The following is a 41,250-nucleotide window of genomic DNA, read 5'->3' as shown; positions in this document are numbered from 1 at the left end:
TAGCAGACACACATTTTGTCGCTTAACCCACAGACACACATTTTGTCGCTTAACCCAGAAAAACCGTCAGTTTCCTGACGGTTTGCGTTGTGGTCCTAGCTGGGATCGAACCAGCGACCTTTCCGGTGTGAACGGAACGCTCTTCCACTGAGCCATAGGACCGAACGAATTGCTAGATTACACGGATGGAGCGCCACGGACGAATCCGCAGGCCACAACCACTTTCCCCCAAGAGAGCCTTCCTCTGCCTAGTTTGACACCTTGAATCGCGTGCGGCTCCCGAGAATTACATCGCTGAAACCTCATTAACCAACCCGCACCAAGTGCCGTGAACTGCCGATTTGGATACAAGCGGTGAATGAGGATAAGGTTTGTTCTCGCAATCAGCGCGGTAAGCGCGGAGAGCATGCGGATGTAGCGCAGTTGGTAGCGCATCACCTTGCCAAGGTGAGGGTCGCGAGTTCGAGTCTCGTCATCCGCTCCAAGTACTTCGGAGTTCCCGAATACTTTGGAGGTAACTCCACGGTGGATTGGTCGAGTGGTTAGGCAACGGTCTGCAAAACCGTGTACACGGGTTCGATTCCCGTATCCACCTCCAAGCTGTCACCAGCCAAGCGCGATTAGCTCAGCGGTAGAGCACTACCTCGACACGGTAGGGGTCACTGGTTCGATCCCAGTATTGCGCACAGAGGGTCTCCCCCCTCGTCAACTGAATACAAGATGCGGATGTAGCGCAGTTGGTAGCGCATCACCTTGCCAAGGTGAGGGTCGCGAGTTCGAGTCTCGTCATCCGCTCCACTATGACGTTGAAAATGATAAAACGGCGTTTGCGTTAGCGCGTATCGCTTAGGGGGGTGCGAAAAATCGCCTGCGTTAGCGAGTGTATAGCGCGTTAGCTCTTACCTGCAGAAGCGCTTTCCTCTCTTTCGGCTGAGCGGGCGTTTGCGTTAGCAGGCGTTGATTTGGTCGAGGCGGACGCTATGGTCGGCGACCTCGGTCACAAGTTCGGCATCGTGGGTGATGACAATGACGACGGCACCAGTGTCAGCGAGTTTACGCATTACTCGGGAAATCGCGACCAGGTGCTTGTAGCCAACACCGGATGTGGGCTCGTCGAAGATATAAACTTTCTTGTTCGTAGCAAGCGCTGTAGCAATAACCAGGCGTTGGCGTTGCCCGCCAGAAAGTGCTTGGGGATGATCAGTCTCGTGGTCGGCAAGGTCGAGTTCTTCAAGGATCGCGTGGGCATCGATGTGTTGCTTTTCGGCTTTGGTCGTGCCGAGCGTGACTTCGTCGATGACGGTATCTGAGAACAACTGTCGGGTAGGGTCTTGCATCACAAGGTAGGCGTCGCGGCTGGTGAATTTTTGTCCGCCGAGTGTGATGGATGCATGTTTGGCTTTTTCTAGTCCGCAAACAATGCGTGCCAGAGTTGATTTCCCTGAACCGCACGGGCCAAGGAGTGCCGTGATTTTCCCTGCCGGAAACAACACGTGGTTAATATTGAGGACTGTGTTTCCGTGGCGGTAGGCAAAGGCGAGGTTGTCGATCGTGAGCCCTTCACCTTCTGGTTCGGGCAGGCTCGGCATGGATACGGGCACTAGGGATCGCAGTCCAAGCTGTTTGCGCTCCTCATCCGAGGTAGCGTAGAACTCTTCGCCGGTTGCGGTGAGGGCGATCTTGCCTTTGTCGAAGCAGTAAACGCGGTCGACGATCCCAGCAAGGAAACTCAGCCGGTGTTCAGCAATGATGATGGTGTGTCCATCGGCTTTGAGCCTGGCGATGAGTGTGGCGAGTTGGTCGATAACGTCAGCGGACAAGTTCGCGGTTGGCTCGTCAAAGACGATCAGCGACGTGTTGTTGCACATGGCGACGGCGCAGGCCACGCGCTGCATCTGTCCGCCTGATAGTTGTGTGACGCGGGATTCCAACATGTCGACGATACCTAACTCGGCTGCAACCTCGTCAATGCGGGCACAGATCTCCTGCGGGTCGCGGCCGAGATTTTCTGGACCGAAGGCGAGTTCTTGGCGCACGTGAGTGGTGTAGAACTGGGTGCGCGGGTTTTGAAACACTGTCGAACAGTGGTGGGCAAGCTCTGATAGATCTACTCGTGCCACGTCAATGTCGTCGACTGTGACGCTTCCGGTAAGGTCGCCGTCGTGAAAGTGTGGGATGAGCCCGTTAAACAGCCGCAACGCGGTGGTTTTCCCTGACCCTGACGCGCCACACAGCAAGGTGACGGTTCCAGGTGTGATGGTGATGGTTGCGTCGTTGATTGAGGGGTGGTCTGCTCCTCGATAGGTGAATGTGACCCCAGTTGCTTGGGCTATTGTCATAGGACGATTCTCCATATCGCGAAGCCGATAACGACGAGCAGAATAACTGCGTCGACCACCCGGAATTTCACGACCGTGACTGAGGTGGGCTTTGCGGTTCCGCCCAGTCCGCGCACGAGGGCGGCCGATGCCAGTTCGTCCCCGCTGCGTACCACGGTCGATAGCAGCGGGATTGTGAAGTACTGGGCTGCACGCAGGGAAAGCGCGGACATGCCGCGTAGTTTCATGGCATCTGAGATCGCTTTAACCTCGTGGCCGATCACGGGCAGCACACGTAAGGCAACCGAGATTGGGATCGTGAAACAGGTCGGGATCCGTGAGCTGGCGAGTGCTTTTTGCAAGGTGGCGGGTCGGATTACGCCGATCGCATAGGCTCCCATTCCTGCGCTGACACTGAATCGCCACATCCACTGCAAAAACAGCACGAGGAACGCGCTGGCCGTTGATTTCCAGACCAGGGGTATCACATAAACGAGTGTGCCGAGGACCGCAAACGTGGCGAGGTAGCCTGCTACCCAGCTCGGGCGCACGAGCGTGTTGGGGTTGATCGCAGCGCTCGCCAGCATCACGGCGGCGAATCCGCCCAGAGTACACACGAACCACGGCGAGTAGGCGCTGTAGATCGTGGTGGAGACGATGACGAGCGCTGCGATAATCGTGCGCGGGTCGGGAAGTTTAGACAAGACCGGCCCGTTCAAAGTGCTTACGCGCCACCCGGGTTCCTAACAGACCAGCAAGCCAGCCCACGATGAGCATCACAACGAAGAAGCCCAACAGAGTCGGGATAGTGACTACCTGGGCCATCTTCGCGGCATACTCGGCACCCATTTGTTCGGCGATCTGCGACATATATGCATCTTGGTTCATAAATAGCGGTATCCACGGTGACACGTAGATCGGCAGGATAAACAATGCATATGCCAGTGGAACGCGAACTTTCACGCTCTTCGGCCCCTTGGTGATCACCAAGTCAGCGAGCAGGCCGAATACAGCGGCCACCGCGACGCCGCCCACCCAGTGGCCGGTCACGAAAAAGAGGATTTCGATGATAATCAGCATGATTGTCAACGCCCCCATCTTCGGAGTGCGTGCTGTGAACAGCGCAAAGACGATGCCGTTAACGAGGATAGAAAGCAAGAAACCGGCATACATGGCGGCGGGGATGAACCCGAGCATTCCGAATGCAAACACGATGACGAACATCAAGGCGGTGAAGACGCCAATGTTGATGAAGTCGCGCGCGTTGAGGCGCGAGGATGTGGGTGTGGACATAGTTTTTCCTTTCATGATTGTGAACAGTGCTGTGTTTTAGACGAGTTGCCATCCGGCGGCGTTGATGCGTTCTTGCCAGAAATCGCGGTATTGACCTGGCTGGTTGACCAGCTCGTCGTGGCACCCGCGCTGGGCGATACGCCCACCGTGGGAGAGCACAATGATTTGGTCAGCTGACCGAATGGTTTCCAGTTTGTGGGCGATGACAATCAGTGTGGAGTGTTTGCGTAGCTCATTCATCGCCGCAACAATGTTGGCTTCATTTTCCGCGTCCAACGCGCTGGTGGCCTCATCGAACAGCACAATCGGAGCTTTCTTCACCAAGGCGCGAGCGATGGACACTCGTTGGCGTTCCCCACCTGACAGTGCACGCCCGCCAGCACCCGCCAATGAATTCCAGCCGTCTGGGAGGCGGTTGACGATTTCCGTCACGCCCGACAGGTCAGCGGCCCACCTGATTTCTTCATCGGTGGCTTCTGGGTTGCCAAGGCGAATGTTGGCTTCGAGAGTGTCGTTGAATAAGTAGACGTCTTGGAAGACGAGAGACACCTGGCGCATCAGGTCTTCGATGGTCTGCTCGCGCACGTCCACTCCGCCAACGCGCGCGCTGCCGGACTGCACATCCCAGAAACGTGCAACCAACCGGGCGATCGTCGTCTTCCCGCACCCAGATGGACCAACCAGGGCACACATGCCGCCTTGCGGGACATGGAAGGAAATATCACAAAGAACCGGGGTGTCCGGATCGTAGCTGAAGGTGACGTCCTCGAAACGAACATCACCAGGGGCGTTTATCGGTGTGGAGGCATCGGGTTCGGACAGTTCGGGGGCATCCATGACCTTGTCGACGTGGTTCATCTGCTGGCGGCGTTCTTCCAGCCCGGTCATGCAGCCGCCGATGTCTTGGAGCATGGTGGTGAACCGCAGGCACATGCCGATTGTGACCACGGCGTTCAGCGCATTCATTTGCCCGCCGAGGGCGAGTTGGGCGGTCAGCCAGATCATCACCACAATGAGCGCTTGGACGAACATTCCATTAATCAGGTTCGCTAATGTTTCGATCCACAATGCTTTGCGACCCTTGCGGTCAGCCTGTTTGAATGCCCGATCAAGGGCCGGGTAGTCGTCGGCGACATGGCAGGAGCGCAGCGCGCCTTGGCAGGTGGCGAATTCGACCATGCGAGCCGCCAACTCTGACTCGGCTGGTTCGGAAACCTGCTTACCTTTATCAAGAAGCACGCGGGAGATATGGAGGAAAGCGAGCATGATCGGGAAGGCGATCGTCAAGGTCAGTCCCAGTCGCCAATCCCAGAACCAGGTTCCCACAGTGATCACCAGCACGGCTGAGAGTTTTTGGACGAGGGAGAAAATGAAATGTGCCGCCGACTCGCCCAAGTTCATCATTTCCTGGGTGACCATGCGCGACAGCCGTCCAGAGCTACCCGAATCGAACACTCCCAACGGTAGGCGGGCTACCTTGTTGCCGACCGCTTGGTGGACGTCGTGAATGAATCCGAGCGCGCCGATATAGCCGGTGCGCATGCCATAAAACTCCGTGCCCACGCCCAGCATCGCGATCACCGCCAAGGCGATGAGCCAGCCCGAAAACGACAGCCCCCACACCGGCATTCCGGTTGCTAGGGCACTTGCGGCGGGAAGCAGAGTCAGCAGGGCAAAGCCGTGACACAGTCCTGAGACCGCACCCCACGCTTGACCAACCGAAAGGTCTCGCCACGAGGCGGGTTCCATCAAACGCTTAAAGCGTGGCAGCAATAGTTGATTCATCGTGTCATCTCCTCGCATGCACCTTGGGTAAGAAGTGCCTGATAGTGCGCATTACCCAACAGCTCATCGTGTTTACCGACCACAGCAATGCGCCCGCGTTCCATGACGACGATTTGGTCTGCCCCTCTGATCGAGGCCAGTCGGTGGGCGATCACAATCACGGTTCTGCCTTTGGCAAGAGTCGAGAGAGCTTGTTGGATTTTCGATTCCGATTCCGGGTCCGCCATCGCCGTCGCCTCGTCCAGCACCAACACTGGGGCATCAACCATGAGCGCCCGGGCGATTGCGATACGGGCTGCCTGGCCGCCCGAAACGTGGGTGTCCTCGCCCAACACGGTGTCGTAACCATCTGGCAGGCTCATGATGAACTCGTCGATCTGCGCTGCCCGCGCCGCCTGCCGCACCTGATCCAAGGTTGCGTCTGGCGCGCCCAGGGAAATGTTGTTGTGGATGGTGTCACGAATAAGCTGTGCATCTTGCAGGACGAATGCAACCGTCGAATACAACACATCCTGGGAAATGCTCTTTAGATCAACCTCGCCAATAGTGATCGTGCCAGCGTCCGGGTCATCGAAGCGGGCAATCAAACTCGCCAACGTCGACTTCCCCGCACCCGACGGGCCAACCAGCGCGGTCACCGTGCCTGCCGGAATGCTCAGGCTCACCTCGTCTAATGCCTGGGTGTCATCATAGGCATACGACACACCCCGAATCTCAATATCATGACCCTTTGGTGTCTGTGGCGCATCGGGCTGACTCAACGCCGGTAGCTCCATGACGTTCACCAGCCTCACTGCCGCAGACCCTGCGAGCTGGTAAGACCAGGCGATTGTCGCGACTGTCATCAATGCGCCCGGCAACACCAAGGCAATCAACGTCGTCGCTATCACCTCGTAGATGCTCACCCAACCGGCGTTCATCATCAACGCGCCACCGCCAAGGTTCACGATCAACAACACCGGGATCGACACCCACGAAAATGAGGCGACCGACATCGACACCAGCGGCATACACCACGCCCGGTAGAACTTAGAAAACTCGTTAGCTGCATCTAAATAGGCTTTATGTGCTTGGCCAACCTTGCCGAACGCTTTCACCACTGAGATACCGGCAACGAACTCGGCCATCGTTGCCGAAACCTGAGCGAGCTTGGTATCCATTTGCGCGGTCTTCTCATTCATCCCACGCATCGACATGCCATACATGCCCACATAAATCGGAATCGTCGCAATCGACAGCAACGCGAGTCGCCAATCCACCACAAACGCATACATCAACAAGGCGAGCGGGGATACGATCGCGTTCAGTTTCTCGATCGGCCCGTGCGCGATCACTGTGTGCACCGTGGCCGTATCATCCTGAATGGTCTTGCGGATCTTCCCCTCACCCTCGCGGGTAAACCACGACAGCGGAGCAGTCGACATTCGGGCGGCAATTTGCCGGCGCATCTGGTTACGCAACGACAGGTCAATAAAATGCGTCACGCCCAATGCAACAAAATATAAGGTCAACCGGGTCATGTATGCACTGACGAGGAGTATGACGATCCAGTTCACTCGCGCCGGGTCCACCTGGTCTTGCATAAGTTCTCTGCCAAGCTCCACCAGAGCCACATACGGGGCAATTGCCAACACCCCGGAGGCGAACGCTAAGACCTGCGCGACGAACAGTTTGCCTTTCACCGGCTGCGATAACTGACGAATCGCGTTCTGGCCAGCGACAGATTTTTCCTTCGCCGACCCATACTCACCTTCAACAACCTGATCCATTGCACTATCGTCCATGCAAACACCATCCTTATTAAGTAAGGCTAACCTTATCTAGTTTCTGGGAGATGTACCTAATCGTGCACGAAAACCGATACGAGCAGCTCCCCCGATTGTTGCCTCTGCTGTTCTCGCTCACTGCAATGGTCACGAGACTTCAATAGGCATCGCTTCACCAGAATCCGGAGCGGCTATCCTACCGGCGTGCAGAAACTTTCTGGTGGCCTCCTCGCCGCGCTGGCTTTGTTTACCGCCTCTGGCCCCCTGGGCATCGACATGTACCTCCCGGGCATTCCAGAGCTTGCGACGAGTTTGTCGACGTCACACTCATTTGCCCAGATGACCATTACCGGGTTCATGCTCGGTATGGCCCTTGGCAATCTCTTGTTTGGGGCGATTTCCGACGGGACCGGACGAAAGCCTGTCATTATTGTGGCTTCCGCCGTTGCCCTTGTTGCCTCGGTGGCTTGCGCGCTAGCCGATTCCATCGCATTCCTCATTTGCGCCCGCTTCTTCCAAGGCCTCGCAGGTGGATGCGCGATCGTCGTTGCTCGTGCTGTCGTCCCCGACATTGCTCACGGAAAACAAGCCGCGCGCGGACTTTCAGCGCTCATGGCGATCTCCGGGTTTATGCCTGCAATCGCCCCGGTGCTTGGTGGCCTCATCATTCCCGCATTCACCTGGCGCGGCGTTTTTTGGACAATCGCTGCAGTCAATCTTGCGCAGCTCGTTGTCGCTTTGTGGCTCGTTCCCGAGACGCTGCCCTCCCACAAGCGGACAAGTGGCACCTTGCGCCAGATGTTTCCGCGGATGGGGCGCTGTCTACAACGTCCCGCGTTCACTGGATACATGGTGGCTGCAGGTTTGGGCTTTGGCACGCTCTTTTCCTACATCGCGGCTTCTCCCCTAGTCCTCCAATTGCAGCTCGGTCTGAGCCCAACCACATTCTCTCTCGTCTTCGGGAGTATCGCGTTGCTCATTCCGCTGAGCAACACACTCAATATGCGGCTGCTCAAGCGGCACCAGCCGCGCACGCTCCTTACCATCGCACTCGGAGTTGATCTCACAGTAGGTGCGATACTCCTCGCCTTTTCCATTTTGGGTCCAAGCACCGCAATGATTCCTTTTATCGCAATCCTCTCCGCGATGGCGGGATTCATCATGGCGAATGCTTCCGCTCTCGCTATCGAGGAAGTGCGAGACATCGGTACCGGAGCCGGAACCGGTGTCATGGGGTTCTTCCAATTCATTATCGGTGGACTCGTTCCACCACTTGTTGCGCTCGGCCCAAACCCAGCCGCTGCGATGGCGCTCGGCGTGCTCACCTGCGCTGGTTTGGCGCTTACGGGAGCACGCATCAGCTCACGCTTTCACCGAAGCTGATCAGCTTCAACCCACCACGTTCCAAAACCACGAGGCCAGAAACAAAACCGCTTTACAATCAACGACGATGCTTACCCCCAACACCTCAGACCAGCTTCCCGACTCGATCGACCCGCAGGTATTGATTGGGCCGGTTCTTCCACCTGGGGAGTGCGAGACACGCTTGATTGGTATTGCTTCGCTCACCGGGGTTGCCGCAATCGAGGGAGCATCTGCCGGCTTGGGAAGTGCGACCGATTTCGCATTGCTCAACGCCCTTCGCGTGTGGTCTGATGCAGTGCTCGTTGGCGCGGAAACGGTACGAAAGGAAGACTACTTCGGTGCGCGAGTCTCGCCAGAGAAACAGCAACAACGGAAAGAAAACGGGCAGTCTGTCGCGCCTCCGATTGTGGTGTTAAGCCGCAGCCTCGGTTTTGATACGTCCTCGCAGCTCTTCTCCAATAGTCTCGCAGCGCCGATATTCGCCGTCCCCCAGGATATGCTCGATACCCCTGAGGTTGCTGCTCGCGCACATGACATCACCGAGGCTGGTGGCAGCATCCTCCCGCTCGTAGATGACTCCATGCGAACAGCAATTGAAGCGCTGCACATGCACGGTATGTCCCGCATCGTTTGCGAGGGAGGTCCACAGCTCAACACCCAGATGCTGAATGAAGACGCGGTAGACGTATTTCATTACACCATCAGCCCTCACGCAGTGCTGCAGCCTTCTGAAGTGAGGTTGTTCGGGCACAGTGACGACGATCGCAACATCCCCTTTGTTCTCGAGTCGGTTAAAGCAACAAGCGATTCCCTGCTGTTTTGCCGTTACCGAAGGGTGCGGGACCGAAAAGGCTAATCGAGCCGGTACGGTATCACCCGTGATGTTGCAAACTCGCCTCCATGATTTTTGGGTCGCCCCAGCGCCCGTCGCGACGCGTTCCCACGCGGAGGTACCAACCTCCACGCTTCGAGGCGCAGGTGCTTTGGCTTGGCCACTGGCAGTCATCTTGATCGTGCACAGGCTTTTTGTCCTCGCACGCACCGGATCGGTGACCGACGACTTCACTACGGTCTGGTCGGCGGCACGCCGCTTCGTCGACCGAGTACCTGTGTACAACGAGATTTACGAGCACGTTGACCCGCACTACCTCTATAACCCGGGTGCTACGCTGCTACTTTCTCCTCTTGGGATGCTTCCAAGTATGGAAAGCGCGAGGCCATTTTTCATCCTGTTCAACGCGCTTTGCATTATTGCTGCAGTCACATGGCTTACGCGGCTAGCGGGCTTCCGCATGTCTCACCCGGTGCTTCCAATCGCATTAGCCCTTGCATTTATGACGGAAGCCGTGACAAATACCTTGGTGTTTTCGAACATCAACGGCGTACTGCTTCTCGCCCTGACTGCGTTTATCGCGTTGTTTCTCGCTAGGCGTGATGTCGGTGCGGGTATCGTGCTCGGGCTGGCGGTCGTCGTCAAGCCAATGTTCGCTCCGCTTCTCGTACTGCCACTGATGAAAATGCGGTGGAAGGTAGTTGCTAGCGGTGTCGCCGTACCTGTATTCCTCAACGTCATTGCCTGGCCGCTGACTCCAGGTGCTCGCGACTACATCGACGTTGTTGTGCCGTATCTAGGCATCACACGCGACTATGCCAACTCTTCGCTCGCAGGTTTTGCCGTCTATTTCGGTATGCCTGCCTGGGCGCACACCATCCTCTTTGTCGTCGCTGCATCTGCTGTTGCGGCGGCGATCATTGGTTTAGCCCGCTGGCGTTATAGCGACGAATGGCTTTGGCTGACCCTGAGCACCGGCGTCCTGCTCGCAGGCGTATGCCTACTGTCCTCACTCGGACAGGCGTACTACTCGATGATGCTCTTCCCCGCCCTGTTTACTGTGTTTCACCGCGCCAGCCCCCTGCACACTTGGCCAACGTGGCTGGGCGCCGTTTTATGTCTCGCGCCACTGAGTTGGGTTACGCCTGACGCGATACTGCTTGGACGGTGGCTGAACACTTTTCTTCCCACATTTGGATGGGCCGTGTTTATTGTCGCGGTGGCATCGTGGGTATGGTCTACTCAAATCACATCGGCGCCACAAAAGGAGAGGACGCGACAATGAGCGAATCCAAACCAAATTACAAGGACTTCACCGAAGCACAGTGGCGAGAAAAACTTAGCCCTGAAGAGTTTCGGGTCCTGCGGGAGGCCGGCACCGAGGCACCCGGTGTGGGCGAATACACCAACACCACCACTGAAGGTGTCTACCGTTGTAGAGCATGTGGTGAGGAACTGTTTCGGTCCTCAGAAAAGTTCGACGCACACTGCGGGTGGCCAGCATTCTTTTCCCCACTGGCGGGCGATCGGATTATTGAGCGCGAAGACCGCTCTCACGGAATGATCCGTACGGAAGTACTCTGCGCGAACTGTGGCTCTCATCTCGGCCACGTGTTTGCCGGCGAGGGTTTTGACACCCCCACCGACCTGCGTTACTGCATCAACTCCATTAGCCTGACGCTGGAAGAGGCCTAGGGCCTCATCCGGCCTACGGCAGGATGTTGATGATCTCCGCGATGTCGCTGACGCGACGTCCGGTCTGGAACGGAACCTCCTCGCGCACGTGCAGGCGGGCCTCGGTGTAGCGCATCGTCTTCATCAGGGCCTCAATGCGCTCGAGCGTTGGCGCCTCAAATGCCAGCATCCACTCGTAGTCGCCGAGCGTAAACGCCTCGACGGTGTTCGCGCGCACGTCCGCAAAGTCGCGGGCGGCTTGGCCGTGTTCAGAAAGGATTCGGCGACGCTTCTGGGGGTCCATGATGTACCAGTCATACGAGCGAACGAAGGGGTAGACCGTGATCCAGTCGCCCGGTTCCTCCCCCATAATGAAACTCGGCAGGTGGGACTTGTTGAACTCTGCAGGACGGTGCAAACCGTTGCCAAGCCAGCTCACCTCAACGAGCTGACCGAACGCAGTCTCACGTCGGAAATCAGCCAGTGCCTTTTGTAGGTCGGAAAACTCTTCTGCGTGCCACCAGATCATGAAGTCTGCATCAGCACGAATGCCGGTGTTGTCGTAGATGCCACGAACAACAACGACGCCCTCTTCTTCAAGCTTGCGGAAGAAAGCCTGCGCTTCTTCGATGATACGAGTACGTTCCGTCCCAAGAGCACCGGGAATTGCACGGAACACTGCAAACTGCAGATAACGCTGCGTGGCGTTGAGTTTCGCAAAGTCAAGCTTGGCCATGATGACGCTCCTTCCCTGCCGATACGGCAGATCAAACTAAAGTCGTAATGAGTCTACGCTGTCGCACATTGCGTCTCGACGATATGTCGGCGCGCCTCCCCCACCACACGCAACGGGTCGATACCTTTATGCGTGTGATGAATCCGGACACCACCCCCCAGACCTCCACACATAGTGCGGATACGCTCGGGGAAGGCGCGAACGAGAACTGGCCGGCGGATTTTTCTAAGGCCGTCGAGTCAATGCATGCAGCCCAGCTGCGTCCTGAGATTTCCCTCGGGACTATCCGACCGCCGCAGCGACCAGCACCGTTTAGCCATGCTGTGGGGCTCGAAGTAGTCCACCCGAACGAGGACGGTGACAACATCCCGGTCGATTCAGAAGGCGATGCTTTCGGCCGACTAATCCTCCTACACTCCCCTGCCGCCGAGGAGGCCTGGGAGGGCACCATGCGGCTGGTGGCCTATATCCAAGCGGACATGGATGATGCTGTGGCGTCAGACCCGTTGCTACCTGACGTCGCTTGGCAGTGGCTCAATGAATCGCTCGCGGAGACCAGTGCTGGGTTCACCAATCTTGGCGGCACGGTTACGTCGACCGCATCAGTACGCTTCGGTGAGATCGGCGGACCTCCCCGCGCATACCAGTTGGAGATGCGCGCCTCCTGGACTGCTGAGGGGATCGACTTGAAGAGCCACGTCGAGGCTTTTTCCAAGGTTTTGGCCCATGTTGCCGGGCTTCCACCAGAGGGTGTGACACAGCTCAACGCACGCTAGGGCATACTTACGCAACATGACATCCCAGGTGCAGTACCACCTCGTAGAAACTCCCGAGCAATTCTCTCGCGCAGCGGCGGCATTGGCAGAAGGTCGAGGCGCTTACGCCATCGATACCGAGCGCGCAGCGTCATTTCGTTATGACGACCGAGCGTTTCTCGTGCAGATTTATCGACGAGATACCGATACGTACCTGTTCGCCCCGGAAGGCAACCGAGACGCGCTTCATGATGCCCTCGCTCCCGTCATCAACGGTGAGGACTGGATTATCCACGCTGCCGTCGATGATCTTAAGTCGCTCGCAATGCTCGGTCTCTACCCAGGCACAATCTTTGACACAGAACTCGCATCCCGCTTCGCAGGGTTTAATAGGCCAAATTTGGCAGCGATGGTGCAGCACTTCGTAGGAGTAGAACTTAAAAAAGGTCACGGCCACGAAGACTGGTCCACCACACCTCTGCCACCGACGTGGCAAGAATACGCAGCGCTAGATGTGGCACACCTCCACGATCTCGCAGAGGCTCTCGCCGAGCAATTGGACAACGAAGGCAAGCTTTCGTTCGCCGAGCAGGAGTTTGAGCGGATTGTCAACGAGCTCGGACCGGACAACGCACCCTTTAATGAGACATGGCGTGACATGAAGGGAGTGTCAGGGCTACGCTCCGCCAGGAGCCTGCAGCTCGCTAAAACGCTGTGGACCGCCCGCGACGAACATTGCCGAAAAGAAGACATCTCTCCCGGTCACATGCTCTCGAGCGAATCAATCGTCACCATCGCTCGTACTGTGCCATCTTCCCCATGGGAACTGCGAAACTGCCTGCGCTACCGCTCGCTCAACACAACGAAAGCCAAATTCTGGTTTAGTCTCGTCGAACAGGCGCTCGCTGAGAACCCCGAACAATGGCCAACCCCCGCGCAGCCTGCACCGACTGACCCTCCCGCAAAAATTGTGTGGGAACGCGACTACCCACGTTCCTGGCACGCATTGCAGTCGGCGCGAAAGTACGTCTCTGAAGTGGCGGCGCAACAAAACATCCGTCCAGATATGCTGCTCTCTTCTGCAGTGCTGCGACAAGTTATGTGGACTGCCCCAGACTCCGACGCCGTATGGAGTACTGACGCTGCTGCTATGCAACTGAAGCGTGCTGGGGCACGCCCATGGCAGATCGCCCTTACAGCACCGCTGCTCGCGCGGGCCCAAGCTGAAGCGAAAGCAGCAAGAATCCCGCAGGGCAAAACCCCGTCATCTGGACGAGCTGCAGCACGTCGACGTCGCAGGAAGCGCGCTCAATAGCGCCTTACTCACTGTCAGCGAGTCGCTGTGCCCACTCTCTAATCTGCAGGGTGGCAGACTCCGCATCGAGTCCGTACTCCTGGAGGATTTCGTCGCGGGACCCGTGCAGGGGGAACACATCCGGAAACGCGAGTTGGCGTAGCGGTGTGTCCACCTCTGCTGCCGAAAACGCCTCAGCGATAGCAGATCCGACGCCGCCTCGAATGATGCCGTCTTCATAGACCACAACCATGTCAGCTTCGACAGCCAGGTCACACAGCGCGGCGTTGACGGGAATGATCCAACGGGGATCGACAACAGTTACGCGGATACCGTCGTCGACAAGCGCATCTGCAATCTCGAGCGCGGCCTGACCAAATGCGCCGACGGCAACGAGTAGCACGTCGATTTCTGAATCGCTGCTATCACCTGTGGGTTCGGCGAGGATATCTACACCGCCGACGTTTCGCAGTGCCGGGATCGTCGGGCCGGCAGAGCCCTTCGGGAACCGTACGATCGTCGGGGCGTCGTCGACAAGAAGGGCCTCCCTGAACTCTTCGCGCAACGACTGAGTGTCTCGAGGTGCGGTGATACGGACACCCGGGACGATCGATGCGATCGCCATATCCCAAACACCGTTATGGCTTGCGCCGTCGGAGCCAGTTACGCCTGCACGGTCCAGCACTAACGTAACCGGCTGGTGGAGCAAACCTGCATCCATAAGCAACTGGTCAAAAGCACGATTGAGGAAGGTCGAGTAAATCGCCACAACCGGGTGCAATCCACCGAGTGCCATACCAGCGGCAGACGTCACTGCGTGCTGTTCCGCAATCCCCACATCGAAGAACCTGTCTGGGAACTGCTCACCAAATGGCTGCAGACCGGTTGGCCCCGCCATTGCCGCAGTGATCGCAACGATGTCATCGCGTTCGTGGCCTGCGCGAAGCAGCTCTTCGGTGAAAGCGGCGGTCCAACCTGGCTTAGAGGTGGCCAGTGCTTTTCCTGTTACAGGGTCGATCACGCCGGTAGAGTGCATCTGGTCGGCTACGTCATTGACTGCCGGGGCGAAACCGTGGCCTTTCTCAGTGACAACATGCACGATCAACGGCCCCTCGTAGCGCTTGGCATACTTAAAGGCGTTGAGCAGTGCTTTGAGATCATGCCCCTCGACCGGACCGACATATTTCATACCAAGGTCCGGGAACATTTCGGTTGGAAGAACCTGATACTTCACGCCTTCCTTGAGCGCATGCAATGCATCAAAGGTCTTCTCTCCGACCCACCCCATAGATTTGAGGGTCTTTTTCCCAGACTCCATGACCTCGTCGTAGCCAGGCTGGATCCGAATAGCGGCTAGCTGGTCACGGAGCTTGGTCAGGTTATTGGCCAGTCCGCCAATCGTCGGAGAGTACGAACGGCCGTTGTCGTTAACCACGATGACAACGTTGCGGTTTCCGGCCGCGATGTTGTTGAGTGCTTCCCAACACATGCCACCTGTGAGCGCTCCGTCACCGACAACTGCGATGACGTGATCGTCCGAATTACCGGTGAGTTCCTTCGCTTTGGCAAGACCGTCAGCATAGGACAGCGAGGCGCTGGCGTGGGAAGATTCGGTCCAGTCGTGTTCTGATTCAGATCGCGACGTGTACCCAGAAAGACCGCCCTTCTTGCGCAAGGAATCAAACTGGTTCGCACGTCCAGTCAAAATCTTGTGCACATACGACTGATGCGACGTGTCAAAGATGATTGGGTCGTTCGGGGAATCGAAAACGTAATGCAGCGCCAGTGTCAGCTCAACAACGCCGAGGTTCGGTCCGAGGTGTCCTCCGGTTGCTGACACTTTCTGGATGAGCAGCTGCCGGATCTCGTCCGCGAGCGCGTTGAGCTGGCTCGGCGCGAGCTTCTGCACGTCTGCCGGTGTCTCAATATGCTCGAGCAGTCCCACTATCCTGTCGCTCTCCTTCAGGTTTTTCGCCGCGATGCGGTCCGCATCTGCGGTGTTCCCGTATGGTTTCCGCACGTTGCGTAGTGCGGAATCGGTTCTGGTCAGCTTACACTCCGAAATTGGTTGGCCCTATTCCTCCGCACCACCATTGTGGTCAGGCACAAGTGATGCCATGACCTCAAAATGGTGAGTATTGGGAAAAGCATCGATAAGAGCAATGTGCTCGACTCTAAATCCGTGCGCGCCAAAGCCTGCGAGGTCGCGCGCAAAGGTTGCTGGATCACAACCGATGTGAATGATGCGTTCTGGAGCCGCTTGCACAATCTTGTCGACGACATCACGCCCTGCCCCTGACCGGGGCGGATCTAAGACAACAAGTCCCGGAGCCGGAAGCTCGCTGATTCCAACTTCCACCTTCACATTGTGGCGATGCACATCAAACTCGTCTTCCACTGGCTGTGGGTTCGCCGTCGCCGAAGCGGAGTAATCAACGCTGTCGATCCTGCCGCCGCCGATTGCCTCATTGATCGCAGGCACAAATGCACCGACGCCTCCGTACAGATCCCATCCGTTACGGTGCATGTAGTTGTCGCTTCCCCATTCTTTAATGAGGTCGCTATAGGTTTGCGCCGCGTTGAGGTGCGCTTGCCAAAATGCTGTAGGGGGAAAGGAAAACTCGTGACCGTCTACCACCTCGGTGACCAACCCCGGGCCTTCAAGCACCTTGTGAATACGCTCAACGCGTCGGCCACGCTGCGCCGACTGTGTTTCCACAACGTGACGTTTCCCGCGGAAATCCACGACCGCCACAATCTCACTGCCGGGCGTGTATCGAGCCGCGTCGTCGCCAATGATGCCGTCGAGCACTTGCGGCGCGACCTGACTACACACGACACCACCGACAACGTCTGTCGATTTCAGTGCACGCATTCCGGCTCGTCCTTGCGGGTCGACGCCCATGCGGACACGGGTGCGCCAACCAGTTCTGGGATCAAGCTCCACAACCCGCAATTGCTTCTCGACGACATCCGCCTCGACAACACCACTCTTGCTCGCAAGCGCACCGAGTTGGCCAAGAAGAACGTCGCGTTTGAGCGAGACCTGCACCGCCGGGTCAATGTGCGCGAAGTCGCAGCACCCCGCACCTGCTGCTGCCGCAGGACAAGCCGATCTGACCCGGTGAGGCGATGGATCCACTATTTTGACAAGCTCTGCACGTGCCCAGCGTTTTTTCACACGGGTCAGTCGCGCTTCAACCGTGTCGCCGGGAATTGCGCCCGCGATGAAAACGACGCGCCCGTCTGGGGCGTCGGCGATGCCTTCTCCCCCGTGCGCCATTGCCCTCACAGACAACTTCAGCACGAGGCCGGCAGTAATCTCGTCAGTCACAGCTACTCGGACTTACCGCGTCCGGCTTGGCGCTGAGCGCGCTGCGCCTCACGGAATTCGCGGAGCTGCTTTTGGCCTTCGACATTTTGAGCGATGATCTTCTGCAACGCGTCGCTCAGCACGTTCGGGTTACCCTCCGCGGGGGCTTCCTGAGCGCCCTGAGCCTGCTGAGCACGCGCCTCCACAGCCTCTTGCACCTGCTTTGCCAGCTGCTCAGGAAGCACAACGGGGAGAGAGTTTCCAGCAAGAATCGGGTCGTCGCCACGGTAAACAAACGAGCGCGCGACCGTTTCACGACCAAGTTGCGCAAGCTGGTCTTCCGAACCGGACGGAGCAGCAAGTGTCACTCGGTAGAGCCAGCGCGGCCCCTCCACACCGATGATTCGAATGACGCCGTTAGTGCCGGTTCCTACGATCTCTTGACCCCAGGGCCCCTGCTCAATTTCGACGGGCATACCCTCAGAACGCATACCTTCGATGATCTCGTCGGAAGATTCCTCCCACAAACCACCGGTTCGCGGAGCAGCAAACGCCACCGGGGTCAGGCGGCCGAAGCGGGTGACGATGTGAACCATCTTGGGGCCCTGCTCGCCCATCTCCACCTGGACCTGGGATTCCTTCGGCAGTGGAATCCGGATGGATCCGAGGTTCAGCGTGGCCTGGGAGAAGTCCGAAAAGTCAAAGTCATCAATGTTGACGTTATCGCCATCGAACGGACCCGTGGAGCCATTGATCGGGTCATAATCTGTAAGGACCTGCACGCCTTCTGCCACACGAAGCTCCGGCGCCTCTACCTGCGCATCTGCCGTAGCAGATGCCGACTGGGTATCAGCAACCGATTCGGGCGCCTCAGCCTCGGACGCTGCCGGTGCCGCGGTTGACTCCTCTACAACCTTCTGCGGTTCCGGGGTTGTTTCGGCTTTCTTCTTCCTCCTGAACGGCCAGATTGCCATTGCAGGTACCTCCTCTAAATTCTCAGTACGTTTTCGTCGCTAAAGACTGTAGCCCCCAGAGCGACACAGAGTTAGTTCGTGCCGGTCGATCCGTAGCCGCCAGCGCCTCGGACCGTCTCATCGAGCTCGTCCACTTCTTGAAAGCTTGCCAGTTCCACACGTTGCACGACGAGTTGTGCGATACGCATTCCACGTGTGATGACAATCGGCTCAGACCGGTCGGTGTTAATGAGACACACCTTGAGCTCGCCCCGGTACCCTGCATCGACGGTTCCGGGAGTATTTACAATGCTCAAGCCCTGCTTTGCTGCGAGCCCGGAACGCGGGTGAATCAATCCCACTGTGCCTACAGGAAGCGCAATCGCAATTCCTGTGCCAATAAGCGCTCGCTCACCTGGCTGGAGCGTCACATCCTCTGCGGAGTAAAGGTCAGCTCCGGCATCTTCCGGGTGAGCCCGGTGAGGCAAGGGCAAATCAGGGTCAAGTCGCTTAACTGCGATTGGGCCGATGGTGTCGTCGATACGCGCGATTGATTGTTGCTCTTCCACGCTGCCAACCATACGGCAGCTGGGTTCCTCCGATATCAATGCCTAAGGTATGAGGGGTGACTACGAACCCAGTGAATCCTTCCGACACTTCCGCTCCGGATGCAGCGAAAGTGCTGTATACCGAGCGCCAATGGGTGCCTTGGTACTGGTGGGCTGCAGTTGCAGGCCTGACGCTGCTCCTCGCAGGCGAGCTCGCACTGAACCGCAACATGTGGTGGTTTGTCGGCGGCTTTGTTGTCGCAGGCGCGTTGGCGGTCTGGTTTTTAGTATGGCTGTCGCGCTACACCCTAACCGTTGAGCAGGACCCTGACGGGACCCGCTGGTTGCTCGCCGGGGATGCGAACTTGCCCAGTACGGTCGTGGACCGCGCGACGGTTGTGCCGGCTTCCGCCCGCCAGAATGCTTTGGGTAGGCAACTCGATCCGGCAGCGTTCCTCATCACGCGGTCGTGGGTGCCCGAGCATGTTCTTCTCGTGCTCGATGACCCTGAGGATCCGACGCCGTATTGGCTTATTTCAGCAAAAGACCCGGAAGCCGTGCTTGATGCATTCGTTCCGGGCCTTAAGGACCGCTCCTAATCCCCACGAGGAGCGGATAACGGCTTGCGCCGCCTGACACTAATTACTCGCAGTCGAGGCAGATCTTGGAGCCGTCGTCCTCGACATAGGCGAGGCGCTTGTTCTTTTGCACCAAGAAGCAGGACGCGCAGGTGAATTCGTCTTCCTGGCGTGGCTTGACCTCAACATTGAGTTCCTCACCCGAGAGGTCCTGCGTCGGGGGCTCGACAGGCTCAACGATTTCCCCATCATCGTCCATGCTGCTGCCTGCAACCTCTGCTGCCTTCAGGCCTTCGAGGGAGTCGGTTTCGATGTCGTCGTCCATGCGGCGGCGCGGCGCATCGTAATCGGTGGCCATGCTTGATGTTCCTCCAGCTCAACGTCGTGCTTGATCGCGCCTCTACACGCGACATTTGAGCGGAATACTAAAGCACGTCCATGCTTCTGTCATCTTTGCTGGTAGAAACTCATTTTTTCGACATCATCCGCACAAGGGTGCAAGTTTGTACACTGCGCACATGACCTCACCTCAACCACACAACGAGTCGCACGTGTCGCGCTCAGTTTCCCCTTCATCCCGGTTCGGCTTTGGAGTTGACGTTGGAGGCTCCTCCCTGAAGGCTGCGGTTGTCGACCTTCACAGTGGCGAATTTCACGGTGAAAGACTTGAGGTGGCTACGCCACAACCGGCGACCCCTGACGCTATTGCAGAGGCGGTCGCGCAGTTAACGCGTCAAGCAGCATGGTCAGGCCCGGTTGGGATTGCGCTTCCGAGCGTGATTGTCCGCAACATTGCTCGCACTGCGGCGAATATTGACCCGACTTGGGTGGGCACGGATGTGGTTGAGCTCTTCTCTACCGTGCTGGGGCACCACGATGTCACTGTGCTCAACGATGCCGACGCAGCCGGGCTTGCGGAGGTGTCTTTCGGATGCCCCGAAGCACAGCGCGGCTCTGCCTTGTTTCTGACGTTTGGCACGGGTATCGGCTCAGCGCTTCTAGCTAACGGTCAGCTCTTTGCCAATAGCGAGCTCGGGCATCTGCTTATCGACGACACGGAGGCCGAACACCTTGCTTCATCCGCCGTGCGCACGAGGGAAGGCCTTTCTTACGACGATTGGGCCAAGCGCGTGGAAACTGTTCTTTGCGAATACGAACGACTCCTCAACCCGGATGTCATCATCGTTGGCGGCGGTGTTTCGGAAAACAGTGACCAGTGGGTTCCACTGCTGAACGTCAACACTCCAGTAGTTGTGGCCAAGTTACTGAATCGAGCAGGCATCGTGGGCGCTGCCAAGGCCGGTGCCGGTCATGTCGCTGGCTCACCTCATAGGTAAATCCTGTAGGGTGTTGACATTCTGCATATTCGGGCTACGCGCCCATACGTGCAGTAGGCACATAAAAATGGAACGTTCACCTGCTTGCTAGGATGGGCGTTCTGAAAATTTTTATGTGCTTGCGTACCCTGGTTTTCCAGTGGTAGCAAACACTGCACCAACTGCACTTCACAACGATGAAGTGCACATCGCAGTGGTTGTGGGCCGAACCTCTTGCGAGGTCCCGGCCCCGAGATAGTCTGATGAGTCGAAAGGGCGTACGTGGTAGCCAGCGAAGCTTCAAGCAACAACACCGTTCATGGCGAGCCTGTGGATCCGTCAAACGGTGGCGAGAGCAACGGTTCCGGTACCGACTCGAAGCCTGCCAAGAAGACGGTGAAGAAAGCAGCCAAAAAAGCAGTGAAGAAAACCGCGAAAAAGACTGCTAAAAAGACTGCGAAGAAAACCGCGAAAAAGACAGCCAAGAAGACGGTAAAGAAGTCCGCGAAGAAAACTGTCCGTAAGTCTGCGGCGAAGCGCACCACAAAGGCTGCTCAAACCGCTGCAGCGACGGCGGACGAAGCCGAGACCGAGGATCTCGAGGCAACAAGCGCGGACGACGAGTCCTTGGATCCGACAGATGCCGAGGATTACGACCCGGACATGGGCGACGATGAGGACGACGCGTTCGACGAAGATCTCGACGGTGCCATGGACGACGCCGACGAGACCGAAGACGAAGATGACGAGGAAGAAGAGGACGACGGTTCTTCTGTCTGGGACATTGAAGAATCCGCTGCCCTGCGCCAAGCACGCAAGGATGCTCAGCTGACCGCATCCGCGGACTCTGTTCGTGCCTACCTCAAGCAAATCGGCAAGGTTGCACTTCTCGATGCAGAGCAAGAGGTCTCTCTTGCGAAGCGCATCGAGGCAGGACTCTACGCACAGCACCGTCTCGACGAGATGGCACGTGCTGCTGCAGAAGGCGACAAGGATGCAAAGCTCACGCCTGCGGTAAAGCGTGATCTCCGCGCGGTTGCTCGTGATGGCCGTAAGGCAAAGAACCATCTGCTCGAGGCGAACTTGCGTCTCGTCGTGTCGCTGGCCAAGCGTTACACCGGCCGCGGGATGGCATTCCTGGATCTGATTCAGGAAGGAAACCTTGGCCTCATCCGTGCCGTTGAGAAGTTCGACTATTCCAAGGGCTACAAGTTCTCCACCTATGCCACGTGGTGGATCCGCCAGGCAATTACGCGTGCTATGGCAGACCAGGCCCGCACCATTCGTATTCCGGTGCACATGGTCGAGGTCATCAACAAGCTTGGCCGCATTCAGCGTGAGCTGCTGCAGGACCTCGGTCGCGAGCCAACGCCGCTCGAACTGGCAAAGGAAATGGATATCACCGAGGAGAAGGTCCTCGAGATCCAGCAGTACGCTCGTGAGCCGATTTCGCTCGACCAGACGATTGGTGACGAGGGCGATAGCCAGCTCGGCGACTTCATCGAAGACTCCGAGGCAGTCGTTGCCGTGGATGCCGTGTCCTTCACGCTTCTACAGGATCAGCTGCAAGACGTTCTGCACACGCTCACCGAACGTGAGGCTGGCGTCGTTCGCCTGCGCTTCGGCTTGAGCGATGGCATGCCGCGCACCTTAGATGAAATTGGTCAGGTCTACGGCGTCACGCGTGAACGTATCCGCCAGATCGAGTCGAAGACGATGTCGAAGTTGCGTCACCCGTCGCGCTCCCAGGTGTTGCGCGACTACCTGGACTAAATTTTCACGCGACAAAGCTCAGCGCCCCGGCCAGATCATGTATCTGCCGGGGCGCTGAGCTTGCGCTTTACTCGGTGCTACTCGTTTACGGCGAGTATCACCGCGGTCTTTAGTTCGAGGACCCTTCCATTTCATTTATCTTTTCATTGAAGCCATCTTCGATGCACTTCTGGTATGCAGCGTTGTCCGATTGGTACTGTTCACAATCGCCGATGATGTCCTTGGCAAAGTACACACCCCAGAAGATCATCACCGCAGTTGCGATCATTGCGAAAGCGCCTAGGACCAGGCCGGTCACCGCCATGCCTTTGCGGGAACCCGGCCCCACGATGTTCTTCGATTTACGGATACCAACGATGCCGAGGATCACCGCGATGACACCAAGAATGATGGCACCGAACAACGTGAACATGGCAGGGATCGAGAGAATGCCGAAAATCAGGGCTGCCATTGCAACGCCATTAGGTTTCTGCTCCCCTACCGGCGCTGTGCCGTAGGGCGCGCCGTAAGCGGAGGGGCTCTGGGCCGTGTCATAGCCCGCTGGTGCCTCATAGCCGGCGTAGTTGTTCGCTGTGTCGTAGCCTTCCGGCTGCGGCTGGTTATAGGGCGAGACTCCCTCAGGGTGGCCGTTCGGGTCGTTCGGGTAACCGTTGGGGTTGTAGCGGTCAGTCATTCGTTTCTCCTCGTTTTACGTAATGTGCCCGCCCACTGTACCGACTTCGGTGTCACCAGTCACGAAGGTATGCGATGCGTTCTCGGAGCTGTTCCGCGCTACACAGTGCAGTCGGTGGACCTCCGCAGGCCTTTCGTACCTCGGTGTGGATCGCACCGTGTGGGCGACCAGTTTTGCTGGCGACGATGGATACGCGCGCGTTGAGTTCGCTGCGTAGCTGAGGGAGTTCGTCAGCTGCAGTTGCACTTTGGGGAGTCTCCTCCACCGGCTGTGTTACCTTCTGCGGCTCCCCGAGGATCTCCGCTCGTTCACGAGCGCGTCGTTCCTCTGCCCGGCGCGCTTTTTCTTCAGCATCGCGTGCGTCGAGTTGGTCGGCCTGGCGTTTGGCCAGCAGGGTGCGTACTTGCTCGGCGTCGAGGAGGCCGGGCAGTCCGAGGAAGTCTTGTTCCTCTGCAGAGCCGGCGACTGTTGGGGTGCCGTAGGTGGATCCGTCGAAGATCAGCGAGTCGAGCTCCGCCGATGCTCCGATGGTTTCGTATCCGGAGGTTTCGTCGGGTTCGTTTTGGGTGCGGTTGGCCTGCTCGAGCAGTTCGTCGGACCAGCCGGATTCGCGGTGAGGTTTGCCTAGGACGTGGTCGCGAGAAACTTCCATTTCCTCAGCCAGGCGCAGCAGCACTGGGACGGAGGGCAGGAAGACGGAGGCCGATTCGCCGGGCATGCGGGAACGGACGAAGCGTCCGATGGCCTGGGCGAAGAACAATGGTGTGGATGCTGAGGTTGCGTAGACGCCGACGGATAGGCGTGGCACGTCGACGCCTTCGGACACCATGCGGACAGCGACCATCCATTCGTCGCGAGATGCTGAGAATTCGTCGATTCGATCGGAGGCGCCTGGTTCGTCGGAAAGAACGAGCGTGACTGGGGTGTTGGAAAGTTTTTCCAGGATCTTCGCGTATGCGCGGGCGGTGGTTTTGTTGGTGGCGATGACTAGTCCGCCAGCGTCTGGCATGTTTGCGCGGACTTTCATCAGGCGGGTGTGTGCAGCATTAAGGACGGCTGCGACCCAGTCACCTTTCGGGTCCAGTGCGGTCTTCCATGCACGTGCGGTTTGTTCGGCGTTCAGTGGTTCGCCGAGGCGAGCTGAGTACTCCTCCCCTGCTGAGTCTTTCCATTGTGCTTCGCCCGAGTATGCAAGGAACACCACGGGTCGGACGACGCCATCGGCCAGTGCGTGGGAATAGCCGTAGGTGTAGTCCGATTCTGAGACGAGGTGGCCGGCGCCGTCTTCGACGTAGCGCACGAAAGGGATCTGGGAGTCGTCGGAACGAAATGGTGTACCGGTCAGAGCGAGTCGGTGTTCGACGTCGTTGTATGCCTCGTAGACACCATCACCCCAGCTCTTGGAGTCACCTGCGTGGTGGATCTCGTCGAGAATCACCAGCGTGCGTCGTGCTGAAGCGACAGCATGGTGTTTGAAGGGGTGCATACCTACTTGCGCATACGTGACGACGATGCCGTCGTAGGCGGCGTTGACTGCCGAAGAGTTGGTGAAGTTTGGGTCCAACGACATTCCGAACCGCTTGGCGGCGTCCGACCACTGGTGCTTGAGGTGCTCGGTTGGTACGACGACGATAATGCGCTGGACGGTGCGGTCAGCGAGCAGGGTCGAGGCAAGCGTGAGCGCGAAGGTGGTCTTACCTGCGCCGGGCGTTGCCACAGCCATGAAGTCGCGTGGCTTGGTACTCAGAAACGAATCGAGGGCCTCCTGCTGCCATTTGCGCAGCGAAGGCCCAGAAGACGCGGCTGTCACTTGCGGCGCAGCCCCTTATAGATCCGCTCGCAGTCCGGGCACACCGGAGAGCCGGGCTTTGCTTGTTTTTTCACCGGGAAGGTTTCGCCACACAGGGCGACGACCATTTTGCCGGAAATCGCAGAGTCGACAATTTGGTCTTTTTTGACGTAGTGGAAAAACTTCGGGGTTCCGTCGTCGGTTGTCGACGAGGTATCTTCCCGCAAATCCGGGCGTTCAAGTGTCTTCGTCGTCGTGTTCACGCGCTCTATCATGCCCCAAATTGAGCGAGAGGTTAAGCCGGAGGGCTAACCTCGACGCATATGAGCACCAATGAGAACGTTTCCCCCGATTCTGATCCGCGGGACCGAGCCCGTGACGGGTTGTTCTCTAGTTTGAGCCAGGACGATCAGACGGTTGACGCTCAAGCCGAGGATGTCGTCGACTCCTCTGTGCCTCACTCGCGTCGGCGTCGTCGCATGGCCCGCGCTTTGATCACAGACGCGGTGACGAGTCCTGAACAAAACCGGCAGTCTCGTGAGAAGCAGTACGCCATTTTGCAGGGGCTTCGCCTACCGTTCATCCTCGCCGCGATCTGGGCTGCGTGGATGAGCTGGTGGGTGCTGGCGGCAATATTGTTCGTCGTCTCGGTACCGCTGCCTTGGATTGCGGTGGTGTTGGGCAACGCACAGGGCGAGAAGCGGGATGCACGCTCAAAAAACGTGTACAAGCCTGCGGTAGTGCGTGAGGAGATTCGGTTGGAGAATTCTCGTCGTACGGCGCTCGAGAGTTCGTCGTCAAGCACGGCAAACGTGCCCGATATCATCGATCACGACGACGGTGGGGATGATGCAACAGGAGACAACGATGAGTGATTCAGTAACGGTAAGCCCGGAGACAGCGAAAACTCTTGCCCAAGCATTGGCAAAGGCCGGTTTTACGTCCGTAGGGATTGCTGAGCACCTTGGGCCAGCCGCGACGCAGGCGATGTTTCGCGGTGAGCCTGGAGTAGTGCGCCACGCGTGCCAGGATGGGTCCCGTTTGTCGCGGTTGATCCGGTTTTTTATCTTGCGCGAGCCATGCACCGCAGCGGAACTCAGTGATGTGCTGTCGCAAGAGCTTGTGCAGCTGCTTATCGACGACTGCGTGGTCGCCCCTGCAACCGACAATGCCGAACTTCACATCGCACTCGATGTGCGCCCGCATGTGATCGCAGATGAGGAGCGCTTTGTCTTTTCCGATCTCGATGCGTCGATGACCGACATCGTCCCAGGACACGATCATGTTCTCGGCGTTGGCGCCGCTTCCTTATCACTGCTTTCGGCTGCGCCTCAGACACCGGTGTCGTCTGTTTTGGATTTGGGAACGGGTTCGGGGGTGCAGGCACTTGCACAGGCCCACGTTGCTAAGAGAGTTGTCGCGACAGATGTTCACGGTCGAGCGCTGGACTTAGCTCGAGCGACGTTTGCTGCCAACGGTGTAGACAATGTGGAACTGAGGCAAGGAAGTTGGTTTGAACCTGTTGCGGGCGAACGGTTCGACCGCATTGTGGCCAACCCCCCATTTGTTGTCGGACTACCCGAGGTGGGCCATGTCTACCGCGATTCAGGCTTGGATCTTGATGCGGCCTCCGAGCTCGTTGTCTCCGGCGCAGTGGAACATCTTGCCGAAGGCGGCCGTGCTTTCATCCTGGGTTCCTGGGTGCACAGCAAGGATGCGTCCTGGCAGTCTCGGGTGGCGTCGTGGTTGCCCAGCACAGGAGTGAACGCCTGGGTGCTGCAGCGCGATGTTGTGGATCCAGGGATGTACATCTCCACGTGGCTTCGCGACGAATCCATCGACCCCCGCTCTACTGAAGGCATCGAACGCACCGAACGGTGGCTGGAGCACTTTGCGCAAAATAACGTCACTGGAATCGGATTCGGGTGGATTGTCTTGGAAGATATCGGCGATGCCGCAACTGAGGTCACCGCTGAGGAACTATCCCAGCATTTCACTGACCGCTTAGCACCGGAGGTTGAAGAATACTTCCTGCGTAGCGATTGGCTGCGTGGAAAATCCTTCGCCGAAGTTCTTGATGCCCAATACATGCTGCGCCCAGGGGTCGCGCTTGAGGAGGTCAGTTTGGCCGACACCGAAACCGGTATCGGCTTCGCACCCGAGGTCATCCGTGTGACTCGCACGGACGGGCCACGGTTTACCCATACCGTGGATGCTGGGGTGCTCTCCGTTATTCGTGGGCTGCACCCGCAAGGCCTTGCGCTTCGCGACGTCACTGGGCTCTACGCTGCTGCCAACGGTATTAACGACGAGGCTGCACTACATGAGCTTGAGCAATCCAGCTCGGCAGCCATAGTTGATCTTGTCCGTCATGGCGTTGTCCTACCCGCAGAAATCGCCGCTATCTGATCAGAAACAGAGGAATATCCTGTGAAAGCCGTCCTGACCCGCGTTTCCGAGGCTTCCGTCACCGTCGACGGCGACGTTGTCGGCGCTATCAATTGCGCTGAGACAGGCGGAATCCTCGCCCTTGTCGGCGTTGGCCGCGAAGACGACGAAGAAGCCTGGCAAAAGATGGCCCGCAAAATTGCAGAACTGCGCATTCTCGACGGGGAAAAGTCCGTTGAAGACGTCAATGCTCCGGTGCTTTTAGTCAGCCAGTTCACGCTTTTAGGCCGCACTGCCAAGGGTCGCCGCCCATCGTGGGGAGACGCTGCCCCTGGCGAAGTTGCGGAGCCAATCATCGCAAAGATCGCGTCGGCACTGCGTGAACGCGGAATTCATGTCGAAGAAGGGCGATTCGGCGCCAACATGCAAGTCCAGAGTGTCAACGAAGGGCCGTTCACCGTGTTGGTAGAAACGTAACGCTCAGTGAATATAAATGGTGCCCGCGGGAACACCTCTTCACCTCGGATCGTTGGTCTATCAGATTGCACCGATGCAACATGAAGTGTTTCACCCCAGTCCGAGGAGGCGTTGTCACATGACCCAGCCGGATCGTGCCACAGAAAAAGAAGAGAACGTCGACCGCGGTAGCCGACGTAATCAGACCAACGACAACCCATCCGCAGACCTTGTACGCGTTTATCTCAACGGCATCGGCAAAACCGCCCTACTCAACGCTGAAGAAGAGGTCGAGCTTGCCCAACAGATCGAAGTTGGCCTCTACGCTCAGCATCTTCTCGACGATCCGGAGGTGAAACTCACCCGGGCAAAAAAGCGCGACCTGACAATCCTCGCTAAGCAAGGCCGCAAGGCGCGCGCGCACCTCCTCGAGGCGAACCTGCGCCTGGTCGTATCGCTTGCGAAGCGCTACACCGGCCGCGGAATGCCACTGTTGGACCTCATCCAAGAAGGCAACCTCGGCCTTATTCGTGCGATGGAAAAGTTTGACTACGCCAAGGGCTTTAAGTTTTCCACCTACGCCACCTGGTGGATCCGCCAAGCAATCACGCGAGGTATGGCTGACCAGTCCCGCACAATCCGCCTCCCTGTGCACCTTGTCGAACAGGTCAACAAGCTCTCACGTATTCGTCGCGAAATGTATCAATCTCTCGGCCGTGAGCCGACGAACGAGGAACTGTCCGAAGAGTCCGGCATCGAAGAGTCCAAGATCGAAATGCTGCTGCGCCAATCCCGCGACCCCGTCAGCTTGGATATGCCGGTCGGTGCAGATGAAGAGGCGCCTTTGGGTGACTTCATCGAGGACGCGGAAGCCACCGACGCCGAAGACGCCGTCGTGACTACGCTGCGCCATGACGACATTCAAGACATCATTAACGGCCTTGAGCAGCGCGAACAGGATGTCATCCGCATGCGCTATGGACTGACTGACGGTGTGCCGCGCACCTTGGACCAGATTGGCCGACAGTACGGACTATCCCGGGAACGCGTACGTCAGATCGAACGCGAAGTCATGGCGAAGCTTCGTGTGGGCGAACGTGCAGACCGTCTTCGCGATTACGCAATGTAGCCATTAGGAAAAACAACAACTACGCCCAGTGATGGGACTTAGGTCACTATCGCTGGGCTACAGTATTTGTCGAACGTTCGTTATAGCAGCAACAGCTGCTGCCTCGTCGAGTGGAAGGAACCAACAACCGTGCGTGACCTCGTCGACACCACAGAAATGTACTTGCGAACGGTCTACGAGCTGGAAGAAGAGGGCATCACTCCCCTTCGCGCTCGCATCGCTGAACGGCTTGAGCAGTCTGGCCCCACCGTGTCGCAAACTGTGGCACGCATGGAGCGCGACGGACTTATCGTTGTTGAGCAAGACCGTTCCCTCTCCCTCACTGAGGAAGGGCGCGCACTCGCAACCGCGGTGATGCGCAAACACCGTCTCGCGGAACGTCTTCTGACCGACGTGCTGCGCCTTGATATTGAGAAAGTGCACGACGAGGCATGTCGCTGGGAACACGTCATGAGCGAAGAGGTCGAACGTCGCCTTGTCGCAGTGTTGGATAACCCCACCCACTCCCCATTTGGTAACCCGATCCCCGCACTGGAAGAGCTGGGAGCACCACAGGGGGTGCCCGAGACACGCGGAACTCGAGCGACCGATCTTCGAATCCAGGAACCGACCAGAGCGCGTGTTGTGCAGATTTCGGAAATTCTTCAGGTCCCGTTGACAGACGGTGTCTCCCTTGCAGGCATCGGTCACTTCGTCGGCCAAGAAGTGACGTTGACTCCATTTGAAGACGGCGCGCTGGAAGTCAAGACCGCCAACGGAGAAACTGTTGTACTTCCATCTGAGCTAGCACACGCGCTGCGCGTCGAACCGCTCAACTAACGATTCGAGGAGAAACCCCATGAAACTTGTAGTCACAGGCGGCGCAGGATACGTCGGAAGTGTGTGCGCGCAAGCACTGCTTGAAGCAGGCCACGACGTCACCGTTATCGACGATTTCAGCACTGGAAACCGCTACGCTGTCCCTGAGCAGGCTGTGCTCGTTGAGGGAAACATTGTCGATGTTATCGACGACGTACTGGCTGACGGTGACGTCGATGGCGTACTGCATTTCGCTGCACGCTCGCTTGTCGGCGAGTCGATGGAGGATCCCGCCAAGTACTGGCATGGCAATGTCGGAGTATCACTCGCGTTGCTCGACGCAATGCGCAAGCACGACGTGAAATCCCTGGTGTTTTCCTCGACCGCTGCCACCTACGGTGAACCAGACACCGTGCCGATTACCGAAGATGCGCCAACACGTCCAACGAATCCCTATGGCGCCTCCAAGCTAGCGATTGACCACGCAATCACGTCCTACGCCAATGCGTACGGCCTCGGCGCAACGAGTCTGCGCTACTTCAACGTCGCCGGCGCACACAACGGTGTTGGTGAAAACCACATCACTGAAACCCACCTCATCCCCATTGTGTTGCAGGTTGCCATGGGCTACCGCGACAAGATCATGATGTACGGCGATGACTGGCCAACAAACGACGGTACTTGCGTGCGCGACTACATTCACATCCGCGACCTCGCCGACGCCCACATGCTCGCTTTGGAAAACAACACGCCTGGCCAACACAAGATCTATAACCTTGGTTCCGGTGCTGGCTATTCGGTGCGAGAAGTTGTGGAGATGTGTCGCGAAGTCACCGGCCATCCCATCCCAGCTGAGGTAGCTCCTCGCCGTGCAGGCGATCCGGCTGTGCTCATCGCGTCGTCCGAAAAGATCAAAAGTGAGCTTGGTTGGAACCCCACCCGCACAGATCTACGCCGAATCGTCGAGGACGCATGGGCGTTCACCCGCGAACTGGGAAGCCGTTCGCACTCGGCGCGTTAACCTCCGAATTCGAGCCACGTGTCTCTGCATGCTCGACTGCTCACTTCAAGAATCTCTTCTGCCTTGCCCGCCAGCATCACTTGCAGCAGCAGATTCGACAGCGCATGACCTGGAACTTCCTCGTCTGCGCACCGCAACGCAGTGCCCGCCCATGCGTACAAGCGTTGGGAAAGGGCAACCATCGCCCAAAGACACAACGCGTTGGCCCGAATGGCTCCGGTGAAGTTCCTCGCGATACACAACATCACCGCGGATGCCCCGAACGGGTATGCAAGCGCGTCGACGATTAAGCAGTCGCGCAACCGGCTTCTGCTCAGCATCGCGGCGATAAGTTCGACTTCGTCATCCGACTGAAACACATCGCTCAGTTCAACGTATCCATCCCCGTCAATGATCGAATCCGCTGGCGTTGAGACGAAGAGCTCGCAGGCCCGCTCGACGTCCCGGCGCGCAAGAGCAGGTGCCACTGAGACCAGATCCATTAGGTCAAGGCCTCGTCGATACGCAGCGGGCGCGACCTCGTCGCAACGCACAGCATCGCTGAGCAATAGCGGGTCGAAGTGCTCGAACGTATCCGCGCGATCGAGCTCCGGCAGCAAGCCGTTATCGATGTACGGCCGCATCGCCGGCGACGCGATCACCGAAGCGACCGTACCCGAAGCGAATGTGTCCTCCCACCCCCAGATCTGTGCGTTCTCCGTCTCGTTGGAGAACGCGAGGCGGTACGGGGTGCCATCAGCGACTTCCGAAACTAACCAGCACGCGTCGACCAGTGGCACAATCCCCTGATAACTGTCTCGCAACTCCTTAATGGCCTGTTTGACCATCTCCGAATCAGGGACTCGGCTAATGATCACGCCAAACGTCGCCACACGTTGCGTTATTGGCAGTTGCTCAAGCATGTTGCGAAGCTGCTCTGTGCTGCCCAAATCAGAGCATAAGTACGGCCCAACATCCAAGATGTCAGGTTCCCCCGGACGCGCTTGCAAGGTGATCAGCGAAACGGTTTCAGTTGGAAAGTACCCGAGAGTTCCAGGAAGTGATGCAATCAAGTGCGCGGGCGATTGCAATGTGTAGGTGTCGTGGTGCGCCGCGCCAGCACCATCCGATGAATGAGTTCCTTGTGGTTGAGTGTCTGTCATAAATATCAGACGCACTGAAGCAGTGTTCGGTTCCATCCAAAAACATAACGGGGAATGTTTTGCTCGCTTCCTTCGTTGTGGTGGGGGAATCAGCGATACCATTTCAGGAGATCTACAACCGTGACTTACGATCAGCAGATGTACGAGCTTGAGTACCCCTCGCCCACCGTGGACAGCACCTCCCAATCGGGCCCGGCGCTGATTATTGCCATGCACGGCTACGCCGACGCAGGTCACGCAGTTGAGTCTGCAGCCGACCATCTTAAGGCCGCGCTAGAGACCCATACGGTGGCGACGTTTAGCAACGACGAGCTCATCGACTACCGCTCACGACGCCCAACGGTGACACTCGCCCATGCTGAAATCGCAGACGTTGCAGACCTGCAACTCGATATGCGGGTCCTGCGCGACAGCAAGGGCAAGTCTTTCTTGCTCCTGTCCGGGCCTGAACCGGATCTTCGCTGGGAAGCGTTTAGCAATGCAGTCGCCGACCTCGTCGAGCGTTTCAACGTGGATAAAACGATCTGCCTCTACGCTGCCCCTATGGGCGCGCCACACACTCGCCCCCTTGTGGTATCAGCACACGGCAACGACACCGACCTCGTCGGCTCGATGTACACCTTCGACGGTATGGTGAGCGTTCCTGGCTCCGCCGCAATTCTCATTGAGCGCGAACTCCACAAGCGTGGGCGAAATGTCGCAGGCTACACAGCGCACGTCCCGCACTATGTCGCTGCTTCTCCGTACCCGCACGCAACTTTCCAGCTCTTGCAGTCGGTAGAGGATTCCACCACGTTGACCTTCCCGCTTGGTTCGTTGGAAGGCGACATGAAGCGGGTCTCCCAGCAACTTGCAGAACAAACGACGAACTCCGCTGAGATCACCCATGTGGTCCAGGCCTTGGAGGAACACTATGACCAGGAGATGGAGGAATACCGTCGCCACCACCCGCAAGCCATGATGCCCGGTGAGGCACAGATGCCCTCGGGTGAGGAAATCAGCGAGGCTTTTGAGAACTACCTCACCGCCATCGAGGACCGAGACCGCAACCGTGGTCAACAGCGCAGTCTGCCTCACGATGAGGACACTGATCGGCGCTTGCGTGACTACTACTTCATCGACCCCGACGCTGAAGAAGGTGACGGCGACAGTGACGACGACAGCGAAGGTGACACCGGCGCAACATCCTAAATGCTGATGGGATGTCGGGGCGGTCAGCTACGGTGGTGAGCGTGACGCTCACTGATATGCTCTCCGACATTGCCGAAGCACCTAAGTCCCTCTTCGAGGACGTGGTGTGGGACTCGTTTACCTCGTGGACCGAGTCCCGCGGTATCAGCCTCTACCCTGCTCAAGAGGAAGCTTCGCTAGCGTTGCTCGCTGGCGACAACGTTATCTTGGCTACCCCAACTGGATCCGGGAAGTCCATGGTGGCCAACGCGGCGCATTTCATTGCCCTCGCCCGTGGACAACGATCGTTTTATACGGCGCCGATTAAGGCACTGGTAAGCGAGAAGTTTTTCGCGCTGTGCGAGATTTTCGGCGCTGAAAACGTCGGCATGATGACCGGTGACGCAACGGTGAACTCCAATGCGCCAATCATTGCAGCCACAGCGGAGATCGTCGCAAATATCGCGCTACGAGAGGGCGAGCATGCACGGATCGACCAGGTCGTCATGGACGAGTTCCATTACTATTCCGAGCCGGAGCGCGGATGGGCCTGGCAGGTTCCGCTCCTCGAGTTGCCAAAGGCACAGTTTCTGCTGATGTCGGCGACACTAGGCGATACTGCGTGGCTCGAGGAGGACCTGACGAAACGCACCGGGCGCACCACCACTTATGTGGGCGGCGCTGAGCGTCCCGTTCCGCTGGATTTCCACTATGTGTTCACGCCGGTGCACGAGACGATTGAGGAGCTGCTCGCCGACGGCAAGGCACCGATCTACGTTGTGCATTTCTCTCAGCGCGAAGCCACCGAACGAGCGCAGGCGCTGACCAGCATGAAAATCATTACGGATGAGGAAAAGCAGCGGATCGCTGAAGAGATTGGCAATTTCCGCTTTACCACCACGTTTGGCAAGACGCTGTCCAAACTTGTGCGTCGTGGCATCGGAATCCACCACGCAGGCATGTTGCCGAAGTACCGTCGCCTTGTCGAACGGCTTTCCCAAACCGGCTTACTGAAGGTCATCTGCGGTACAGACACGCTCGGTGTGGGGATTAACGTGCCGATTCGTACAGTGCTCATCACTGGGTTGGCCAAATACGACGGAACTCGCCAGCGCATCTTGAAGTCGCGTGAATTCCACCAAATCGCAGGCCGCGCAGGTCGCGCAGGCTACGACACCGAAGGCACTGTAGTGGTGGAAGCACCCGAACACGAGATAGAAAACGTAAAGCTGCGCCGCAAGGCGGGTGATGATCCGAAGAAACTCAAGAAGATACGGAAGAAATCTGCCCGCGACGGTGAAGTTTCCTGGTCTGAGAACACTTTTGAACGTCTGAAGGTCGCTGAACCCGAAGAGCTGACAAGCCAGTTCAAGGTGAGCAACTCGATGCTGCTCAACGTGGTGGCACGCCCTGGTGACGGCTACGAGCACATGCGCAAGTTACTGCGCGACAACCACGACAACCGTGCGAAGCAGAACAGGGACATCCTCACCGCAGTGGAGCTATTCCGTGGGCTGATTAACGCTGGAGTGGTGGAACGTACTCCGGACTCTCCCGCGTTTCGCCCATACACGCTGACGCAGGAGCTCGACCGCGACTTTGCGCTAAATCAACCTCTCGCTCCGTTCGCACTGGCGTTTCTTACCCTGCTGGATCCGGAATCGGATACATACACCCTTGATGTCATCTCAGCATTTGAAGCGATCCTCGACGACCCGAGGCAACTCCTCCAAGCGCAAGAGAAAGCCGCTCGTGGAGAAGAAATTGCTGCGCTAAAGGCTGAAGGTGTTGACTACACCGAGCGCATGGCGATTATTGAGGATGTCACCTATCCGAAGCCATTGGCCGACGAGTTGGACGAAGCGTTCGATACCTTCACCCAGGGCAACCCGTGGGCGAAGGAGTTCGAGCCGTCGCCGAAGTCTGTGGTGCGGGACATGATCGAGCACGCAATGACGTTCTCCGATCTCATTTCCACATATGGGCTGGCGCGCTCCGAGGGTGTGGTGCTTCGCTACCTCACCGATGCTTGGCGCACGCTCTCCTACTCCATCCCCGATGCCTACATGAACGACGAGCTCGAGGACATCGTGGTATGGCTCGGCGAGATGATTCGTCAGGTGGACTCGTCGCTCATCGACGAATGGGCGCACATGACCGGAGAAGACGAACCTGTCAGCCAGGAAACCATCGACCGAGAGCTGGCGTTTGGTGTACAAGACCCATCCGCACTGACCGCCAACCGTCGTGCGTTCACAATCATGGTCCGCAACTACTTCTTCCGAATGGTCGAACTGTTCGCTTATGAGAAAGAAGATGAGTTGGCCGAGATGCTCGACTACCTAGAAACAGACGAGCGGGTGGATTGGCCGGGGGCGATGGACGACTACTTCGACGAGTACGACGATGTCGATCTTGGCCCAGACGCACGCGGTCCTGAATTCTTCCACATCGGTGATCAATCCGGCAGATCCTGGCAGGTCACCCAGATTATTAACGACCCCGAAGGCGACCACGCGTTCCAGATTCACGGTGTGGTGGATCTCGACGCATCCGATGAAGCGGGTGAGGTTCGGGTCTCCTCGTTGGAGGTTCGGGGGCAGTAGAAGTGCTCGCATGAAACGGAAAGTTCTAATTTGCCCCAAAACACATCCACCCCGGCTAGATTGTGTGGGGCAAACTTTGGTTCTAGCGTGACAAGGAGCACAACGTGACGCGCACAATTGTTGTCGGCGCCGGCATGACCGGTCTGTCAACCGCATGGCATCTGCAGGAATATGGCCATGAGGTGGAAGTTCTCGAACGCATCGATGTTGCGGCCGGTTCTTCCTGGGGCAACGCCGGCTGGTTGGCACCGGGCAAGACGATCCCGCTGTCCAACTCGAGCCTGTGGGCATACGGCCCGACCGCACTGTTTGATAAGCACGCTGCTTTGGATGTGCCGGTGCGTTTCGACCCGAAGCTGTGGCGCTTCTGCGCCAACTTCATGGCACACGCGACGGGACGCGCATGGGACAAGACCATGGCTCGCCTCACTAAGGCAGATATTGCTTCCCTCGCTGCTTTCGACGAGCTCGAAGCAGGTGGTGTGAAGGCCTCCACACATGAGGGTCCGTTCATCATCGGTTTCGAAAACGAGGGCAAAGCCGCCGGCTTCCTCAAGGAAGTCGAAGGCGCTCAGCGTCACGGCCAAGATATTCCTTTCGAGCAGATCACGCTTGACGACGCCCGCACTGACGCCCCGATGCTGACCGAGAAGGTCGGCGCAACCTACCGCATGGGCGGTCAGCGCTTCATCGAGCCGGGTCCGTACTGCCGGGCCATTGCAGATTCGATTATCGAGCGCGGTGGCAAGATCACGACGGGTGTTGAGGTCGTAGAGGTCACCTCCACCCGCAAGCCAGCCGTGAAGCTTTCCACCGGGGAGTGGCTGCAGGCCGACAACGTTGTTTTGGCAACCGGTGCGTGGCTTCCGTCCTTGGCTAAACAGCTTGGTGTGAACACGATGATTCAGGCTGGTCGCGGCTACTCCTTCTCGGTTGAGACAGCTGAGCCTGCTACCTGCCCGGTGTATCTGCCGGATCCAAAGATCGCCTGCACCCCGTACCAGGGTCGCTTCCGCATCGCAGGCACGATGGAGTTCCGCGGCCCGGATGAGCCGTTCCAGCCAGGCCGTATTACCTCGATGATTCACTCGACGAAGCCGTTCTTCCGTGGCATCGACTGGGAAGATCGCCAGGACGAGTGGGTCGGTTCCCGCCCGGTCACTCCGGACGGTCTCCCACTGGTTGGCGCGACGAAGGTGCCAAACGTGTACACCAACGGTGGTCACGGCATGTGGGGCATCATCCTGGGCCCGCTGTCCGGCAAGATGCTGGCAAAGCAGATTGTGACCGGCGAGATCGACGAGACGATCAAGCCATTCGACCCGCTGCGCGGCCCGTTCGGTGGCCTGTAACGCACCAACGTTTCAAACCCCGTCACTGCACTATGCATGTGGCGGGGTTATTTTTATCCCCCGTTTTCCCCACCCGTCAACGCTGTGCGCTGCAGGTTTCCTCGCACGACTCGTGCGACGGCATCTAATTGCATTGAAAATCGCAGTTGTGCCTTATCTTAATTCCTGTCACATTGGTCAGTTATGAGTGATAAGGAACACAAATGCCACAACTGAGCACCAACCAGATCGCGCCGTCGAATAGCGATGACCTCGAGGCAGTAATCGAGGCAGCTGTTGCTCGCGCCTACCACTGGATGGAAGCTACCGCCGAAGCAGACGCCGACGACGCCTCCACCCAGCAGCTCGCTGAGTTGCTTCGCGACGAAAACGGTGTCCGCTTCACCATGGACTTCGTTGACCGCGTCATGCGCCCGGAAAGCAACCGTGTCGCAGCACACGCACTGCGGGCGATCACGCGCGGTGTCGACGCCCGATTCCTCGGCCAGATCAACTCCCTACTCGTCGGAATTGGTGCTTTCGTCGGCCCATTCCTGCCAAACGTAGTTGTTCCTGCGGCACGTGCCCGTCTCCGCCAGCTCGTTGGCCACCTGGTTCTCGATGCCGAAAGTGACGCACTGAACAAGCTGCTCGACAACGCGCAGCAGCGCGGCGAGCAGCTCAACTTGAACCTGCTCGGTGAGGCCGTCCTCGGCGAGAAGGAAGCAACAGATCGTGCAGAGCGCACGCTCAACCTGATCAAAAACCCACGTGTGACCTACGTGTCGGTCAAGGCTTCGTCGATGGTGTCGCAGCTCAACCACTGGGATTACGACGAATGCGTTCGATTGGTCAAGGACCGCATCCGCCCGCTGTACCGCGCTGCGCGCGACCGTAGCCCTCAGGTGTTCATCAACATGGACATGGAGGAGTACCACGACCTGCATCTCACGCTGGACGTGTTCACGCAGCTGCTCAGCGAGGAGGAGTTCAAGGACTACCAGGGCGGCATTGTGCTTCAGGCGTACTTGCCGGACACGCTTGGTGCACTCGAGTACCTGGCCGACTTCGCCCAGAAGCGTGTGGCCGACGGTGGCTCCAAGATCAAGATCCGTCTGGTCAAGGGTGCGAACCTGTCCATGGAACGCCACCACGCTGAAGTCAAGGGTTGGGAGCAGGCTCCGTACCTGACCAAGGATGAGGTGGACGCAAACTACTACCGCCTGCTGGATTTCATCCTGCGCCCTGAGTTTGCAGATGCGGTTTCTATCGGTATCGCTTCGCACAACCTGTTCACGTCTGCGTTGGCATACGAGTTGGCACAGCGTCGCGGTGTCACCGCGATGATCGACTCTGAGATGCTGCAGGGCATGTCCCCTGCGCAGCAGGAAATCGTGCGCGAGGTGTACGGCGACCAGATCCTGTACACCCCGGTTGTCGGCCGCGATGACTTCGACGTGGCGGTGAGCTACCTGGTGCGTCGTCTCGAAGAGAACGCTGCCCCGCAAAACTTCCTGCATGCCCTGTTCGCTCCGAAGACTGAGGACCGCGATCCGATTAAGGAGCAAGAGAACGTCTTCCGCTGGGCTGTCGGCAACCGTTGGGACGTGCACAATGGCCCGAACCGCACGCAAGACCGTAATACGGAAACTGAGCGCCACGTCGCACATGCTTCCGCAACGACCGGCCGCTTCTTCAACGAGCCGGATACGGATCCTGCCCTTGAGGCCAACCGTGCTTGGGCGATCAAGCACCTGAGCACTCCGCCATCGATCGACACCGGTGAGGAGATCACCGATCCGGTTGCTATCCGCGACAACATCGCGCGCGCACTCGAGGCGCAGAAGGCGTGGGGCGCGCTGTCCGCGAACGAGCGTGCAGAAGTGCTCGAGGCGATTGGTGACGAGATCGCGCGCCGTCGTGGCGAGTTCATCTCCGTTGCTGCGCACGAGGCTGGCAAGACTGTCGACCAGTCCGACCCGGAGATCTCCGAGGCTATTGACTTCTGCGATTACTACGCAGATAGCGCCCGTCACCTCGACGACATTGAGGCAGAGTTCGAACCGAACAAGCTCACGGTGGTTGTTCCGCCGTGGAACTTCCCGGTCGCTATTCCGACCGGTGGTGTCATGGCGGCGTTGGCGGCAGGCTCCGCTGTGGTCCTGAAGCCGGCACCGCAGGTAACGCAGTGTGCCAAGCTGATCGCGGATTGCATCCAGGCAGTCTTCGCAGAGAAGGGCATCGACCCGGATACGGTGCAGTACGTTCGCGCTGACGAAGGTGAGGCGGGCAAGGCACTGCTTACCGACGACGCCGTGGACGCCATCATCCTCACCGGCGCATCTGAGACAGCCCAGCTGTTTAAGTCGTGGAACCCGCAACTTAACGTCATGGCTGAGACCTCGGGCAAGAACGCCATCATCATCACGCCGTCCGCCGACCCGGATCTGGCGATCAACGACCTGTATCTGTCGGCATTCGGCCACTCCGGCCAGAAATGCTCCGCGGCGTCGCTGGCAATTCTCGTCGGCTCCGCGGCCGAGTCTGAGCGTATTCGTGGCCAGCTCCTTGACGCTGCTTCCACTCTCGTGGTCGGCCCAGGCACCGAGCTCTCCACCACGATGAACGGCTTGATTGAAGCTCCGGGCGAGAAGCTGCAGCGCGGTTTGACCAAGCTCGAACCGGGCGAGAAGTGGTTGCTCCGGCCGAAGAAGCTCGATGATGAAGGCAAGTTCTGGAGCCCCGGTATCCGCGACAACGTTAAGCCTGGCTCCTGGTACCACCAGAACGAGTGCTTCGGACCGGTCCTGGGCATCATGCACGCCAAGGACCTCGATGAGGCTATTGAGTGGCAGAACTCCACCGGCTACGGCTTGACTGCGGGTATTCACACCCTTGACGGCGACGAGATCAATACCTGGCTCGACCGTGTGGAAGCTGGCAACGTCTACGTCAATCGCGGTATCACCGGTGCAATCGTGCAGCGTCAGCCGTTCGGTGGCTGGAAGAAGTCCTCGGTCGGCCCAGGCGCGAAGGCTGGTGGCCCGAACTATGTGGCACAGATGGGCACGTGGCGTGACCGCGATGGTGTGGCTCCGTCGCCGGGCGTGAGCATCTCCGCCGATATCCAGGAGCTGCTGGAGGCGTTCCGCTCGAACGTCGATGCAGAGGATTACGGCTGGCTCTCCCGTGCTGCTGAGTATGACCAGCGCGCATGGGACCGCGAGTTCGGTCGTGGTCACGACCACTCCGGTCTTCGCTCGGAGGCGAACATCTTCCGTTACCGCAACACGCTCGAGCCGGTCGTGATCTACGTCGGAGAGAACTACCGCTTGCGCGATGTCTACCGCCAGCTGCTCGCAGCAGCGATCACCGGCTCCGAGATCCGCGTCGTTGCTCCTGCGGAAATCGCCCCGGATCTGGAGGCTGCTGCGATCACGGTCGATGCGAACCGTGTGGAAGGCACCCCGTCGCGCATCCGCGTTATCGGTGATGCCCCAGCAGACATCTACGGCGACATCACCACCGCTGTTTTTGATAGCCCGGCGCTCATCGACGGTCGACGTGAGTTGCTCCCGTACCTACTGGAGCAGGCCATCTCCGCAACCCTGCACCGTTTCGGCGTCATCCACGACCCGGCCGGCATCAGGAACTAGTCCCCCACTAACCGACACAACCCTGGGAGAACCCGATGACTACGAAACCACCACCATCGGAAGCATCAACTCGTCCTAAAGCTGGCGTCATTCCTGACGAAGACGCCGGCTTGCAGAAAGGGCTGTCCACCCGTCAGATCAACATGATCGCAATTGGCTCGGCGATCGGTACCGGTCTGTTCCTTGGCGCAGGTTCGCGCCTTGAGGCCGCCGGACCGTCGCTAGCCCTGATGTACCTGCTCTGCGGTTTCATCGGATACCTCATCCTGCGGAGTCTGGGTGAGCTCATTGTCCACCGTCCAACCTCGGGTTCGTTCGTGTCCTACACTCGCGAATTCTTTGGCGAGAAGGCCGCATACGTCTCGGGCTGGTTGTACTGGTTCAACTGGGCAGCGACCGCCGTTGCTGACGCGACAGCGCTTGCGATCTACATCCGCTGGTTCGGCCAGTTCTACGGTTGGATTAACGACATTCCGCAGTGGGTCATCGCACTTGCGATCATCGCTCTTGTGACGGGGATGAATCTCGTCTCGGTGAAGTTCTTTGGCGAGATGGAGTTCTGGTTCTCCCTGATCAAGGTGGCGTTCCTGCTCACGTTCCTCGCGGTCGGCATCTTCATGGTCATCTTCGGCAATCCGAGTGGTGATCTGACTGGCCTGACGCTCATCTCCGATCACGGTGGCTGGTTCCCGAACGGCGTACTGCCGGCACTGATCGTGATCCAAGGCGTCGTGTTCGCTTACGCAGGTATCGAGCTGCTGGGCACGACCTCTGGTGAGGCAAAGAACCCCC

35 protein-coding genes and 5 tRNA genes (1 of these 40 only partly in view) are annotated in these 41,250 nt (G+C 58.2%); 24 read left to right on the top strand and 16 right to left on the bottom strand.

Annotated features, from left to right (window positions below):
* Window positions 1-90: 90 nt before the first annotated feature.
* Window positions 91-162, bottom strand: a tRNA-Val gene (locus tag HMPREF2617_RS09845).
* Between the two features lie 246 nt (window positions 163-408).
* Here HMPREF2617_RS09845 and HMPREF2617_RS09840 point away from each other — a divergent pair.
* The 4 genes from HMPREF2617_RS09840 (at window position 409) to HMPREF2617_RS09825 (ending at window position 798) form a co-directional block, all read left to right on the top strand.
* Window positions 409-484: transfer RNA gene (locus tag HMPREF2617_RS09840), tRNA-Gly, on the top strand.
* A 40-nt stretch (window positions 485-524) separates the two neighbouring features.
* Window positions 525-598 (top strand) — tRNA-Cys (locus HMPREF2617_RS09835).
* A 16-nt stretch (window positions 599-614) separates the two neighbouring features.
* Window positions 615-686 (top strand) — tRNA-Val (locus HMPREF2617_RS09830).
* Window positions 687-722: 36 nt separating this feature from the next.
* Window positions 723-798 (top strand) — tRNA-Gly (locus HMPREF2617_RS09825).
* Between the two features lie 149 nt (window positions 799-947).
* Here the strand turns inward: HMPREF2617_RS09825 and HMPREF2617_RS09820 are convergent.
* From HMPREF2617_RS09820 to HMPREF2617_RS09800, 5 genes are read right to left on the bottom strand one after another with little or no spacing between them, the layout of a single operon-like run.
* Window positions 948-2,339: an ABC transporter ATP-binding protein gene (locus tag HMPREF2617_RS09820; RefSeq protein WP_070770959.1), complete on the bottom strand. Its 1,392-nt coding sequence runs from the start codon at window positions 2,337-2,339 to the stop codon at window positions 948-950.
* Window positions 2,336-3,022, bottom strand: coding sequence for an energy-coupling factor transporter transmembrane component T family protein (locus HMPREF2617_RS09815; protein ID WP_070451588.1), 687 nt, complete (start codon window positions 3,020-3,022; stop codon window positions 2,336-2,338). The genes HMPREF2617_RS09820 and HMPREF2617_RS09815 overlap by 4 nt, the downstream gene beginning before the upstream one ends.
* Window positions 3,015-3,611: an MptD family putative ECF transporter S component gene (locus HMPREF2617_RS09810; protein WP_070451311.1), complete on the bottom strand. Its 597-nt coding sequence runs from the start codon at window positions 3,609-3,611 to the stop codon at window positions 3,015-3,017. The genes HMPREF2617_RS09815 and HMPREF2617_RS09810 overlap by 8 nt, the downstream gene beginning before the upstream one ends.
* Window positions 3,612-3,647: 36 nt before the next feature.
* Window positions 3,648-5,396: an ABC transporter ATP-binding protein gene (locus tag HMPREF2617_RS09805; protein ID WP_070451310.1), complete on the bottom strand. Its 1,749-nt coding sequence runs from the start codon at window positions 5,394-5,396 to the stop codon at window positions 3,648-3,650.
* On the bottom strand, window positions 5,393-7,180 hold the full coding sequence (locus tag HMPREF2617_RS09800; RefSeq protein WP_070840600.1) for an ABC transporter ATP-binding protein: 1,788 nt from the start codon (window positions 7,178-7,180) through the stop codon (window positions 5,393-5,395). The genes HMPREF2617_RS09805 and HMPREF2617_RS09800 overlap by 4 nt, the downstream gene beginning before the upstream one ends.
* 186 nt (window positions 7,181-7,366) lie before the next feature.
* On the opposite strand from HMPREF2617_RS09800, the gene HMPREF2617_RS09795 reads away from it, so the two are divergent.
* The 4 genes from HMPREF2617_RS09795 to msrB all read left to right on the top strand — a co-directional run bounded on the left by HMPREF2617_RS09795 (window position 7,367) and on the right by msrB (window position 11,054).
* A complete protein-coding gene (locus tag HMPREF2617_RS09795) occupies window positions 7,367-8,545 on the top strand; it encodes a multidrug effflux MFS transporter (RefSeq protein ID WP_070840599.1) in 1,179 nt (392 codons plus the stop codon).
* Between the two features lie 67 nt (window positions 8,546-8,612).
* Entirely contained in the window at window positions 8,613-9,383 is a 771-nt protein-coding gene (locus HMPREF2617_RS09790) for a pyrimidine reductase family protein (RefSeq protein WP_070840598.1), read from the top strand.
* 25 nt (window positions 9,384-9,408) lie between these two features.
* Complete coding sequence (locus tag HMPREF2617_RS09785; RefSeq protein ID WP_070569919.1) at window positions 9,409-10,644, top strand: glycosyltransferase family 87 protein; 1,236 nt, start codon at window positions 9,409-9,411, stop codon at window positions 10,642-10,644.
* Complete coding sequence (msrB, locus tag HMPREF2617_RS09780; protein ID WP_070483781.1) at window positions 10,641-11,054, top strand: peptide-methionine (R)-S-oxide reductase MsrB; 414 nt, start codon at window positions 10,641-10,643, stop codon at window positions 11,052-11,054. Before HMPREF2617_RS09785 ends, msrB begins: the two co-directional genes overlap by 4 nt.
* Before the next feature lie 13 nt (window positions 11,055-11,067).
* Here the strand turns inward: msrB and hemQ are convergent, their stop codons facing one another.
* Window positions 11,068-11,772, bottom strand: coding sequence for a hydrogen peroxide-dependent heme synthase (gene hemQ / locus HMPREF2617_RS09775; protein WP_180950015.1), 705 nt, complete (start codon window positions 11,770-11,772; stop codon window positions 11,068-11,070).
* 134 nt (window positions 11,773-11,906) lie between these two features.
* Here hemQ and HMPREF2617_RS09770 point away from each other — a divergent pair, with 134 nt between their 5' ends.
* Both HMPREF2617_RS09770 and HMPREF2617_RS09765 read left to right on the top strand, forming a co-directional pair.
* Window positions 11,907-12,545 carry a DUF3000 domain-containing protein gene (locus HMPREF2617_RS09770; RefSeq protein WP_371325696.1) on the top strand — a complete coding sequence of 213 codons (639 nt, stop codon included), beginning with the start codon at window positions 11,907-11,909 and terminating at the stop codon, window positions 12,543-12,545.
* A gap of 16 nt (window positions 12,546-12,561) precedes the next feature.
* The gene (locus tag HMPREF2617_RS09765; RefSeq protein ID WP_070840597.1) at window positions 12,562-13,839 is read left to right on the top strand and encodes an HRDC domain-containing protein; all 1,278 of its coding nucleotides are present in this window, start codon (window positions 12,562-12,564) and stop codon (window positions 13,837-13,839) included.
* A 4-nt stretch (window positions 13,840-13,843) separates the two neighbouring features.
* Here the strand turns inward: HMPREF2617_RS09765 and dxs are convergent, their stop codons facing one another.
* The 4 genes from dxs to dut all read right to left on the bottom strand — a co-directional run bounded on the left by dxs (window position 13,844) and on the right by dut (window position 18,653).
* Entirely contained in the window at window positions 13,844-15,763 is a 1,920-nt protein-coding gene (gene dxs, locus HMPREF2617_RS09760) for a 1-deoxy-D-xylulose-5-phosphate synthase (RefSeq protein WP_070840596.1), read from the bottom strand.
* 129 nt (window positions 15,764-15,892) lie between these two features.
* Window positions 15,893-17,152: a class I SAM-dependent RNA methyltransferase gene (locus tag HMPREF2617_RS09755; protein WP_246821729.1), complete on the bottom strand. Its 1,260-nt coding sequence runs from the start codon at window positions 17,150-17,152 to the stop codon at window positions 15,893-15,895.
* Window positions 17,153-17,154: 2 nt separating this feature from the next.
* Window positions 17,155-18,105 (bottom strand): DUF3710 domain-containing protein, encoded by a 951-nt coding sequence (locus HMPREF2617_RS11750; protein ID WP_083279413.1) that lies wholly within the window; start codon window positions 18,103-18,105, stop codon window positions 17,155-17,157.
* A 71-nt stretch (window positions 18,106-18,176) separates the two neighbouring features.
* The gene (gene dut / locus HMPREF2617_RS09745; protein ID WP_224212648.1) at window positions 18,177-18,653 is read right to left on the bottom strand and encodes a dUTP diphosphatase; all 477 of its coding nucleotides are present in this window, start codon (window positions 18,651-18,653) and stop codon (window positions 18,177-18,179) included.
* 56 nt (window positions 18,654-18,709) lie between these two features.
* Between dut and HMPREF2617_RS09740 the strand changes: the two genes are divergently transcribed.
* On the top strand, window positions 18,710-19,231 hold the full coding sequence (locus HMPREF2617_RS09740) for a DUF3093 domain-containing protein (RefSeq protein ID WP_070422360.1): 522 nt from the start codon (window positions 18,710-18,712) through the stop codon (window positions 19,229-19,231).
* Between the two features lie 43 nt (window positions 19,232-19,274).
* Here HMPREF2617_RS09740 and HMPREF2617_RS09735 read toward each other — a convergent pair whose 3' ends face one another.
* A complete protein-coding gene (locus HMPREF2617_RS09735) occupies window positions 19,275-19,568 on the bottom strand; it encodes a DUF4193 domain-containing protein (protein WP_070422359.1) in 294 nt (97 codons plus the stop codon).
* Window positions 19,569-19,728: 160 nt separating this feature from the next.
* Between HMPREF2617_RS09735 and ppgK the strand changes: the two genes are divergently transcribed.
* Window positions 19,729-20,547, top strand: coding sequence for a polyphosphate--glucose phosphotransferase (gene ppgK, locus HMPREF2617_RS09730; protein WP_070614508.1), 819 nt, complete (start codon window positions 19,729-19,731; stop codon window positions 20,545-20,547).
* Window positions 20,548-20,856: 309 nt separating this feature from the next.
* Window positions 20,857-22,299 carry an RNA polymerase sigma factor gene (locus HMPREF2617_RS09725; RefSeq protein WP_070816247.1) on the top strand — a complete coding sequence of 481 codons (1,443 nt, stop codon included), beginning with the start codon at window positions 20,857-20,859 and terminating at the stop codon, window positions 22,297-22,299.
* Between the two features lie 109 nt (window positions 22,300-22,408).
* Here the strand turns inward: HMPREF2617_RS09725 and HMPREF2617_RS09720 are convergent, their stop codons facing one another.
* Genes HMPREF2617_RS09720 through HMPREF2617_RS09710 form a run of 3 tightly spaced genes read right to left on the bottom strand, consistent with a single transcriptional unit; the run spans window position 22,409 to window position 25,036 of the window.
* A complete protein-coding gene (locus HMPREF2617_RS09720; RefSeq protein WP_070451290.1) occupies window positions 22,409-22,972 on the bottom strand; it encodes a DUF4190 domain-containing protein in 564 nt (187 codons plus the stop codon).
* A gap of 52 nt (window positions 22,973-23,024) precedes the next feature.
* Window positions 23,025-24,782, bottom strand: a complete 1,758-nt coding sequence (locus tag HMPREF2617_RS09715) for a DEAD/DEAH box helicase (protein ID WP_070451288.1) — start codon at window positions 24,780-24,782, stop codon at window positions 23,025-23,027.
* The gene (locus tag HMPREF2617_RS09710) at window positions 24,779-25,036 is read right to left on the bottom strand and encodes a DUF3039 domain-containing protein (RefSeq protein WP_070422354.1); all 258 of its coding nucleotides are present in this window, start codon (window positions 25,034-25,036) and stop codon (window positions 24,779-24,781) included. Before HMPREF2617_RS09710 ends, HMPREF2617_RS09715 begins: the two co-directional genes overlap by 4 nt.
* Before the next feature lie 48 nt (window positions 25,037-25,084).
* Between HMPREF2617_RS09710 and HMPREF2617_RS09705 the strand changes: the two genes are divergently transcribed.
* The 6 genes from HMPREF2617_RS09705 (at window position 25,085) to galE (ending at window position 30,553) form a co-directional block, all read left to right on the top strand.
* Window positions 25,085-25,636 carry a DUF3099 domain-containing protein gene (locus HMPREF2617_RS09705; protein WP_083279411.1) on the top strand — a complete coding sequence of 184 codons (552 nt, stop codon included), beginning with the start codon at window positions 25,085-25,087 and terminating at the stop codon, window positions 25,634-25,636.
* A complete protein-coding gene (locus HMPREF2617_RS09700) occupies window positions 25,629-27,170 on the top strand; it encodes a DUF7782 domain-containing protein (protein WP_070840595.1) in 1,542 nt (513 codons plus the stop codon). The genes HMPREF2617_RS09705 and HMPREF2617_RS09700 overlap by 8 nt, the downstream gene beginning before the upstream one ends.
* Before the next feature lie 21 nt (window positions 27,171-27,191).
* Window positions 27,192-27,626 carry a D-aminoacyl-tRNA deacylase gene (dtd, locus tag HMPREF2617_RS09695; protein WP_070422352.1) on the top strand — a complete coding sequence of 145 codons (435 nt, stop codon included), beginning with the start codon at window positions 27,192-27,194 and terminating at the stop codon, window positions 27,624-27,626.
* Window positions 27,627-27,744: 118 nt separating this feature from the next.
* Window positions 27,745-28,734 carry a sigma-70 family RNA polymerase sigma factor gene (locus tag HMPREF2617_RS09690; RefSeq protein ID WP_070422351.1) on the top strand — a complete coding sequence of 330 codons (990 nt, stop codon included), beginning with the start codon at window positions 27,745-27,747 and terminating at the stop codon, window positions 28,732-28,734.
* Window positions 28,735-28,863: 129 nt separating this feature from the next.
* Window positions 28,864-29,553: a metal-dependent transcriptional regulator gene (locus tag HMPREF2617_RS09685; RefSeq protein ID WP_070422350.1), complete on the top strand. Its 690-nt coding sequence runs from the start codon at window positions 28,864-28,866 to the stop codon at window positions 29,551-29,553.
* Window positions 29,554-29,572: 19 nt separating this feature from the next.
* Entirely contained in the window at window positions 29,573-30,553 is a 981-nt protein-coding gene (gene galE / locus HMPREF2617_RS09680) for a UDP-glucose 4-epimerase GalE (protein WP_070422349.1), read from the top strand.
* On the opposite strand, the gene HMPREF2617_RS09675 is transcribed toward galE, so the two are convergent.
* Window positions 30,550-31,695, bottom strand: coding sequence for a DUF4192 domain-containing protein (locus HMPREF2617_RS09675; RefSeq protein ID WP_208856596.1), 1,146 nt, complete (start codon window positions 31,693-31,695; stop codon window positions 30,550-30,552). The two genes, galE and HMPREF2617_RS09675, sit on opposite strands and share 4 nt — an antisense overlap.
* Before the next feature lie 138 nt (window positions 31,696-31,833).
* Here HMPREF2617_RS09675 and HMPREF2617_RS09670 point away from each other — a divergent pair, with 138 nt between their 5' ends.
* The 5 genes from HMPREF2617_RS09670 to HMPREF2617_RS09650 form a co-directional block, all read left to right on the top strand.
* Window positions 31,834-32,886 (top strand): PAC2 family protein, encoded by a 1,053-nt coding sequence (locus tag HMPREF2617_RS09670; protein WP_070614511.1) that lies wholly within the window; start codon window positions 31,834-31,836, stop codon window positions 32,884-32,886.
* Window positions 32,887-32,942: 56 nt separating this feature from the next.
* Window positions 32,943-35,471, top strand: coding sequence for a DEAD/DEAH box helicase (locus tag HMPREF2617_RS09665; protein ID WP_070840622.1), 2,529 nt, complete (start codon window positions 32,943-32,945; stop codon window positions 35,469-35,471).
* Window positions 35,472-35,575: 104 nt separating this feature from the next.
* Entirely contained in the window at window positions 35,576-36,823 is a 1,248-nt protein-coding gene (locus HMPREF2617_RS09660; RefSeq protein ID WP_083284800.1) for an NAD(P)/FAD-dependent oxidoreductase, read from the top strand.
* A gap of 203 nt (window positions 36,824-37,026) precedes the next feature.
* Complete coding sequence (locus tag HMPREF2617_RS09655) at window positions 37,027-40,458, top strand: bifunctional proline dehydrogenase/L-glutamate gamma-semialdehyde dehydrogenase (protein ID WP_070840593.1); 3,432 nt, start codon at window positions 37,027-37,029, stop codon at window positions 40,456-40,458.
* A 35-nt stretch (window positions 40,459-40,493) separates the two neighbouring features.
* A protein-coding gene (locus HMPREF2617_RS09650; RefSeq protein ID WP_083316765.1) for an amino acid permease crosses the window boundary here: on the top strand, window positions 40,494-41,250 show its 5' portion. It continues 755 nt past the right edge of the window; the window shows 757 of its 1,512 coding nt (coding positions 1-757); the start codon lies at window positions 40,494-40,496; the stop codon falls past the right edge of the window.

It is taken from the genome of Corynebacterium sp. HMSC070H05 (assembly GCF_001837615.1).
In the GTDB taxonomy this organism is placed as follows: Bacteria; Actinomycetota; Actinomycetes; order Mycobacteriales; family Mycobacteriaceae; genus Corynebacterium; species Corynebacterium coyleae.
The sequence above is the reverse complement of the archived record's forward strand: the minus strand, read 5'-3'. Positions and strand labels throughout refer to the sequence as shown.

Bases quoted from the DNA above. Each gene is read 5' to 3' on its own strand.
- HMPREF2617_RS09820 (WP_070770959.1), bottom strand. From the start codon at position 2,339: ATGACAATAGCCCAAGCAACTGGGGTCACATTCACCTATCGAGGAGCA.
- HMPREF2617_RS09810 (WP_070451311.1), bottom strand. From the start codon at position 3,611: ATGTCCACACCCACATCCTCGCGCCTCAACGCGCGCGACTTCATCAAC.
- HMPREF2617_RS09805 (WP_070451310.1), bottom strand. From the start codon at position 5,396: ATGAATCAACTATTGCTGCCACGCTTTAAGCGTTTGATGGAACCCGCC.
- HMPREF2617_RS09800 (WP_070840600.1), bottom strand. From the start codon at position 7,180: ATGGACGATAGTGCAATGGATCAGGTTGTTGAAGGTGAGTATGGGTCG.
- HMPREF2617_RS09790 (WP_070840598.1), top strand. From the start codon at position 8,613: ATGCTTACCCCCAACACCTCAGACCAGCTTCCCGACTCGATCGACCCG.
- HMPREF2617_RS09785 (WP_070569919.1), top strand. From the start codon at position 9,409: ATGTTGCAAACTCGCCTCCATGATTTTTGGGTCGCCCCAGCGCCCGTC.
- msrB (WP_070483781.1), top strand. From the start codon at position 10,641: ATGAGCGAATCCAAACCAAATTACAAGGACTTCACCGAAGCACAGTGG.
- HMPREF2617_RS09770 (WP_371325696.1), top strand. From the start codon at position 11,907: ATGAATCCGGACACCACCCCCCAGACCTCCACACATAGTGCGGATACG.
- HMPREF2617_RS09765 (WP_070840597.1), top strand. From the start codon at position 12,562: ATGACATCCCAGGTGCAGTACCACCTCGTAGAAACTCCCGAGCAATTC.
- HMPREF2617_RS11750 (WP_083279413.1), bottom strand. From the start codon at position 18,105: ATGGCAATCTGGCCGTTCAGGAGGAAGAAGAAAGCCGAAACAACCCCG.
- HMPREF2617_RS09735 (WP_070422359.1), bottom strand. From the start codon at position 19,568: ATGGCCACCGATTACGATGCGCCGCGCCGCCGCATGGACGACGACATC.
- ppgK (WP_070614508.1), top strand. From the start codon at position 19,729: ATGACCTCACCTCAACCACACAACGAGTCGCACGTGTCGCGCTCAGTT.
- HMPREF2617_RS09720 (WP_070451290.1), bottom strand. From the start codon at position 22,972: ATGACTGACCGCTACAACCCCAACGGTTACCCGAACGACCCGAACGGC.
- HMPREF2617_RS09710 (WP_070422354.1), bottom strand. From the start codon at position 25,036: ATGATAGAGCGCGTGAACACGACGACGAAGACACTTGAACGCCCGGAT.
- HMPREF2617_RS09705 (WP_083279411.1), top strand. From the start codon at position 25,085: ATGAGCACCAATGAGAACGTTTCCCCCGATTCTGATCCGCGGGACCGA.
- HMPREF2617_RS09700 (WP_070840595.1), top strand. From the start codon at position 25,629: ATGAGTGATTCAGTAACGGTAAGCCCGGAGACAGCGAAAACTCTTGCC.
- HMPREF2617_RS09690 (WP_070422351.1), top strand. From the start codon at position 27,745: ATGACCCAGCCGGATCGTGCCACAGAAAAAGAAGAGAACGTCGACCGC.
- galE (WP_070422349.1), top strand. From the start codon at position 29,573: ATGAAACTTGTAGTCACAGGCGGCGCAGGATACGTCGGAAGTGTGTGC.
- HMPREF2617_RS09675 (WP_208856596.1), bottom strand. From the start codon at position 31,695: ATGACAGACACTCAACCACAAGGAACTCATTCATCGGATGGTGCTGGC.
- HMPREF2617_RS09670 (WP_070614511.1), top strand. From the start codon at position 31,834: ATGTACGAGCTTGAGTACCCCTCGCCCACCGTGGACAGCACCTCCCAA.
- HMPREF2617_RS09665 (WP_070840622.1), top strand. From the start codon at position 32,943: ATGCTCTCCGACATTGCCGAAGCACCTAAGTCCCTCTTCGAGGACGTG.
- HMPREF2617_RS09655 (WP_070840593.1), top strand. From the start codon at position 37,027: ATGCCACAACTGAGCACCAACCAGATCGCGCCGTCGAATAGCGATGAC.